The following is a 57,237-nucleotide window of genomic DNA, read 5'->3' on the forward strand; positions in this document are numbered from 1 at the left end:
TCAATTGCGGGGATTGGGTGGAGTCGTGCACGGCGCTGATCGAGCATTGGGACGGCTCGATCGAGTTGTATCGGTTGGCCGATGCGCAGGCGCGGGAGGCGGAGTTGAAGGCAATTAAAGTCGCAGAGCCGGCATAAAAGCAAAGTCAAAAGATCTTCAGGCCGGCTCTTGTTCCTCCATCGCCGCCTTGTAAATCGAATGCTTCGGCTGCGCAAACAACCGCTCCATCATCGGTTCGAAAAAGCTCAGCGGCAGCGTGTCGTATTCCGGATCAAATGCCGCCGCATCGTACCGGGCACAAAATTCGATGGTCGCCTGATACTGCGGATGAGCGCTGAATTGCTCGCGCAAATGCCGGTCCATGCCCAGGTGATGGAAGAAGTAATAGCCCTGGAAAATCCCGTGTTTCTCCACCATCCACAGGTTCTCGGCACTGACGAACGGCTTGAGAATCGCCGCGGCGATGTCCGGGTGGTTGTAGGACCCCAACGTGTCGCCGATGTCATGCAGCAAAGCGCAGACCACGTACTCTTCGTCGCGGCCATCGCGCCAGGCGCGGCTGGCGGTTTGCAGGGAGTGGGTCAGGCGATCCACCGGGAAACCGCCGAAATCACCCTCCAGTAACTTCAAATGCGCCACGATCCTTGTAGGCAATTGCCGGGCATAGGCGCTGAAGTCTGCGGCGATGATCGCCCAGTCTTCCTGCGTGCCGTCCTGCATGTGGGTAAAACGGGCGCGGGCATTCATCGGCTATCCTCTTGTTCTTATCGAAAGGGATGTTTGGAGTGTAGGGCTTGAATGCAGAGCGCTGCACTGGCTGCACAGGACGCTTTTGTGGCCAAAGGAGCCTAGAACGGCACGCGACCTACAATCATGTCGCGGTACATGACGAAATCGCCGAGCAGGCTGTAAAGAGGATGCGCAAAGGTTGCAGGACGATTCTTCTCGAAGAAGAAATGCCCGACCCAGGCGAAGCTGTAACCGGCTAGCGGCAGGGCCAGCAACAGCCACCATGCGCCTTTGGCGATGGTCAGCGCCAGCATGAAAATAACCAGCGTGGTGCCGACAAAGTGCAGTCGTCGACAAATGCTATTGCGGTGTTCGCTGAGGTAATACGGGTAAAACGCAGCGAAGCTATTGAAACGTTTGATGTTTTCCACGACTGCGATCTCTGTGGTTGTTGTGCAGGCGACAAGTTGTGCTGCGGGTAGCTTATTTAAGTCTAGAGTGATCATAGGCATCAGCCAGTGACAATAGACGCCACTTTAGTATCCTTCGGCATTGGGTCGTGGCATGCGGCCATTACGTAGTAAACGCCATGAGCGAACGAACGACTTCTGCAAGCTGGGCGATGGGGATTGTCAAAGCACTGGAAATGGACGGCCTGGATTGCCGGGTTTTGTTCAAGCAGCTAGGGCTCGACTATGCGGCACTGGATGATCCGGATGCGCGCTTCCCGCAAGATTCCATGACGCGGCTCTGGCAGCGCGCGGTCGAGTTGTCCGGCAACCCGGCGATCGGCCTGAACATGGGCAAGGTGGTGCGACCGGCGTCCCTGCACGTTGCCGGTTATGCCTTGATGTCCAGTCGAACCCTGGCCGAAGGCTTTCAACGTCTGGTGCGTTATCAGCGAATCATTGCCGAAAGTGCCGATCTGAGTTTTCGCATACTGGACGAGGGGTATGCGCTGATTCTGACGGTGCATGGCGACCACTTGCCACCGACCCGACAAAGCGCTGAAGCATCGATGGCCTGTGCCCTGGCGTTTTGCGGCTGGTTGACCGGGCGCGCGCTGCATCCGCGCAAAGTGCTGCTGCAGGGCGATCAACCCGCCGACCTCGAACCGTATAAGCAAGCCTTCCACGCGCCGATGATGTTCAATGCGCCCTATGACGCCTTGATTTTCGAGCGCGCTGAGCTGGAGGCGCCGTTGCCCACCGCCAACGAGGCCATGGCGCTGCTGCACGACCGCATTGCCGGTGAATACCTGGCGCGGTTTGCCGAGAGCCGCGTGACCCACAATGCGCGGCAGGTGTTGTGCCGCTTGCTGCCCCAGGGCGAACCCAAGCGCGATGCGGTAGCGCAGGCGCTGCACCTGTCGCAACGCACTTTGCAGCGACGCTTGCAGGAAGAGGGCACGAGTTTTCAGACGTTGCTGGATGACACGCGGCGTGAACTGGCCGAGCAATACCTGGCGCGACCGAGCATGACACTGCTGGAAATTGCCTACCTGCTGGGGTTTGCCGATCCGAGCAACTTCTTCCGCGCTTTCCGACGCTGGTTCAACACCACCCCCGGCGAATACCGGGCGCGGCTGACGGAAGCGCTCAAGCCGGTCAGTGACGCCAGAACGCAGGGATACACAGAACAAACACCGTAATGATCTCCAGCCGACCCAACAGCATGCCGAACGAGAGAATCCACTTCGCGGCATCCGGCAGGCTGGCGAAGTTACCCGCCGGGCCAATGGTTTCCCCCAACCCCGGGCCGACGCCGGACACCGTGCTGGCCGCGCCGGTCAGGGCGGTCATCCAGTCCACGCCAAGCAGCGACAGCAGTAGAGCGATCACGCAAATGGTGATGGCGAAAAAGAACGAAAAGGTCAGGATCGAACGTACGATTTCTTCGTCGAGACGGTGGCCGTTGTACTTCTGCTTGATCACTGCGCGCGGGTGAATCAACTGGTTAAGGTTGGCCTTGAGCAGAATGTAGGCCACCTGGAAGCGGAAAATCTTGATCCCGCCAGCGGTCGAACCCGAGCAGCCGCCAACAAACCCCAGGTAAAAGAACAGCATCAGCGAGAAGTTGCCCCAGAGGCTGTAGTCCCCCAGTGCAAAACCTGTCGTCGTCACCACCGAAGTGACGTTCAGCGCCACATGCCGCAAGGCGTCCAGCCAGTGCAACTGGGTGGTCCACCAGTACCAGGTGCCGAGCACCAGCCAGGTCACCAGCAACATGCCGAGCAAGCCTTGCACCTGTTCATCCTTGATCAGCGCCCGACGGTTACCGCGTAACGTGGCGACATACAAGGTGAACGGCAAGGCGCCGAGAATCATGATGACGATCGCGACCCAATGCACCGCAGGCTCCGGCCATTTGGCCAAAGACTGGTCGGAGGTGGAAAACCCGCCGGTGGAAATCGCCGACATCGCGTGGTTGATCGCATCGAACGGGCTCATCCCGGCCCACCAGAACGCCAGGCTGCCGAAAATGGTGATGCCGACGTAGGTCGCAACGATCAAGCGCGCCACCATGTGCGAACGGGGCATGACCTTTTCGGAACGGTCTGACGACTCGGTCTGAAACAGCCGCATGCCACCGATGCGCAGCAATGGCAGAATCGCGACCGCCATGCCGATAAAGCCGATCCCGCCGATCCAGTGCAGCAAGGAGCGCCATATCAGGATGCCGGGGGACATGGTGTCCAGGCCTGTGAGCACCGTCGAACCGGTGGCGGTGATGCCGGACATGCTTTCGAAGAATGAGTCGGTGTAGCTGATGTTCTGGGTCAGCAGGAACGGCAGGGCGGCGAAGATGCACACCACCAGCCAGCTGCTGACGGTCAGCAGGTACATGTCTCGCGGGCGTAGATGGATGTGTTCGGGGCGCCCCGGAATCACTAGGGCCAGGCCGGCGACAAAGGTAATCATGCTGGCCCAGAGGAACGATGGCAGGTCGCTGGTGTGCTCGAAAATCACCAGGGTGGCCATGGGCACGACCATGGAAATGGCCAGCGTGATCAGGAAGATGCCGATGATGAAACCAATGATCCGTAAGGTCGGCAACGCCATGAAGTCCGCTCGGGCTGAAGTAGGGAAGGGCGCCATTCTACCTGCGGGGCAGGGCATGTAAACCGACAGCCCTTTGGCAGATGCAGCTAGAATAGCCAGACATTTTTTCCAGGAGGTGGCCGATGCAGGCTCTCGACGCTTTGCTCAACCGTGTTTCCGTTCCACGACTGCTCGATCCGGCGCCCACTGCCGAGCAACGGGAAGTGCTGTTTGCCGCCGCGATGCGCGCGCCAGACCACGGCCATTTGCAGCCTTGGCGCTTCCTGACAGTCGAAGGCGCGGCGCGCGAGCAAATGGGCGAGTTGCTGGCCGAAGCGGCGAAGCTGCAAGACAGCGAGGTGTCAGAAGCCGCGCTGGACAAGGCCCGTAACGGCCCGCTGCGTGCACCGCTGGTGGTTGTGGTGATCGCGCGTTTGCAGGATCACGTCAAATACCCGAAATCCGAACAATTGTTGGCGGCAGGCTGCGCGGCTCACGGGATTTTGCTGGCCGCTTACGCGCAAGGCATTGGCGCCGTATGGCGCACCGGTGAGCTGGCCTATTCGCCGCATGTAGCCAAGGGGTTGGGTTTGGCCGAAGGGGAAGAGGTGATTGCGTTCCTTTATCTCGGTACGCCGCAGAAAGAACCGCGTGTAGCGGAGAAGGTTGATCTGGCCGAGTTTGTCAGCGCTTGGTCCGGTAAGGCCTGAAGATCAAAAGATCGCAGCCTCGTTGCACTCGACAGCTCCTACAGAAGTACACATAACCTTGTAGGAGCTGTGTAGGAGCTGTCGAGTGAAACGAGGCTGCGATCTTCTTGCATCACCCCCCGATTTACGGTTGAACCACCGCCCCCGGCACCAACGGCAATTCCAGGCTGGCAATAAACCCACCCCCAGGATGATTGGCCAGCACCAGGCTGCCGCCATGCCGTTCCGCCGCACGGCGTGCGATGGCCAGCCCCAAGCCATGCCCGGCCGTTGTCTGCCCCGGTGCCCGATAGAACGGTTCACCCAGCTGATTCAAATGCTCGGCCTCTACGCCAGGGCCATGATCGCGCACGCTGACCACAATCCTCTCGCCCTGACGCGACGCCTGCATTTCGATCGGTTGCCCGACAGGGTTAAAGCGCTGGGCGTTGCGTAGCAGGTTGTCCACGGCCCGCTCGATCATGGTCGGCCAGCCTCTGAGGTTCAGTTGCGGCTCGGCCTCAAGGCGCACGTTCTGCTCCGGCGAACCTAGCTGAGCGTCCTTTTGCAGGGTATTGAGCAGTGCATTGAGATCCACCTCTTCGGCACTGGCGTTGTCGGCATCGACCCGAGCCAACACCAGGATTTCGCTGATCAGTGCTTCCAGTCGATCACATTCACGGGTCAGGCGCGGCCAGAGTTTTTCCCGCTCCTGAGGGTTGGCCCGCTCGGCCAGTGCCAGCGCAATGCGCAGTCGGGCCAAGGGCGAGCGCAATTCATGGGACACATCGCGCAGCAATTGCCGCTGACTGCCGATCAGGCTTTGCAGGCGCGCGCCCATGCGATTGAAGTCGTTGGCCAGCACACCGAACTCATCGCGGCGGTTAGCCAGTTGCGCCAGGCTGTTTTGCTGATACGTCGTCTGCCCCAACTCATGCACTGCGCCACGTAAACGGCTCAGCGGTCGGGTGATGGAAAAGGTCACCAGCAGGCTGAACAGGGTCAGTACCACCAGGGCGATACCCAGCGCGCTCAACGGCCAGAGCAGGCTTTCGCGGTGCCAGGCGTCCAGTTCCGGGTGCGGAATACGATAGATCAGCAGGTAGGTGTCGCCGGTCTTGGCGCTGGTGTATTCATCGGTCAGGCGTCGCCACGGCAGTCGCCGATCATCGTTTTGCTGCCGTGCTTCGAAGGCCGCTGCACGCCGAGGGAAGGTGCCGCGTACCACCGGGTCTCCTGCCTCGTTGAGCACCTGAACGTCGATGTGATATTGGCGCTTGCGCTGTTCCAGGATGTCCTGGGCTGCTTCTTCGCCTTGGCTTTCGTAGGTTTGCGTCCATTGTTCGGCCAGGGTGTTGAGGCCCGGGTGGCGACTGAGAATCCACGCGTCCTGGTTGAGCATGTGTCCCAGCAAAATGGAAAGCCCTGCAACCAGAGCGATGGCCAGCCAGAAGCTGGCCAGGATACGCCAGAACAATGAGCGCACAGAAAATCCTCGAACAAGCTCAAATCAATGTGTGGCGAGGGGGCTTGTCGGAACGCCACATCGCCCCGTTCGACTGCGAAGCAGTCGTAAACCCGTTAGATACGGTTTAACTTTGAAATGCCGGGGCCGCTTCGCGACCCAACGGGAGCAAGCTCCCTCGCCACAAAGGCTCGCTCCACAATGAACTGAGTGGCATCAGACCCAACGGTGATTGGCCGTTGGGTCCGGGGTTAACGCATTATTGCGCTTTTTGCGCTTGCTGCGCTTTCCAGGCCTTGAACTCGGCCCATTCGGCGCGACGCTCAGCTTGTTTCTTCTGGATCTCGTCGAATTGCTTCTGTTGATCCGGTTTCAGCACGGCGCGAACATCGGCTTCGGCTTTCTTGTGCTTGGCCTCCATCTCGTCTTTCAGGGCTTTCTGGTCGGCTGGCGAGAGTTTTTCCAGGTACTTGTCGACCAGTTGCTGACGCTCGTGCATCTGCTCGCCCATGATTTTGCGGATCTGCTCGCGCTGTTCGCGGCTCAGGTCCAGTTGGCTGTAAGGGCCTTTACCGTGCATGCCGTGCATCTGACCGCCGTGGCGCGAGCCGTCCATGTAATCACCCATCGGGCCTGTGCCTTCAGGCGTGGCCATGGCAACGGTCGGCAGGGCGGCAGCAAACATCAGAGCGATAAGAGTCTTGCGCATGGTGTATCTCCTTGTCTCGTTCCCGGTACGTTCCGGATGTGTGCAGATTACGCAGATCAAGGTCAACGGCGGTCAGCGGAGCGTAAAGCTTGGGTAAAGACGGTTTTCTACCTTCCTGACAAAGTTCCAGATGCGGGCACCAAGCTGTGGCGAGGGAGCAAACTCCCWCGCCACAGCTTGCTTTTGTTCGGTTCTTTCTCGGTTCTTACAGGCTGTAGTAGTAACCGCGACTGCGCAGGGCCACGATGCGCGGGCGGCCGTCGGGGTGTGGGCCGATTTTTTTGCGCAGGTTGCTGACGTGCATGTCCAGGCTGCGGTCGTACAGGGTCAGTTTGCGACCGAGGGCGATTTGCGCCAGTTCCTGTTTATCCAGCGGTTCTCCCGGTTGCTTGAGCAGGGCTTCGAGCAGGCGGCTTTCGGAAACGGTGAGGGTGAATTCCTGTTCATCGATGCTGACCACCCCGCGCACCGGGCTGAAGCACAGGTCGCCCAGCTCGAGCTGGCTGGAGACCGCCGTCGGATGACTGCGGCGCAACACCGCGCGCAGGCGGGCGGTCAGTTCCCGTGGGTCGCACGGCTTGGCCAGGTAATCGTCGGCGCCCAGTTCCAGGCCGAGGATACGGTCCAGTGGTTCGCCACGGGCCGACAGCATCAGCACCGGCAAATCCGGATGGTCGCTGCGCAGTTGCTTGAGCAATTCCAGGCCGCTGCCGTCCGGCAGCATCACGTCCAGCACCACGGCCGCCGGAGACGTTTCGGCCAACGCGCGACGGGCGCTCTGGCCATCGTGGCAGGCGCGAACCTGAAAGCCTTCCTGGCTCAGCCAACTGCTCAGGAGCTCACACAGCTCCTGGTCATCATCAATTAGTAACAGCTCGCTCATGACTCACTCAATTTAGCCATTGCCTACGTTTTCTGGTGGCACCACTGGCGAAGATACCGCAGAGCAGGGCCAATAGCGCTACTGCCGCCCCAATAACGAACCACTGCTGCTGATCGGTCAGCAGGCGCGGTAGTGGGCTGCTGGCCAGGGTTTCCTTGAGTTGCAGCTTCAGGCGCTGATTCTCCTGGCGCAACCGGCTCAGCTGGGCGCTTTCGCGCTCGCCATCGGTGGTTTGCAATTGTTTGCTCAGTGTTTCCCGTTGCTGCTCGCTTTCTTTCAAGCGCTGCTGCAATTCGGTGATCTGGCTACCGGCGCTCAAGGACAGCGGCGTCGAATTACCGCCATTGGCGCTTTCTTCACCATGGGCGGGCGCCATGATCGACAACGTCACCAACATCAGACACAACGGACCTTTGCGCATCGCAACTCCTGATTCCAATACGAGTATTGGGCAGGTTGTCGGCCGGTAAACGAGAATAATGAGCGATTGAACGTGCGATGAATCGATAAGATTCACCGCACGCGAGAACTTTACGGCAGGACTTGCTTGAAGGGCTTGACCAGAACATTGGCGTAGACGCCTGCGGCAACGTACGGATCGGCGTCGGCCCAGGCCTTGGCGGCGCTCAGGGACTCGAATTCGGCGACGATCAGGCTGCCAGTAAAACCGGCCGCGCCCGGATCATTGCTGTCGACCGCCGGGTGTGGACCGGCCAATACGATACGACCTTCGCCCTTGAGCACTTGCAGACGCTCAAGGTGCGCAGGCCGTGCGGCCAGTCGGGCTTCCAGGGAGTTGGCGACGTCTGTGGCAATGATTGCGTAAAGCATGTCAGTCCTCGGTTTTTGGCGTTGTGGTGTCGGCGTCGTGCAGGTGGCGGGACAGGTAGATGCCCTGGCCGACCAGGAACAGCAAAGTCATGCCCAGGCTGCCGAAGACCTTGAAGTCTACCCAGTAGCTCTGGAACGTGAACGCGACGAACAGGTTGGCGGCACCGCAAAACAGGAAAAAACCGATCCAGGCGATGTTCAGACGGGTCCAGATTGGCTCCGGCAGGGTCAGCGCGTGGCCCATGATGCGTTTGATCAGCAGTTGGTCACCGACGAAATGGCTGCCGATGAACGCGAGGGCAAACAGCCAGTTGACCACTGGGGCTTTCCATTTCAGGAAGGTTTCGCTGTGGAACGCCAGGGTCAGGCTGCCGAAGACGAGGCAGGCAATAAGGGTCAGCCACTGGCTCTTCTCCAGCTTGCGCTGCTTGATGTACAGCGTGCCGTAGACCACCAGGGAGCTGATGATCAGCATCGCGGTGGCGCTGTAAATACCACCGACAGACAGTTGATGACCGCCAATGTCGACGACCCGCGGGTCGATTTTGAAGACCATGAAAAACAGCAGAAGCGGGATGAAGTCGATGAATTGTTTCACAGTGGCAGCCAGAAGCAGGATGTGGCGGCATAATAACAAACATATTGACGCGCGATAGCGTCAGCTGATTTGAGGTTACATAGTCCTGTGAATGTTGATTTGCACTGCCATAGCACGGCCTCCGATGGCGCCCTGGCGCCTGCGGCACTGGTTGCGCGTGCGTTCGAGAAAGGCGTGCGAGTCCTGGCCTTGACTGATCACGACACCCTTGAAGGCCTCGACGAGGCCCGTAGCGCCGCGACGGCGCTGGGGATGCAACTGGTCAACGGCGTCGAATTGTCCTGCACCTGGGGCGGGGCGACCATTCATGTGCTGGGCTATGGTTTCGACGTCAATGCCGCGCCATTGGTCGAGGCCATCGCCAAATTGCACGATGGCCGCTGGCTACGGTCCGAAGAAATAAGCCGCAAGTTGGCGTTGAAAGGCATGCCGGGGGCGCTTGACGGCGCCCGCGCCATTCAGCAGGAACTGGGCGACAGCGGCAACGCGCCGGCCCGTCCGCACTTCGCCGACTGGATGGTGCGCGAAGGTTTCGTCAAGGATCGCGCCGAAGCGTTCCGCAAATGGCTGGGCGCCGGCAAGCTGGGAGACGTCAAGCTGCACTGGCCGACCCTCGAAGACACCGTCGAGACCCTGCGCGCCGCGGGTGCCTGGGTCAGCCTGGCGCACCCTTGGCACTACGATTTCACTCGTAGCAAGCGTCGCCGCCTGATTTCTGACTATATTCAAGCCGGGGGCCACGCGATTGAAGTGGTCAATGGCCATCAGCCCGCCGAGCAAGTGGGCAGCCTGGCGATTCTTGCCCGTGAGTTTGGTCTGCTGGTCAGCGCCGGCAGTGATTTTCATGGCCCTGGAGGCTGGTCCGAGATCGGTGAATACCGCCCGCTCCCGGAGGATCTGCCACCACTGTGGTGTCGATTCAAACATGACCCAATTATTGCCGCCGTCTGAACAGGTAGAGAATGTGAGTCAATTTTTCCAGATTCATCCGGAAAACCCGCAAGCGCGCCTGATCAAACAGGCTGTCGAGATCATCCGCAACGGCGGGGTGGTGATTTATCCCACAGACTCTTCCTACGCCATTGGTTGCCAGATCGGTGACAAGACCGCCGTGGAACGTGTGCGTCGGTTGCGTCAGCTGGATGAGAAGCACAACTTCGCGCTGATCTGCAGCGACCTGTCGCAGCTGGGGCTGTTCGCCAAGATCGACACCGGTACTTTCCGTCTGCTCAAGGCCCACTTGCCGGGGCCTTACACCTTCATTCTCAACGCCACCCGCGAAGTTCCGCGGCTATTGTTGCACCCGAAAAAACGCACCATCGGCCTGCGCGTGCCGAGCCATCCGATTGCGTTGGCGCTGCTGGAAGAACTCGGCGAACCGCTGATGAGTGTGACCCTGATCATGCCCGGCGACACCGACCCGCTGACCGATCCCTACGAAATGCGCCAGTTGCTGGAGCATCAGGTGGACCTGATCATCGACGGCGGTTTCGGCGGGATCAAGGCATCCACCGTGATCAACCTCGCCGACGGCGAGCCGGAAGTCATCCGTGTCGGTTGCGGCGACCCTACGCCATTCATGGCCGAGGCGTAGATGTCTGCAGTAGAACCAGAACCCGTCGACAGCCAGGCCGGTGCCCAGCAAGAACTGCCTTTCGCCATGGTCTATGGCCAGGCGGTCATGGAAATGCCGCTGGACCTGTACATCCCGCCGGATGCGCTCGAGGTCTTTCTGGAAGCCTTCGAAGGCCCGCTCGACCTGCTCCTGTACCTGATCCGCAAGCAGAACATCAACATCCTCGACATCCCGGTGGCGGAAATCACCCGCCAGTACATGGGCTATGTCGAGTTGATGCAGTCGGTGCGCCTGGAACTGGCCGCCGAGTACCTGGTAATGGCCGCGATGCTTGCCGAGATCAAATCGCGGATGCTGCTGCCGCGGGCCGAAACCATCGAAGACGAGGAAGACGACCCTCGCGCCGAACTGATCCGCCGTTTGCAGGAATACGAACGCTTCAAGGCCGCCGCCGAAGGCATCGATGGTCTGAGCCGCGTCGGTCGCGACGTGGTGGTGCCCAAGCTCGATGCACCGGAAGCGAGGGCGCGCAAGTTGCTGCCGGATGTAAGCCTGGAAGAGTTGCTGATGTCCATGGCCGAGGTCTTGCGCCGTGGCGACATGTTCGAAAGTCACCAGGTCAGCCGCGAGGCACTGTCCACTCGCGAGCGCATGAGCGATGTGCTGGAACGGCTCAAGGGCGGCGGTTTCGTGCCCTTTGTCGAGTTGTTCACCGCTGAAGAAGGGCGCTTGGGGGTGGTGGTGACCTTTATGGCGATCCTCGAACTGGTCAAGGAATCCTTGGTCGAGCTGGTGCAGAATGAGCCGTTCGCGGCGATACATGTGCGAGCCCGAGCCGAATAACGAGTTGAATCATGAACCTGACTGAACCCCGCGAGCTGGCGCCACTGCTTGAAGCCTTTCTGTTGGCCTCGGGAAAACCGCAATCGCTTGATCGCCTGTTCGAACTCTTCGAAGAAGGCGAGCGGCCCGAACCAGCGGTTTTCAAGAAAGCACTGACGATTCTGGGCAAATCCTGCGATGGCCGAGCCTTCGAGTTGAAGGAAGTCGCCTCCGGGTATCGCCTGCAGATCCGCGAAAAGTTCGCGCCGTGGGTCGGGCGCTTGTGGGAAGAGCGGCCGCAGCGTTACTCGCGCGCCATGCTCGAAACCATGGCCCTGATCGCCTATCGCCAACCGATCACCCGGGGCGAGATCGAAGACGTGCGCGGCGTGGCGGTCAACAGCCACATCGTCAAAACCCTGCTGGAGCGTGAGTGGATCCGCATCGTCGGTTACCGCGACGTGCCCGGCAAACCGGCGATGTTTGCCACCACCAAGGCCTTTCTCGATCACTTCAACCTGAAGAACCTCGACGACCTGCCGCCGCTGGCCGAACTGCGTGAGCTGGAACCTGATCCTGTCCTCGATTTCGACGACGCGCCGGTGCCGGCCGGCTTGCAAGAGTTGGCAGATGCCAGCGCCGAGCCGGAAGAGCCCAAGGAAGAAACCAGCTTCCACACGCTGTTGCTGGAGCTGGACACCATGGAGGAGGGGCTCAAGACCGATTTCGACGATTTGTTGCGCGATGGCGAGTTGACCGAGACTGAAGAGGTATTGGAGCAGCCGGAACCGGAGGCGGAAGTCGAGGTAGAGCTTCAGGTTGAGGCCGAAGCGGCTGACGAAGAAGAGCAGGAACCAGAGCCTGAGGATGACATTCTTGGCGTTGCCGAGGCTCGCGAGAAACTGCTGGCTGCGGTTGCCGCGCTAGAACAACCCAAGCCCGAACCTGAACTGAGCGACGAAGAAGCCGAAGCCCGGGCCCTGGCCGAAGCGATCGAGGCCGAACGCCGCCAATTCGAGGATTGAAGTCCGCCAAAAGATCGCAGCCTGCGGCAGCTATAGGATCGATGTTCGCCGGAATATCCCGGATGAACACCGCCTTCCGTAGGAGCTGCCGCAGGCTGCGATCTTTTGATCTTGTTGCCCCAGGTGCCACCGGCCGGCGGAAAAGCAAATAACCTCCCGTCGATCAGCTAGTCTCTGATGCGCGAACGCTCCCATGAGCGTATGATTCGCGACCCTTTGACGATCCCTTCGTCAAATGACCAGATTTCACATCTTCAGGCCAAGGCCTGAACTTGATCACACCGGGAGGTGCCCAGATGAGTATCAACGACCAGAAAGACGACCAGGAAATCKGCCCAGCAGGCGAAAAACTGCAGAAAGTCCTCGCCCGTATCGGCGTCGGCTCGCGCCGTGACGTAGAAGCCTGGATCAGCCACGGCCGCATCAAGGTCAATGGCAAAGACGCCACTCTTGGCCTGCGCGTCGACCTGCATGACGCCATCACCATCGATGGCAAGGTGATCAAGCGCGAAGAAGCTGCCGAGTCGGTACGCCGCGTGATCATGTACAACAAACCCGACGGTGAAATCTGCACCCGTGACGACCCGGAAGGCCGTCCGACCGTGTTCGACAAGATGCCGCGCCCGAAAGAAGGTCGCTGGATCAACATCGGTCGCCTGGACATCAACACCACGGGTCTGCTGATGTTCACCACTGACGGTGAGCTGGCCAACCGGCTGATGCACCCGTCCTACGAAATGGACCGTGAATACGCCGTCCGTGTACGTGGTGAAGTCGACGATGAGATGATCGAGCGTCTGAAGGCAGGCGTGGTGCTCGAAGACGGCCCGGCCAAGTTCACTGACATCAAGCAGGCACCAGGTGGCGAAGGTTTCAACCACTGGTACCACTGCGTGGTGATGGAAGGTCGTAACCGCGAAGTTCGTCGTCTGTGGGAATCCCAAGGCCTGGTGGTCAGCCGCCTGAAGCGCGTGCGTTTCGGTCCGGTGTTCCTCAACTCCGACCTGCCGATGGGTCGCTGGCGCGAAATGAGCCAGCAGGAAGTCGACATTCTGAGTGCTGAAGTCGGCCTGACGCCGGTGGCGATGCCGCAAATGAACGCCAAGAGCAAAGACAAGCTCGAGCGTATGCAGCGCAAATCGTCCCGCCCGGTGGGCAAGACCGAACGCGTACGGACCCTGCGTCCAGCCGCTGGCGCTCCAGCTGCCGGCCCGCGTCCATCTCGCGAGCCGCAGATCGAAGGCGAGCGCCCGGCCCGCAAGCCAGCGCCACGCCAGGACGGTGAGCGCGGTCCACGCACGCCGCGTCCGGCCAACGGTCGTACTGAGCGTGGCGAAGGCCGTGGCGCTCCGTCCGGTGGTCGTAGCGATCGCGGTGCGCCTGCCGGCCGTGGTACGCCGGTGGCAGACCGCCCGGCCGACACCAAGCGCCCGGCCAAGCCGGCGCCGAAGAAACGCCCAGGCATCGTGCTGGTCGACAAGGACGCACCATCGGGCAAGCGCCGCGGCGCACCCGCCGGCTCCGGCCAGCGTCCGGGCTTCGGTCGTCGCAAGCCTGAGTAATCGGTAAGCGCAGCATAAAAAACGCCATTCCTCGGGATGGCGTTTTTTTTGTGTCCGGTTTTGATCGTTCCCACGCAGAGCGTGGGAACGATCAGCAAGGCGTCGGCCCGAACACCATCAATCCTGCTTAAAACACAAACCGCCGATCAAACACCGGCTCATCATCCAGCGCCAACACGCCGCCAGAGAAGATCAGGTCCAGATGATGGCTGCCCTTGGCGCCTCCGCCCAACCCCAAGTGCAGCCCGCAATGACGTTCCTCGAACCCGGCATTGCGCGCATACAACTCTTTCACACCTTCGTTGGTGCCGATCCCCAACTCCTCGATGCGTCGATTGGACGGATTGGCGTCCAGGTACTTGTTGAAGTCATGTTCCAGCCCCGGCACGTCGGTGGCGATTTTGCTGATGGTCGAGTTCTCGATCCACAACTCCAGCGGTGACGCGAGTACGCCGTACTTGCGGGCAAACGGAATCGTGCTGAGGAACGTCCCCATAAACTTGACCCGGCCATTAATCGCCTCGCTATGGGTGGCAATCTCGCCGGGCGCCAGATCGAAGTTGCCGACACCGTTGATGTCGGTCCACTTCTTGATACTGCTCAACGGTGTTTCGAACCACGAGCCATGATCATCTTTGAAACTTAAAGTGGTGGCCTGGGACATGCGCTGGATCAAATGGCTGTTCAGCCCGGCAATCCGCCGCGGCGTGACACTGAACGTGTCGTAGAAGTAATCGCCGTAATCCTTGAACAGCAGCGACTTCTTCCAGTTTTCCGCCATCACGCCTTGCAACGCGCGGACAAAGTCCGGCCCGTCGGGACGCGGGTTGGGCAGGGTGGAAGAGTCGTAGAAGAAGATGTACAGATCGCTGTCGACAATCGCCTTGGCCAGCAATTCGGTGGGTTCGAGGTCCAGACGCATCGCGCTGAAGCTGAACCTTGGGCTGTTGCCGGCCTGTTCGGCGATGGCGCCGGTCAGCGCCTCGTAATCAGCGGTATGGCCGAGCAAGACCTTCGCCGGGTTGATGCCGGCAACGGCTGGGTGATGTTCGAGGTAGTAAAGGAAATGCGAGATGGCACGCTGCTTATCCATGGAGTCCTCCCTGACAAACCTGGTAAGTGGCGGGCACGACCGGCCGGATCATGCCCGCCGGGATGTCTTACAGAGGCCACATCGCCGTGCCGAACGGAACAACCGCGTCGGCTTGCATCATTTCAACGGCGGCTTCATGGGTCGGTGCTTCAAACCAATCGTCGAGTTGCAGTTCAGTGTCCAAGTCTTTGTCCAGTGCTTGCATGGTGAATCTCCTAGATGACTTTTACGGTAAGAACAGCTTCGGTAAAAACAGTGGCGCGTTTTTCATTCATTGAAGAGCGCGTCAACTTGCCGGTCGATGCGGCTCGGCAAGTCGCTGAAAACCTAGTTCACAGGTTTTTGAATTGCAAAAAAATAATTAAATAATTTTCATTTGAACTAATTATTCCATTTTAAAAAAAGTAAATTTCCTAATAAAAAACAGAAAACTAAGTCGGAAAACTCCTTAGGAAGCTTCCTATCGTCAATTTACAGTCGACGGCTCTCTGGATCTGATTTGGAAAGCATGCGTTACGCGCTGTAAATAAATCCTTACGAAAAGCGTGCTCAAACCCCATGGAATGCCGCTGTGGAAAGGGCTGTAAGGAAAACCTGCCGTCCGCCGCCGCGATGGCGCTGTTCAAGGGCTCTGGCGCGCTTGTCTCAGCCTCGATTGAAAGGTGAGATGCGCCCCATGCCTGTCGTGCAGGTACATAACAAGAAGGAGGCGCAATGAACGCCGTGACTCATCTCCATCTCCCACTGTGGGGCGATTTTTCCGTTGCCCCCGCCGAGGACCTGCAAAGGTCTGACTCAATTTTTGCGGCCGCCCGAGACCTTCGAGGCGGACACAGGCAATCCCGGCAACCGACGCGCTGATCCAGTGGTGTCTGGCAGCAGGGGGTTACAGGTGTACAATGCGCCGCGTTTTAACTGTGACCCTCTGCGCAACAGCGCAAACCTCAAGGCTATCCGCCTTGTTCACTCCGCCGCGTCACGAGCGTGTCGGGTTCGATTTCGTCACAGATAAAAACAAACAGGTGACGCATGACTGTCGTAAAAACGCTGAACTCCTGGTGCCTGCGCTGGGGTTTGATCGGCGCTGCTTGAAATCGCAACCGAGCAGCAACGTCTACTGAACATCATCAAACCTTGCGTGAGACCCTTTTCATGAGTGGACAAAACTCGCATTCAGGTACGCTTAAACGCGGCCTGAAAAATCGCCATATTCAACTGATCGCCCTCGGTGGCGCGATCGGTACCGGGTTGTTCCTCGGCTCGGCCGGCGTGCTCAAATCCGCCGGCCCGTCGATGATTCTCGGCTACGCCATTTGCGGCTTCATCGCCTTCATGATCATGCGCCAATTGGGCGAAATGATCGTCGAAGAGCCGGTGGCCGGTTCCTTCAGCCACTTCGCGCACAAATACTGGGGCGGTTTTGCCGGTTTCCTGTCGGGCTGGAACTGCTGGATTCTGTACATCCTGGTGGGCATGTCGGAGCTGACCGCGGTCGGCAAATACATCCACTACTGGGCGCCGGATATCCCGACCTGGGTCTCCGCCGCTGCGTTCTTCGTGCTGATCAACGCGATCAACCTGGCCAACGTCAAAGTCTTCGGTGAGGCCGAGTTCTGGTTCGCGATCATCAAGGTCGTGGCGATCGTCGGTATGATTGCCCTGGGCAGCTATTTGCTGGTCAGCGGTAACGGCGGCCCGCAAGCCTCGGTAACCAACCTGTGGTCCCACGGTGGCTTCTTCCCGAACGGTGTCAGCGGTCTGGTGATGGCCATGGCGATCATCATGTTCTCCTTCGGTGGCCTGGAAATGCTCGGTTTCACCGCCGCTGAAGCCGACAAACCGAAAACCGTGATCCCGAAAGCCATCAACCAGGTGATCTACCGGATCCTGATTTTCTACATCGGTGCGCTGGTGGTCCTGTTGTCGCTGACCCCTTGGGACAGCCTGCTGACGACACTGAATGCGTCTGGCGATGCCTATAGCGGCAGCCCGTTCGTGCAGGTGTTCTCGATGCTCGGCAGCAACACCGCCGCGCATATCCTCAACTTCGTGGTCCTGACCGCGGCGCTGTCGGTGTACAACAGCGGTACTTACTGCAACAGCCGCATGCTGCTGGGTATGGCCGAGCAGGGCGATGCGCCGAAAGCCTTGTCGAAGATCGACAAGCGTGGCGTGCCGGTACGTTCGATCCTGGCGTCGGCCGCTGTGACGTTGATCGCGGTGTTGCTGAACTACCTGATCCCGCAAAACGCGCTGGAACTGTTGATGTCGTTGGTGGTTGCGACCCTGGTGATCAACTGGGCGATGATCAGCTTCTCGCACTTCAAGTTCCGCCAGCACATGAACAAGACCCGGCAGACGCCGTTGTTCAAGGCCCTGTGGTACCCGTACGGCAACTACATCTGCCTGGCGTTCGTGGTGTTCATCCTCGGCGTGATGCTGCTGATCCCGGGCATCCAGGTCTCGGTGTATGCGATTCCGGTGTGGGTTGCGTTCATGTGGATCTGCTACGGCATCAAGAACAAGCGCAGCGCCCAACAGGCGTTGCAGGTTGCTGTGAAATAACGCAACGCGCAGAAACAACAAACCCGGCCATGTGCCGGGTTTGTCGTTTCTGCATCATGCGTTACGTAGGAGCTGCCGAAGGCTGCGATCTTTTGACTTTGCTTTTCAAAGGCAAGATCAAAAGATCGCAGCCTTCGGCAGCTCCTACAGGAGTCAGCCCATCATTCGCGGTATCCTGACCACCCTGAACCCGGACGCTTTTCCATGCTGGTGATTTCCAACAACGTGCATCTGCCGGATGCCGAGATCGAGTTGACGGCCATTCGCGCCCAGGGCGCCGGTGGGCAGAACGTCAACAAGGTCTCCAGTGCGGTGCACCTGCGCTTCGACATTCCGGCCTCGTCCCTGCCCGAGTTTTACAAGGAACGGCTGCTGGCGTTGCGTGACAGTCGCATCACCAGCGAAGGGGTGTTGATCATCAAGGCCCAGCAATACCGCACGCAGGAGCAGAACCGCGCCGATGCGCTGGAGCGTCTGACCGAGTTGATCCTCAGCGCTACCAAAGTGGAAAAGAAACGCCGCCCGACCAAGCCGACTCTGGGTTCGAAAAAGCGTCGGCTCGAATCCAAGACCAAACGCGGCAGCATCAAGGCTGGGCGCGGAAAGGTCGACTTTTAATGCGCTTCTCTTTCTTCCCGGTGCCTTTCATTAAGGTGCTTTGGCGCCTGCCGGTACAAGTAAACGCTCAACATCAATCCGCTCAAAGCGGCGAGGGCGGCGAACAGGAAGATCGAGGCAAACCCGAATCCTGCAGCAATCGCACCCGCCAGCGGTCCGGTAATCCCCAGTGACAAATCGATGAACAGCGAATAGGCCCCAACTGCTGCGCCACGGCTGGAGGCCGGCACCAGATTGACCGCTTCCACGCCCAAGGCCGGGAACACCAGCGAAAAGCCGAAACCGCTCAGCGCCGCACCGGCCAGTGCCCAATGAGCATCTGGCGCCAGCCACAGCAGCAACAGCCCGAGGGTTTCCACCGAGAGGCAGGCAATCGCCACGCGAAAGCCGCCGAGGCGGTTGATCAGGTTGCCGAACAGTAGTCGCGCGCCAATGAAACTGGCACCGAACAAACTCAGGGACAGCACCGCGTTGGACCAATGCTGAGTGGCGTAATACAGGGTGATGAAGGTCGCGATGGTGCCAAAGCCGATGGAACCCAGTGCCAGGCCGCAGCCATGAGGGAACACCCGTCCCAGCACATGCATGAACGGCAAACGCTCACCGGCGACAATCGGCGCCGCGGTTTTCGGCCAGGCCAGCGCCACGCCCAGCACGGCCAGCAGCATGATGCTCACGCCCATGCTCCACAAACCCAATTGACTCACCAGCAGCACCCCCAGTGGTGCGCCGACCGCCAACGCGCCGTAACTGGCAATGCCGTTCCAGGAGATGACCTTGGCGGTGTTCGCCGCGCCGACCCGGCCGATGCCCCAGCCGATCGACCCGGAGCCGACCAGGCTTTCCGCGCTGCCGAGTATCAGGCGGCCAATCAACAGGCTGATCAAACTCAGTATCGGCAGGCTTTGCGTCCAGGCCGAAATCAGCATGAACACACCGCTCAAACCACAACCGGCGAGGCCATACATCACCGCCAGTTTGCTGCCCTTGTTATCGATGATGCGCCCGGCGTAAGGGCGGCTGAGGAGGGTGGCCAGGTATTGCACGCTGATCACCAGCCCGGCGATCACCGCGCCGAAGCCGAGGTCGCTGTGGACGTAGCCCGGCAATACGGCCAGGGGAATACCGATATTGAGGTAACCGATGAAAGTGAACAGGACGATGGAAACGACTTGCAGCGTGACCGCCAGGGGGCGCTGGGTTTCTGACATGGGTAAAAGGTCCACGGGGCAGCAGGATAGATAGGCTGCTTATGATAGCGGCGTGGACGGTCGCGGGGCGTGAAAAAGTAAAACTAATTGCCGAACGGGATGAGTCAGGATTTTGCGGGGGGCGACCAGTTGCGTCGTGACCAGGGCGGCCAGGGCATTTTCTTCGCTGCCGAAGCGGGCCAGCAGGGCGGCTTGTTTCTCGGGGGAAAGGCGATTCCAGATGTCGATCATCTTCTCGGCGGTGCCGATCAGGACGCTGGCCTGGGCTTCAGTGAAATCATCGCTCATGGTGCGGGCTCGCGGTTCAGGCAGTGTGGAAAGCGCATGTTAGCGCTTTCCACACGGTCTGGCATTGCAGGTGTATCAGTCTTCTCTGTCGGCCTGGCGGCGTTCAGGTGCTTCTTTCGGCTCGGGCTGTTGGGCGCCGGCTTGTTGCGTGGTTGTCTGCTCAGTTTCGTGCAGGCTTGGGAAGGGGAGATTAGGGATCTCGTGCATGTTTCGCGCTCCTCGCTAAGTCTGTTGATAGATCTGGTAGATCCGCGCTTTTAAAAAAGCCTGGGCAGGATACAGCAGGAAAAATGACAAATAGACTTTATATCCGCATGTTGCGACGGATGGAATTGTCTAGACAGGTCAATGGGATAGGCTCAATTGATCGTTCCCACGCTCTGCGTGGGAGCGTGGGAGCGTGGGAACGATCAGTGGGAGGGGGTTACTTGCAAACGTCAGCGATGGCCTCGGCCAGCAGGTCCAGGCGTGTCGCATCGATCCCCGCCACGTTCGCCCGGCCCGAGCTGACCATGTACACACTGTGATGTTCGCGCAGTTGCTTGACCTGCTCCGGCGACAAACCGGTGTAGGAAAACATCCCGCGTTGCACGCCAATGTGCGCAAACCGCTCGCGCAACCCGTGGGGTTCGAGCGCTTCGACCAGACCGTTGCGCAGCTGGGCGATGCGCAAACGCATGGCTTCCACTTCGTCGGCCCAGCGGCTTTTCAACTCTGGATCGCCAAGGATGGTCGCGACTACGGCAGCGCCGTGATCCGGCGGTGTCGACCACAGGTTGCGGGCGATGTTGGCCAGTTGGCTGCGGATGTCCACCAGCTTGTCGGCGGTTTGCGCGCAGACAATCAGCGCACCGATGCGGTCGCGGTACAGGCCGAAGTTCTTCGAGCAGGAACTGGTGATCAGCACTTCCGGCAACTCGGCGGCGAACAGCCGGGTCGACCAGGCATCTTGCTCCAGGCCATCGCCGAATCCCTGATAGGCGAAGTCGATCAGAGGCAGCAAGTCGCGACTGCGCACCACATCCAGCACCCGGCGCCAATCGTCATGGGACAGGTCGAAACCGGTCGGGTTGTGGCAGCAGGCGTGCAGCAGCACCACATCGCCCTTCGGTGCTTGATTGAGCACCGCCAGCATCGCTTCGACATCGAGGCGGTTATCGCTGCCCACGTACGGGTAGTGACTGACCTTGACCCCGGCCGTCGCGAAAATCGTTTCGTGGATCGGCCAGGTCGGGCTGCTCAGCCACACGCCACGGCCCGGCAGGCATTGGGCGATGAAGTCGGCGCTCAAGCGCAGCGCGCCGGTGCCGCCCGGCGTTTGGGTGGCGCCGGCCCGTTGCTCGGCGATCAGCGCCGAATCGGCGCCCAGCACCAACTCGTTGATGACCTTGCCGAACGCCGCATCGCCGTGGCCGCCGATGTAAGTCTTGGTGGCCTGGCGATCCACCAGGCGCTGCTCGGCAAGCTTCACCGCTTCAAGGATTGGCGTCAGGCCCTGGGCGTCTTTGTAGACACCCACGCCAAGGTCGAACTTGCGCGGGTTAGGGTCCTGCGCATAGGCCTCCATCAGGCCGAGAATCGGGTCGCCGGGTACTCGGCCGATGGCGTCGAAGTGCATTATTTGCGGCCCTCGGCGTCTTTGGCCACTTCGTCAGTGCGCGCGGCCATGATGAAGTCGTTGCGGTGCAGGCCCTTGATGGAGTGGCTCCACCAGGTCACGGTGACTTTGCCCCACTCGGTTAGCAGGCCCGGGTGGTGACCTTCGGCCTCGGAGATTTCACCGACGGCGTTGGTGAACGCCAGCGCGTGCTTGAAGTTCTTGAACAGGAAAACTTTTTCCAACTGCATCACACCGTCGCGCACTTCGATGTTCCAGTCAGGGATCTGTTTGATCAGGATCGGCAGTTCTTCGTCGCTGACCTGAGGGGCATCGGCGCGGCAGGCTTCGCAATGGGCTTGGTTCAATGTGGACATGATGAGTTCCTGAAATCTGATTATTGGAATTCGACCGTCAGTACCGCCACGCTAAACCAAAGCGTCGGATCCTGACAGGCTCACTTGATTCTAAAAGCTGCGGATCAAGCGGCTTTTGGCGGAAATTTCGGTGCGTGCAACCCAAGCTGCATGCCTTGTTTGACCATGCCCATGATGTCTTCGTGGGCCAGATCGAACAGGCGCTTGAGGTTCGGCAGGACAAAGTACAGCGGTTGCAGAATGTCGATGCGATACGGCGTACGCATGCATTCCAGCGGGTCGAAGGCCTGATGTTCAGGTGCGTCCGACAGGGCGTAAACAGTTTCTTTCGGCGAGGACAGAATGCCGCCGCCATAGATGCGCAGGCCTTGCGGCGTGTCGACCAGGCCGAACTCGATGGTCATCCAGTACAGGCGCGCCAGGTACACGCGTTCTTCCTTGGAAGCCTGTAGGCCGAGTTTGCCGTAGGTGTGGGTGAATTCGGCGAACCAGGGGTTGGTCAGCAACGGGCAGTGGCCGAAGATCTCGTGGAAAATGTCCGGCTCTTGCAGGTAATCCAGTTCTTCGCGGGTACGAATAAAGGTCGCTACCGGAAACTGCTTGTTCGCCAGCAATTCGAAAAAGGTCTGGAAGGGAATCAGCGCGGGCACTCGGGCAACTTGCCAGCCGGTGGTTTCACCGAGGACTTTGTTGATTTCACCGAGTTGCGGAATGCGGTCGTGGGGCAGACCGAGTTTTTCAATGCCGTCCAGGTATTCCTGGCATGCACGACCCTCGACCACTTTCAGTTGGCGAGTGATCAGCGTATTCCACACCGCGTGTTCTTCAGCGGGGTAGTCGATAAAACCTTGCGCATCGGGCTCGCGAGCCACGTATTGCGTCTGCTTCATACTGCTCTCCTGCTAGGGGATACGTTCTTGTTTTATGTCCTGCTCTGGAATTAGAGATACGCCAAGGTGTGCGACTTTGCAGCAGGTGATCCGCGGCTTATGTAGGAAAAGCCCAAGCTTTTTGTAAAGTATTCGTTACGGTTTTGCTGCTGTAGCGTAAGTATTGATATTTCCGTGTTTGAAATGGATCACGGGTGTCACATAATCTTGACGACTAACTTGGCGTTCGCGCAGAAATTTCCTTGCGTCGGGCCTCGATCACCCCTGTTACGAGCCTTTATATGCGTATCAAAGTCCACTGCCAGAACCGCATCGGTATCCTGCGCGACATTCTCAACCTGCTGGTCGAGTACGGGATCAACGTCGCTCGCGGCGAGGTGGGCGGTGAGCATGGCAATGCGATCTATCTGCATTGCCCGAACCTGATCAACATTCAGTTCCAGGCGTTGCGGCCGAAGTTCGAGGCGATTGGCGGGGTATTCGGCGTCAAGCGTGTAGGGCTGATGCCCAGCGAGCGTCGGCATATGGAGCTCAATGCCTTGCTCGGTGCCCTGGAGTTTCCGGTGCTGTCGATCGACATGGGCGGCTCCATCGTCGCGGCCAACCGTGCGGCGGCGCAGTTGCTCGGGGTGCGGGTGGATGAGGTGCCGGGGATTCCGTTGTCGCGGTATGCCGAAGACTTCGACTTGCCGGAACTGGTGCGCGCCAACAAGTCGCGGATCAACGGCTTGCGGGTCAAGGTCAAGGGCGACGTGTTTCTCGCCGACATCGCGCCGCTGCAATCGGAGCATGACGAAAGCGAGGCCATGGCCGGTGCGGTGTTGACGCTGCACCGGGCGGACCGGGTGGGCGAGCGCATCTATAACGTGCGTAAACAGGAGTTGCGCGGCTTCGACAGCATTTTCCAAAGCTCGAAAGTGATGGCGGCGGTGGTTCGCGAAGCGCGGCGCATGGCACCGCTGGATGCGCCGCTATTGATCGAAGGCGAAACCGGCACCGGCAAAGAGTTGCTGGCGCGGGCCTGTCACCTGGCGAGCCCGCGTGGGCAATCACCGCTGATGGCGCTCAACTGCGCCGGCCTGCCAGAGTCCATGGCCGAGACTGAATTGTTTGGCTACGGCCCCGGCGCCTTCGAAGGGGCGCGGGCCGAAGGCAAGCTTGGGCTTCTGGAACTGACGGCGGGCGGTACGTTGTTTCTCGATGGCGTCGGCGAAATGAGCCCGCGCTTGCAGGTGAAATTGCTGCGCTTTCTGCAGGACGGTTGCTTCCGTCGTGTCGGCAGCGATGAAGAGGTCTATCTGGATGTGCGGGTGATCTGCGCGACTCAGGTGGACTTGTCCGAGCTGTGTGCTCGCGGTGAATTTCGCCAGGATTTGTACCACCGCTTGAACGTGCTCTCGCTACACATCCCGCCACTACGCGAATGCCTCGACGGCCTGGCGCCGCTGGTGGAGCACTTCCTCGATCAGGCCAGTCGACAGATCGGTTGCCCGCTGCCGAAACTGGCGCCGGCGGCGATGGAACGGCTCAGTCACTATCACTGGCCGGGTAACGTGCGGCAGTTGGAAAACGTTTTGTTTCAGGCGGTTTCCCTGTGCGAGGGCGGCACGGTCAAAGCCGAGCACATTCGTCTGCCGGACTACGGCGTGCGTCAGCCGCTTGGCGATTTCTCCCTCGAGGGCGGGCTGGACGAGATTGTCGGGCGCTTCGAGAAAGCGGTGTTGGAGCGCTTGTATTCCGAGTATCCGAGCAGTCGGCAACTGGGCAAGCGGTTGGGGGTTTCCCATACCACCATTGCCAATAAGTTGCGGGAGTATGAGGTCGGCAAAGAGCCGGGTGTTTAAACCTGTGACTGATCGTTCCCACGCGGAGCGTGGGAACGATCAGAGATCTTTTGCTTTGTTGCCGCGAAGCGGCATAACACCGCCGGTTTTTCGTCTTCGATACATTCCCCCAATCCCCTCTAAACCCCTCAAGTCCTTTGTTTGCCGGGCCCGGCGCCGCCAGAAAAAAGTTGGTCTGCAAATTGCTTATGGCTCAGCAGTACAGCGGTGGGCGGCAAACGTCCGGCATGCAGAGGAAAGAGTGTGGACAAGTACCTTTATGTGGCAATGACCGGCGCCAGCCAGAATGCACTGGCGCAGAAGGCTCATGCCAACAACCTGGCGAACATCTCTACCAATGGTTTTCAGAAGGACCTGGAGCAGGCCCGTTCGATGCCGGTGTTTGGTGACAGCTTTCCGGCGCGTGCGTTTGCCATGAGCGAACGTCCGGCCACCGACTTCTCCCCGGGCGCGCTGGTGGAAACCGGTCGTGACCTCGATGTCGCGGTGCAAGGCAACGGCTGGATCGCCGTGCAGAACCCCGATGGCGGTGAGAGCTACGTGCGCACCGGCAGCCTCAACGTTGACGCCCTGGGCGTGTTGCGCGCCGGTAACGGCATGCCGGTGATGGGTAATGGCGGGCCGATTGCCGTGCCGCCCGAGCAGCAGATCGAAGTCGGCGAAGACGGCACCGTCAGCATCCGCGCGATGGGCGAAGGCCCGCGGGTGATGGCCGAAGTCGACCGCATCAAACTGGTCAACCCGGACTTCAAGAACATGACCAAAGGCCTGGACGGTTCGATCCACACCAAGGACGGCAAGCCGGCGCAAGCCGATGCCGGCGTCAAACTGGTGTCCGGGTTCCTCGAGTCGAGCAACGTCAATGCCGTGGAAGAAATGACTTCGGTACTGGCGCTGGCCAAGCAGTTCGAGCTGCACATCAAGATGATGAACACCGCCAAAGACGATGACCAGGCCATGGCTCGGGTCTTGCAGATCAGCTAATTATCAGAACGTCGCGCCGTAAAACAGGCGCACGAGGAGAATCGAATGCTTCCGGCTCTATGGGTTGCCAAAACAGGTCTGTCCGCCCAGGACACCAACCTCACCACCATTTCCAACAACCTGGCGAACGTATCGACCACGGGTTTCAAACGTGACCGCGCCGAGTTCCAGGACTTGCTGTATCAGATCAAACGCCAGCCAGGCGCCCAGTCGACCCAGGACAGCGAACTGCCGTCGGGTCTGCAAGTGGGTACCGGTGTGCGCATCGTCGGCACCCAGAAAAACTTCACCGCCGGCAGCCTGCAAACCACCGAGCAGCCATTGGACATGGCCATCGACGGTCGCGGTTTCTTCCAGATCCTGCAGCCCGATGGCACCACGTCCTACACCCGTGACGGTACCTTCCACCTGGATTCCAACGGCCAGATCGTCAACGCCAGCGGCTTCGCCCTGGAGCCGGCCATTGTCATTCCGAACAACGCCCAGACGTTCACCGTTGGCCGTGACGGCACCGTGTCCATCACTGTTGCCGGCAGCCCGGCCGCCCAAGTGATCGGCAACCTGCAAACCGCCGACTTCATCAACCCGGCCGGTCTGCAAGCGGTGGGTAACAACCTGTTCCTGGAAACCGCTGCCAGTGGCGCGCCGCAAGTCGGCACCCCGGGCCTGGCCGGTTTCGGCACCACGCTGCAGAACACCCTGGAAACATCCAACGTCAGCACCGTTGAAGAGATGGTCAACATGATCACCACTCAGCGCGCCTACGAGATGAACTCCAAGGTGATCTCCACCGCCGACCAGATGCTCTCGTTCGTAACGCAGAATCTGTAATCAAGTCTATGAGGCGGCCATGAGGTCGCCTGCAACACCGTGAGGTAGGGTCATGAATCGCTTTGTATCTGTTCTGGCACTGAGTGGGGTCGCCGCGCTGGCGGGGTGCGTCGGTCCGACGCCAAAGCCCAATGACCCTTACTACGCCCCGGTGTTGCCGCGCACGCCGCTGCCGGCTGCCGCCAATAACGGCTCGATCTACCAGGCCGGTTTCGAACAGAACCTGTACAGCGACCGCAAGGCGTTCCGGGTGGGTGACATCATCACCATCACCCTGAACGAGCGCACTCAGGCGAGCAAGAACGCCAACTCGCAGATCGACAAGACCAGCGACACCAGTGTCGGTCTGACCTCGCTGTTCGGCTCCAGCCTGACCACCAACAACCCGATCGGTGGCAACGACTTGAGCCTGAACGCCGGCTACAAAGCTGATCGTGCAAGCAAGGGCGACAGCAAGACCGGCCAGAGCAACAGCCTGACCGGTTCGATCACTGTGACCGTTGCCGACGTGTTGCCCAACGGCATCATCGCTGTGCGCGGCGAGAAGTGGCTGACCCTCAACACCGGTGACGAGCTGGTGCGGATTGCCGGCCTCGTTCGTGCCGATGACATCGCCACCGATAACACCGTGTCGTCGACCCGCGTCGCCGATGCGCGCATCACCTATTCGGGCACCGGTGCATTTGCCGATGCGAGTCAGCCAGGCTGGTTCGACCGTTTCTTCCTCAGCCCGCTGTTCCCTTTCTAGGTGGCTTTTCTGGTGAGCATGTTGAACTTCAAACACCTGATGGTGGGCGCCCTGTTGCTGTCCGTAGCCTTCGACGTTCAAGCCGAGCGGCTGAAGGACATCGCCAGTATTTCCGGCGTGCGTTCCAACCAATTGATCGGCTATGGCCTGGTGGTCGGGCTTAACGGTACCGGTGACCAGACGACCCAGACCCCGTTCACCCTGCAGACCTTCAACAACATGCTCTCGCAGTTCGGCATCAAGGTGCCGGCAGGTTCCGGCAACGTGCAATTGAAGAACGTTGCGGCCGTGTCGATCAGCGCCGATTTGCCAGCGTTCGCCAAGCCGGGTCAGCAGATAGATATCACCGTAGCGTCCATCGGTAACTCCAAGAGCCTGCGCGGCGGCACCTTGCTGTTGACGCCGCTCAAAGGTATCGACGGCAATGTCTACGCCGTGGCTCAGGGTAACCTGGTGGTCGGTGGTTTCGATGCCGAAGGTCGTGACGGTTCGAAGATCACCGTCAACGTTCCGTCAGCCGGTCGCATCCCCGGCGGTGCGTCGGTCGAGCGTGCAGTGCCGAGCGGTTTCAATCAGGGCAACAGCCTGACCCTGAACCTCAACCGTTCGGACTTCACCACGGCCAAGCGCATCGTCGACAAGATCAACGACATGCTTGGCCCTGGCGTCGCCCAGGCCATCGATGGCGGCTCGATCCGCGTGACCGCGCCACTCGATCCGAGCCAGCGTGTCGACTATTTGTCGATCCTCGAAAACCTCGAAGTCGACCCGGGCCAGGCGGTGGCGAAAGTCATCATCAACTCGCGCACCGGCACCATCGTGATCGGCCAGAACGTCAAGGTTTCCCCGGCCGCCGTGACCCACGGCAGCCTGACCGTGACCATCACCGAAGACCCGATCGTCAGCCAGCCCGGCCCTCTGTCCAACGGGCAGACGGCGGTCGTGCCGCGTTCACGGGTCAACGCTCAGCAAGAAGCCAAGCCGATGTTCAAGTTCGGTCCGGGCACCACCCTCGACGAGATCGTTCGTGCGGTGAACCAGGTCGGCGCGGCACCGGGTGACTTGATGGCGATCCTCGAAGCGTTGAAACAGGCCGGCGCGTTGCAAGCCGACCTGATCGTGATCTGAGGGCGGCGATCATGGATATGCGCAAAAGCGGTCTGGTCAGCAGCAGCGATTCGGGGTCCTACTCGGACCTGAATCGTTTGAATCAGCTCAAGGTCGGCGACAAGAACAGCGATGCGAACATGCGCAAAGTGGCGCAGGAATTCGAGTCGCTGTTCCTCGGCGAAATGCTCAAGTCCATGCGCTCGGCCACCGAAGCGCTGGGCAAGGATAATCCGCTCAACACGCCGGCAGCCAAGCAATACCAGGAAATGTACGACCAGCAGTTGGCCGTTTCCCTGTCCCGCGAAGGTGGCGGTATTGGTCTGGCTGATGTGCTGATGCGCCAGATGTCGAAGAACAAGCCGTTGGCGCCGGGTGAGGCCGCCGCAGCGTCTGCCGCCAAGCAAGCCGCCGCGAAGGCCGCCGTGGAAACACCGATTGCCGCCGGTACGGTCGCCACCAATGGGCCGCTGTCGCGCCTCAACGGCGAGCGCCCGTTGTGGGCTTCACGCGCGGTGAGGGCGCCGGCAGGGGCGGGCGAAGGCGCACACCGCAACGACATGGCGCTGATCAATCAGCGGCGTCTGGCGCTGCCACCGAAACTGGCCGACCGTTTGCTCGCAGGGCTGGTGCCGTCAGCATCGACCACGGCGACAACCGCCACCGCAACGCAGAACAAAATCCAGGTGCCGCCGAGCACCACGACCGGTTCCGGCCCGCTGTACAACGGCGATTGGCTGGCTTCGCAAACGGATACGACCTCCAGCGGGCGCCTGCAGATTTATGGTCGTGCCATGGCTCAAATCCCCCTGGCGCCGGCGAAGAAAGCCTTCAGTTCCGCCGACGAATTCGTCAACACCATGCTGCCAATGGCCAAAGAAGCCGCCGACCGTATCGGTGTCGATCCGCGTTACCTGGTGGCACAGGCCGCCCTGGAAACCGGTTGGGGCAAATCCGTCATGCGTGCCCAGGATGGTAGCAGTAGCCACAACCTGTTCGGGATCAAGGCCAGTGGTAACTGGAAGGGCGATTCGGCGCGGGCGATCACCAGCGAATTCAGAAATGGCCAGATGGTCAAGGAGACGGCCGAGTTCCGTTCCTACGCCTCGTACAAGGACAGTTTCCATGACCTTGTGACGCTGCTGCAAAGCAACAATCGCTATCAAGATGTGCTGAAGTCGGCCGATAACCCAGAACAGTTTGTACGCGAGTTGCAAAAAGCCGGGTATGCAACCGACCCGGATTACGCAAGCAAGATTTCGCAGATAGCCAAGCAGATGACGAGTTACCAAAACTACGCTGCAGCGGGCGCTTCCACTACGCCTTTATAGGCACAAGGCATAAGGTTTGAATCATGAGTTTGCTCAACATCGGGATGTCGGGTTTATCCGCTGGCCAAAGCGCGTTGATGGTGACCGGTAACAACATTGCCAACGCCGACACCGCAGGCTACTCGCGTCAGCAAACCGTGCAGGGCAGCAAGGCCTCGAATCAGTTCGGCAATGTCTACATCGGCACCGGTACGACCCTGGCCGATGTGCGTCGGGTGTACAACAGCTACCTCGATGCGCAACTGCAAACCACCACCTCGCTCAACAGCGACTCGGCTGCCTACGCCGGGCAGATCAGCCCGCTCGATGCCTTGCTGTCGGACAGCGGCACCGGCCTCAATGGCGCCCTGACCAAGTTCTTTGCCTCGGTACAGAACGTCAACGCCAAACCGGGCGACGATGCTTCCCGCCAACTGCTGCTCAGCGATGCGCAAGCCCTGAGCAACCGGTTCAACTCGATCTCCAGCCAGTTGACCACGCAGAACGCGAACATCAACGGCAATCTGGAGAACATGGCCGATCAGGTCAACAAACTGGCGACCACCGTGGCCCAGTTGAACCAGAAGATCTCCGAAGTTTCCAACGCCGGCGGCCAGCCCAACGACTTGCTCGACGCGCGCAACGAGACCGTGCGCCAGTTGTCCACCTTCACCGGGGCGCAAGTGCTCGAGCGTGACGGTAATCTCGATATTTACCTGGGCAGCGGTCAGCCGCTGGTCATGGGCAGCACCGCCAGCAAGCTGGAAGTGGTGCCGAGCAAAGACGACCCGTCGCGTTCGGCCATTCAGCTCAATCGCGGTTCGAGCACCATCGACATCACCTCGGTGATGACCGGTGGCGAAATGGGCGGCTTGCTGCGTTATCGCAGCACCGTGCTGGACCCGGCCATGAACGAGCTGGGGCGTGTGGCGCTGGTCGTCGCCGATCAGATGAACACCGTCCAGGCCCAGGGCATCGACAAGAACGGTGACTTCGGTTCGAACCTGTTCAACAGCATCAACACTGCCGCGCAAATGGCTCAGCGCAGCGTTGCCACGGTCGGCAACAGCGCCGGCTCAGGCAACTTCGATGTGAGCATCGAGGACAGCGGCAAGCTGACCATCAACGATTACAAGGTCACCTTCACCAGCGCCACCAACTACACCGTGCAGCGTCTGCCTGAAGGCACCGCCATGGGCGCGTTCAGCACGCTGACCACGCCACCGCCGGTGATCGATGGTTTCTCCATGACACTTTCCGGTGGCACCGCAGCCGCCGGCGACACGTTCAAGATCACCCCGACCCGCAACGCGGCGACCAACATCAAGACCGAGATGACCGACTCCAAACGTCTGGCCATCGCGGCACCATTGGGCGCGGCCATTGCCGCGGGCGGCAGCGGCACACTGACGATTCCGGCCAGCGGTCAGCCGACCCTGACCACCAAGTTCGACGTCTACGACACAGCGACCACTACCACGATCCAGAACGGCCTGAAGACTTCGACGCCGGTCAAAATCGTATTTGGTGCGACCGGTGGTACGACTCAGACCTACCAAATGCTCGATGCCCAAGGCAACTCGCTCAGCAGCGGCACCATCGTGCCGGGCCAGAACAATACGCTGAGCCTGACCATTCCACTGGTCGACGCCACCGGTGCCGCGATCAATGATCCGGGACCGCCGATCGTGCAGCGCACTGTGTCGTTTGACATGACCGTGGCCGGCTCGCCTGGCAACGGTACCGCGATCAACGTTTCGCTCAGCCAGCCGGGTTCGCTGGACAATCGTAACGGCACCACACTGGCCGCCTTGCAGACCAAACAGACCGTGGACACCGGTTCGGCCAGTAACGGTATTTCCCTGAACGACGCCTACGGCAAACTGGTCGAAGGCGTCGGCGCCAAGGCTGCGCAAGGCAAGCTCGACAGTGCTGCCACTGAAGCAATTCTGGCCAACGCCAAGGGCGCTCGCGACTCGTTGTCCGGTGTCGACCTCGATGAGGAAACCGGCAACCTGGTCAAGTATCAGCAGTACTACACCGCGTCTTCGCAGATCATCAAGGCTGCGCAGGAAATCTTCAGCACACTGATCAACAGTCTTTAAGGAGTCGTAGCCCATGCGCATTTCTACCGCCCAGTTTTACGAGTCCTCTGCTGCCAACTATCAGAAGAACTTTTCCAACGTGGTCAAGAGCAGCGAAGAGGCCAGCAGCCTGGTTCGCGTGAATACCGCGGCGGATGATCCGGTCGGCGCTTCGCGTCTGCTGCAATTGGGTCAGCAGGCTTCGATGCTTGATCAGTACGAGGCCAACACCACCACTATCAAGGCCACCCTGGGGGCCACCGAAGCGGTGATGACCAGTATCGGCAACGTATTGCAGCGCGCCAAGGAATTGGCTGTCAGCTCCGGTAACGCCGGTTTCACGGATGCCGACCGTCAGGCCAATGCCTCGGAGCTGGGGCAGATCGAAGAGCAATTGCTGAGCCTGATGAACAGCCAGGACGAGAACGGCAAGTACATCTTCGCCGGCTCCAAGGGTGATACCGTGCCGTTCACACGCAACAACGACGGCACCTACAGCTACAACGGTGACCAGGTGACGCTTGACCTGGCGGTCGGCGACACCATGTCGATGGCCACCAACAGCACCGGTTGGGATGCGTTCCAGCAGGCGATCAACACCAGCCGCAGCCAGGTCACCATGACCGCACCGGCGGTGGATGACGGTCGCGTGACCCTGTCCAATGGCCAGGTGTCGTCGGGCGTTACCTACAACAGCAAGTTCCGCAGTGGCGAGCCGTATACCGTGGACTTCGTCAGCGGTACGCAGTTGAAGATCACTGACTCGGTCGGTAACGACGTGACTGCCGAAGCGAGCCAGGGTGGTGCATTCGATCCTGCCAGCAAGACCGGCCAGGCCGTCAGTTTCCGCGGGGTCGAGCTGACCCTGAATATCAATCTGAGCACCGGTGATACGGCGGCAACCGTGCTGCCCGGCCACACCTTTACCCTGGCGGCCAAACCAGACACCTTCACCGCAACCGCTAGCCCGAGCAACCCTTCGACGGCGCAGGTCACCGCCAGCAGCATCACCAATCCGGTGAATTACCACGCCAGTTTTCCTGGCGGTTCGGCGATCCTGAAGTTCACCAGTGCCACCGCCTTCGAACTGTACGCAGCGCCTTTGACGGCCAGCAGCAGGCCGGTGTCCACCGGGACCATGGCCGGCAGCGTCGCCACCGCATCGGGTGTGAGCTTTACTCTGAGCGGTGCGCCGGCTGCCAACGATCAGTTCAGCATTGCGGTCAATACTCACGAAACCCAGAACATTCTGGACACCGTGAGCCAGTTGAAAACCGCGCTGAATACGCCGACCAATGGCAACCCGATCGCCACTCAGAAACTGCAAGCGGCACTGGCTTCGGGTAATGCCAACCTGGCCAGCGGCATCGATCAGTTGTCCAGTGCCTTGAGTTCGGTAGGCGGTCGTGGCCAGGCTCTGGAAACCCAGAGCGATACCAACCAGAGCCTGAAACTGGCCAATTCCCAGACCCAATCCTCGATCCGCGATTCCGATCCGGCGGAGGTGATGACCCGTCTGACCTTGCAACAGACCATGTTGCAGGCCTCGCAACTGGCCTTCAGCAAAATTGCTCAGTTGGGCCTGTTCAACAAGGTCTGAGCCGGCGTCCGCCGAGCTGCCAACCGTCTTTTTCCAAGCGGTTCCGGGGCCTCTGCCTGAAAGGGCAGAGGCCCGCCGCTCGAGAGTTTCCCGCCGTGAATCAACGCCCCCTCGTCAGCATTGTCATCCCCGCCTTTAACCCGCGCTTCTTCAGTCAGGCATTGGAAAGTGCGCTCGCCCAGACCTATGAGCACGTCGAAATCGTCATCTGTGACGATTCGCCGGATGATGAAATTCGCGGCATTGTCGATGCTTTCGTTGAACCGGTTCACCCGATTCGCTACCTGCGTAATCCGCAACGTCTGGGGTTGCAGAAAAATGTGCTGCGCTGCGTGGAAGAAGCCCGTGGCGAATTGATCAAAGTGCTGTGCGATGACGACCGTCTGTTCGCACCGAGCGTTGCATTGCAGGCGCAGGTGCTGATTGACCACGCGGACGTGAATGTGGTGTTTGCCTTGCGAATGCTCAGCGATGCCGGCAACTTCATCCTGCCGCCACGGGTCGACAACTGCCGGTTTTCGCCGAACGACGCCTTGCTCAAGGGCGATGACATGTTGGCGATTTTCGAAGGCACACCGAAGAATTTCCTCGGCAATTTCAGTTCGACCCTGATGCGTCGCGCCGATGTGCTGGAGCTGTTGCCGGCCCTGATTCAGGAAGGCGCCGGTTTCGTCGCCATGCTCGATTTCGCCTTGTTTGTGTGCCTGATGCGTCGCGGTAACCTGGTGTCCCTGGGCACCGTGCTGAGTACCGAACGCCTGTACCCGGAGCGTTTGAGCAAAACCCCGGAGATGATCAAGGCTGCGGCGGTGGAGTGGAGCTGGCTTTCGCAGATGCTCGCGGCGCGCAGCGGTGAGTCGGCGCCGGCATCGGGGTGGGTGCGCTATATCGAACTGGCCAAAATCTCTGACCAGCCCCACGCCTGGGAAGAGTTGTGCGTGGTGCGCATTCTGGGCAACCGCAACACGGTGGTGACTGGCCGAGTGGGCGGGGAGAGCGAAAGTTACGCCGATTTCTACCGAGAATGGCTGGCGATCCGCAGGTTCTCCGATGTCGAGCAGCGGCTCATGCCGCACCGCCTCGACAGCTGGGCGTTTCGTCCGCAGATCGTGCCGATCGTGATCGACGGCACTGCTGACGGTGGGGCGCTCAAGACTACGTTGCAGAGCATTAGCCAGCAACTGTACGCGCCTCAGGCCGTACTGGTGCTGTCCGATGCCGTGTGTGCGACCGACGATCGTGTAGTGCAATTGCCGTTCCAGGCAGATTGGGCGCAACAGCTCAACGCCGTGGTACCGCAACTGGAAGGTGCCCACTGGTTTTATCTGCTGCATGCTGGCGACACCTTGCGCGAGTCGGCTCTGCTGATTCTGGCCGAACGCATTGCGGGTTCGGCGGGCATTCTCTGTGCTTATAGCGACGAGGGTGCGCTGATCGATGGTGAGTCGGTCGACCCGGTGTTCAAACCCGATTTCAACCTCGATCTGATGCGCGCCTATCCCTATGTTGGCCGAACCCTGGCCTTCGAGCGGCAGCGCTTCATGGCGCTGGGCGGTTTTGATTCGGCTCACGGTGAGCTGGCGCCGCACGATTTGATATGGCGTTTGGTGGAAGAGGCCGGGCCGCAAACCATCGAGCACATCGCCGAAATCCAGGTTGAGTCGAGTCAGTCTTTCGCCGCCTGGCTGTCGTTGCCCGAAGTGATCGAGAACAACGCCGGGATGGTTAGCGCACACCTGGATCGTATTGGTGTGGCGCACGCGATCCGGCAGGAAGGGTTGCCGTTGATCAACCGCATCGACTACCTCCATGGGGCGCGTCCGCTGGTATCGATCATCATCCAGACCGGCGATTCGCTGTACGCCTTACAGCGTTGCGTCGAAGGCTTGATCGAGCGTACGGCTTATAGCCAATACGAAATCCTGATCGTTGACAGCGGCACGGACGACCCGGCGATGCTCGATTGGCTGGAGGCGATGGCGCAGCTGGGTGCCGCGATGCTGCGAGTACTGCGTTACGCCGGTGACGCCAACGATGCGGCGATTCGCAACTTCGCTGCGAGCCTGGCTCATGGCGAGTACTTGCTACTGCTCAGCGCGCAAACAGTGATCTGCGACAGCGACTGGCTGGATGAATTGCTCAATCACGCCCAGCGCCCGGAAGTGGGGGTGGTCGGTGCTCGCATCCTAAACCCCGAAGGCTTGATCGTCAGTGCCGGGTTGATTCTTGGCCTGGCCGGGCCGGTCGGTTCACCGTTTCATGGCGAGGCGGCCGGTTCTCGCGGTTACATGCAGCGTTTGCACGTGACCCAGAACTGGAGCGCGGTGAGCAGTCACTGCCTGATGGTACGCAAGCAAGTATTCGATGAGCTCGAGCAGTTCGATGAGGCGACCTTCACCCAGGGGCTCAGCGACGTCGACTTGTGTTTGCGGGCGAGCAAGGATGGTTATCTGGTGGTCTGGACGCCTTACGCCAGTGTGGTGTGGGTGCCGCAAGATGTATCGCCGACGCCGCCTTTGACATTGGCGCTGCATGAGCATGAACAGGAAGTCTTCTATCGCAAATGGCTGCCGAAGATCGCCAAGGATCCGGCCTACAGCCCGGCGCTGAGCCTTGGGGTTTCCAGCTTCAGCCTGGAGCCGTCGCTGCGCAATAACTGGAACCCGTTCTGCACCCGAGCCTTGCCGCTGATTCTCGGTTTGCCTGTCAACAGTTCGGCTGTCGGGCATTATCGCGTCACGGGACCTTTGGCAGAGCTTGAAGCATCTGGCCGGGTCATTGCTCGGTGGGCTTATGAGTCGCCGTCGACAGTTGAGATCGAGCGCCTGTCCCCGGACACCATCATCCTGCAATGCCGTTACAGCGAAGGTGCTGTCAGTGACATTCTGCGGATGAAGAAATATTCCAGTGCATTGCGGATTTTCGAGCTTGACGATTACGTGGTCAGCGCGCCGAAGAAAAACACCCATGCGCGGAACAAACCGGTCAATACCGAACAGATGCTGCGCGAAGGCATTGCCTTGTGCGACCGTGTCGTGGTCACCACTCAACCACTGGCCGATGCGTTGTCGAGCATGCACAGCGAGATCCGCGTGGTGCCGAACATGCTATCGCCGGACCCATGGGCGACACTGACCAGCCGCCGCCGTACCTCCGGCAAGCCGCGGGTCGGCTGGGGTGGTGGCACCAGCCATACCGGTGACCTGGAGATCATTGCCGACGTGGTTCGCGAATTGGCGAACGAAGTGGAGTGGGTGTTTTTTGGCATGTGCCCGGACGAATTGCGCCCCTACATCCACGAGTTTCACTCAGCCATCAGCTTGCAGGGCTACCCGTTCAAACTGGCTAGTCTGAATCTCGATCTGGCGCTGGCACCGCTGGAATTCCATATCTTCAACGACTGCAAAAGCAACCTGCGCTTGCTGGAATACGGCGCCTGCGGATATCCGGTGATCTGCACCGACACTGAGGCCTACCGCGGCCACTTGCCGTGCACCAAGGTTTATAGCAACAGCACAGACGAATGGCTTCAGGCGATCCGCATGCACCTGGCCGATCCGGAAGCGAGTTACCGCATGGGCGATGAGCTGCGTGAAGCGGTGCATCGGGATTTCATGTTGCGTGGCGACAACCTGAACCACTGGTTGTGGGGCTGGTTACCGGATTGATTGGCTTCGACCCATCCCTTGAAAACAGGCGACTTTACGTCGCCTGTTTTTGTTTTATTTCAAGGTGTTTTTTCTTCTCCAGTTCGAGTTGGACCTGCCGAAAGCATCGGGATAAACATTTATTGAAATGAGGATGTGACGTCGCTCGTCGGGCGCCGTTTTCTGTAGGTATCTGGTTCAACAACATGGCAAGGAAGAAGTCGAAATGGCAGTGATGAACGGGACAAACGGCGTGGATACGCGTTTGCCATGTTTGGATGATCCCGGAGTTCAATGCCCTCACTCTCAATCTTGAATCCGGATTGAACGCTAGCTACACCGCTGAAGGGGATGGCTCCGGTTGCTGTTGACCGGACTCAGCCCCTTTTTCATGTCTGATAACGCCGACGACGCGGGGCCCGCCGAGCTGGCGCGTTTCCTGCAAGCCCCCCCTCATATCGCCATAAAACGAGCGCTTGCGGCCGGTACGCCAGCGCCTGACACGGCAGAGCGTATTAGCCAGACAGCCCGCAGAAGCTTGAAATAGCTTGGCCGAGCTCTGTGAAGAACAAGAGGGGAGACGATGAAGGCAGTAATTCTGGCGGGTGGCCTGGGCACGCGCATCAGCGAAGAGTCGCACCTAAAGCCCAAGCCAATGATCGAGATCGGCGGCAAGCCAATTCTTTGGCACATCATGAAACAGTACTCCGCCCACGGGATTCATGACTTCGTGATCTGCCTTGGCTACAAGGGCTATGCGATCAAGGACTTTTTCGCCAACTACTTCCTGCACACCTCCGACGTCACCTTCGACATGCGCAACAACCGCATGGACGTGCACCAGAACTACAGCGAGCCGTGGAGCGTCACCCTCATCGACACCGGCGAGGAAACCATGACCGGTGGCCGCTTGCTGCGCGCCGGCCGTTACCTCAAGGATGAAGAGGCGTTCTGCTTCACCTATGGCGATGGCGTCTCCGATATCAATATCCGTCAACTGGTGGACTACCACAGCGTCCACGGTCGTCTGGCGACCGTCACCGCCGTACAACCGCCGGGCCGTTACGGCGCCCTGGAGCGTCACGGCGATCAGGTACTTGGTTTCACCGAGAAGCCCCGTGGCGACGGCGGCTGGATCAATGGCGGCTTCTTCGTGCTGTCGCCGAAAGTGCTGTCGTACATCGGCGGTGACGAGACCACTTGGGAAGCCGAGCCGTTGACCCGGCTGGCCCAGGACGAACAGTTGAAGGCTTTCGAACACGAAGGCTTCTGGCACCCGATGGACACCCTGCGCGACAAGAACCACCTCGAAGCGCTGTGGCAGAGCGGGGAGGCCCCATGGAAGCAATGGGCCTGAGTCCGGAGTTCTGGCGTGGCAAACGGGTGCTGCTGACCGGCCACACCGGTTTCAAGGGCAGCTGGTTGACGTTGTGGCTGCAAAGCCTCGGGGCCGAGGTCAGCGGGTTTTCGCTCGATCCGTCCACCGAGCCGAGCCTGTTCGAACTGGCGCGGGTACATGAGGGCATCAACGATCAGCGCGGTGATCTGCGTGATCTGGGCGCCTTGCTGGAACTGATCGCCGAAACCCAGCCGGAAATCGTCCTGCACCTGGCGGCCCAACCGCTGGTGCGCGAAGGCTATCGCGATCCGCTCGGCACCTATTCCAGCAACGTCATGGGCACGCTCAATCTGCTCGAAGCGATCCGCCAGGTCGGCGGCGTGCGTGCCTGTGTGTTAGTGACCACCGACAAGGTCTACGCCAACAAGGAATGGCTGTGGCCGTACCGCGAAGACGAAGCCTTGGGCGGTCACGATCCTTACAGCAGCAGCAAGGCTTGCTGCGAATTGTTGGCGCAGTCTTACGCCGCATCGTTTTTCCCGGCCGACAAGTACGCCGAGCATGGCTTGGCGTTGGCCACCGCGCGGGCCGGCAACGTGTTGGGCGGTGGCGACTTCGCGCCGGAACGCCTGATTCCCGATGTGCTCAAGGCCTGGTCGGCCGACCAGCCGGTAACCCTGCGCTACCCGCAAGCCGTGCGCCCCTGGCAGCACGCTCTTGAACCTTTGGCGGGTTACCTGCAACTCGCCGCAGGTCTCTATGAGCAAGGCCCTCAGTTTGCCGGCGCGTGGAACTTTGGCCCGAGCGAAGCGGACATGTGCAGCGTCGGCGAAGTGGTCGAGTTGCTTGCCAGCCGCTGGCCGCAAGCACGCGGATTGCGCATCGAACCGAGTGATTTGCATGAGGCCGGGCTGCTGCGCCTGGACAGCAGTCGCGCCCGTCAACGGTTGGCCTGGCAACCGCGCTGGTCGTTGCAGCAGTGCCTGACCCAGACCCTCGATTGGCACCTGGCGTGGCAGAACGGTGATGACATGCGTGAAGTCACCCTGAACCAGTTGAACCTGTACCGAGGCGCGTTGTGAGCGAGTTTCTGTTGAAAGCCTTGCCGCTGGCCGGTCTGTTCAGCGTGCAGCACAAACGCTTCGAAGATGATCGCGGGCATTTCGCCCGGCTGTTTTGTGAAGGCAGCCTGAGCGCTTTCGGCCAGCCGTTTCATATCCGCCAGATCAACCATTCCTGCACCCGTGAGCGGGGCAGTGTGCGCGGTCTGCATTATCAAAATTCCAATGCGCCGGAAGCCAAGTTGATTACCTGCCTGCGCGGCGAGGTCTGGGATGTGGCGGTGGACTTGCGCCCCGATTCCGAAACCTTTCTGCACTGGCACGCCGAGCACCTGAAGGCCGGTGACGGTCGCAGCTTGCTGATCCCGGCCGGGTTCGCCCACGGTTTCCAGACCCTGACCGATGACGCCGAATTGCTCTACCTGCACAGCGCTGATTACACGCCTGCGCACGAGGGCGGGTTGTCGGTGAACGATCCACGGCTGGCGATTGCCTGGCCGTTGCCTGTCAATAATCTGTCGGCCAGGGATTCCAGCCATCCCTTGATCGATGAACACTTCGCTGGAGTGCGTCTATGAACTGCCGTGGTTGCGGTACTCCTCTGGCCTTGCCGCTGATCGATCTCGGCACCTCGCCGCCATCCAACGCCTATGTGCACGCCGATCGTCTGGAACAAGCCGAGCAATGGGTACCATTGAAGGTCGCGGTGTGTCAGCAGTGCTGGCTGGTGCAGACCGAGGATTACACCAGTGCCGACAGCCTGTTCGACGCCGAGTATGCGTATTTCAGTTCGTTCTCCAGCACCTGGCTGGCCCATGCCGAGCGCTATGTAGCCGAGATGGTCGAACGCGTCGGCCTGACTGCCGACAGCCGCGTGGTGGAAATCGCCGCCAATGACGGTTACCTGTTGCAGTACGTCGCCGGGCGCGGCATCCCTTGCCTGGGCGTTGAGCCAACCCGCAGCACCGCGCAAGCGGCGCGGGAAAAAGGCCTGGAGATTCGCGAACTGTTTTTTGGTCGCGACACCGCTGCGCAGCTGAAAAACGAAGGTTGGGCTGCCGACCTGATGGCCGCCAACAACGTGCTGGCCCACGTCCCGGACATCAATGATTTTCTCGGTGGTTTTGCCGCCTTGCTCAAGCCGACGGGTGTGGCGACGTTCGAGTTTCCACAACTGCTGACGCTGATGGCCGGGCAGCAGTTCGACACGCTGTATCACGAGCACTATTCCTACCTGTCCCTGACCGCCGTGCAGACCTTGTGCGAGCGCAATGGCCTGGAAGTATTCGACGTCGGCCAGTTGTCGACCCATGGCGGTTCGTTGCGGGTGTTCGTCCAGCGGGCCGACGGTGTTCGCCGTGAGGTAGAGCCAGCCGTTCAACAGCAGTTGCAGGCCGAGCTTGCAGCGGGAGTGAAAACCCCCGAGTACTACGCGACCCTGGCGCCAGCGGCCGAGGGCATCAAGCACGAACTGCTGCGTTTCCTGTTGCAGGCCAAGGCCGACGGCAAGCGTGTGGTCGGTTATGGCGCGGCGGCCAAGGGCAACACCTTGCTCAACTACGCCGGAGTCAAACCGGACCTGTTGGCCTGGGTGGCCGATGCGAATCCGCACAAGCAGGGCAAGTACTTGCCGGGCAGTCGCATTCCGATCGTTTCGCCGGCGCAGATCGATCTGGAAAAGCCGGATTACATCCTGGTATTGCCGTGGAATTTGCTGCACGAAGTCAGTCAGCAACTGGCCCAGGTGCGTCAGTGGGATGGCCGTTTCGTGATCGCCGTGCCTGAGTTGACCGTACTGTGAAGGTGCTGGTCACCGGTGCCACCGGGTTCGTCGGCCGACATCTGGTCGCGGCTTTGCTCGCCCGTGGCTGCGAGGTGCGGGCCGTGGCGCGTAACGCCGAGGCCGCCGCGCAATTACCGTGGATCAACGCCGTGGAGTTCGTGGCCGCGGATGTTCATGCCGCCGACCTGGACTTCGCCGCGCTGACCGATGGCGTCGATGCCTTGGCGCATCTCGCCTGGCCGGGGTTGCCGAATTATCAGGCGCTGTTTCACTTCGAGCACAACTTGATGGCCGATTACCGGTTCATCAAGGGCGCGGTCGAGGCGGGCGTGTCGCAGGTGTTGGTCACCGGCACCTGTTTCGAATACGGTCAGCAGAGTGGGCCGCTCAGCGAGCAGACCGAGGCGCGCCCGAGTAACCCTTACGGGTTGGCCAAGAACACCTTGCGTCTGTTCCTCGAAAACCTGCAGCGCCAACAGCCCTTCACCCTGCAATGGGCACGGCTGTTTTACCTGCACGGTGTCGGGCAAAACCCCAACAGTTTACTGGCGGCACTGGACCGGGCAATCGACGCCGGGGACGACAGCTTCAACATGTCGGCCGGCGAGCAGTTGCGCGATTACCTGGCGATCGACGCGGCCGCCGATTACCTCGCCGCGATCCTGCAACAGCGCGACTTCGACGGCGTGATCAATTGTTCCAGCGGCCAACCGGTATCGGTCAGGGTGTTGGTCGAGCAGCGGTTGCGCGAACGCGGCGCCTCGATTCGTTTGAACCTGGGCCATTACCCATACCCGACCCATGAGCCGATGGCGTTCTGGGGCGTGGCGGACCGTTTGCAACAGCTACTGGGAGCAGAGCATGAGGCATGAGTTGTATCGGGTCGCCGACCTGCCGGTGTTGCAGAACCGTACCTTTGCCGACCCGGAGTCGGCCAGGGCTTCGGCCAGCGCCGACATGCTGTTGGTGCAGGACGAGACGAGCGGGCTGATCTTCAATCAGGCCTTCGACGCCGACAAGCTCAGCTACGACGCTGACTATCAGAACGAGCAGGCGCATTCAGGCCAGTTCCAGAAGCACTTGAGCGATGTCGAAGGGATCATTGCCCGTCACTTCAAGGGGCAGGAACTGATCGAAGTCGGCTGCGGCAAAGGCTACTTTCTTGAGCTGCTCAAAGGCCTGGGCTACGCCATCACCGGCATCGACCCGGCCTACGAAGGCGACAACGCCGACGTGATCAAGGCGCCGTTCACCCGCGGCCTGGGGCTGTCGGCGGACGCTATCGTGCTGCGGCATGTGCTGGAGCATATCCAGGACCCGGTGAGTTTTCTCGCCGAGATGGCCGAGGCCAATCAGGGCGGGCAGATCTACATCGAAGTGCCGTGCTTCGACTGGATTCTTGAGCACCGCGCCTGGTTCGACCTGTTCTACGAGCACGTCAATTATTTCCGCCTCGATGACCTGCGCCGGATGTTCGGCACCGTGCACGAGGCCGGTCACCTGTTCGGTGGCCAATACCTGTACATCGTCGCCGACCTGGCCACGCTGCGCCTGACGCCGGAACAACCGGTGCCGCGCCTGGCATTGCCGGACGGTTTCACCAGCAGCCTTGAGCGTGCGGTGCAGATCATTCAAGCGGCGCCCGAGCAAGGTTCGGCGATCTGGGGTGCCTCGTCCAAAGGCGTGATTTATTCGCTGTTCCTGCAACGCGCGGGTGTGGCGGTGGATCGCGTGGTGGATATCAACCCGGCCAAACAGGGCCGTTATCTGCCCCTGAGTGGCGTGCGGGTGTCTTCGCCGCAAGAGGCCATGGATGCCTTGCCCGAAGGCGCCAATCTGTTTGTGATGAACTCCAACTACCTCGAAGAAATCAAGCGGATGACCGGTGGACGCTACGTCTATCACGCCGTCGACAGCGCTTCGTTCCAGTGACTATTGAGATTCTAAAATGACCGACAACACCATCAATAAAGCCTTCGAAGCCGAATGCCGGGAACAAATCGCCCAGCAGGGTGACGACCAGAAACTCACCGGCCTGGCCCGGGATTTCTTCAACGAGTCGGCCAAGCACAAGTACAGCTACCACTTCTCGTGGATGGGCCGTCCGATCATCCAGCTGCCGCAAGACATGATGGCGATGCAGGAAATCATCTGGCAGGTCAAACCGGATCTGGTCATCGAGTGCGGCATTGCCCACGGCGGCTCGATCATCTACTACGCCTCCTTGCTGGAGCTGCAAGGCCACGGCGAAGTGCTGGGTATCGACCTCGACATCCGGGCACACAACCGCGAAGCCATCGAGAGCCACCCGATGAGCAAGCGCATTTCGATGATCGAAGGTTCGAGCATCGACCCGGCCATCGCCGCCCAAGTGCGTGCTGCTGCTGAAGGCAAGAAAGTCATTCTGGTGCTCGATTCCAATCACACCCACGATCATGTGCTGGAAGAGTTGCGCCTGTACGCACCACTGGTGTCGGTGGACAGCTACTGCGTGGTCATGGACACCGTGGTCGAAGACATGCCAGCCGATTTCTTCCCGGATCGTCCATGGGGCCCGGGCGATAACCCGAAAACTGCGGTGTGGAAGTACCTGGAAGAGAACAAGGACTTCGAGATCGACCAGCAGATGCAAAACAAACTGCTGATCACCGTGGCGCCGGACGGCTATCTGCGTCGCGTTCGTTAATCAAAAACAGCTTCAGGTACTTGGCGATCGGCCGGTTGTGGGGATAGGAAAATGCAGGTTCAAAGCAGCACTCAAACCAACGTGACACCGCTGAACGAGCTGTTCACGGTGGTGGTCATCACCCACAACCGCAGGGCGTTCCTGCGACGCACCTTGCAGTACTACAGCCGCTATCCCGCCAAGGTGCTTGTACTGGACTCTTCCGCGCAGTGCGATGAGGGCATTGCGACCGATTTCCCGTCGGCCGATTATCACCATTTGCCGCAGTACACCTATAAAGGCCTGCAGGACAAACTGACCTATGGTGTCAATCAGGTCACTACACCTTATATGGTATTCGCCGCCGACGATGACTTCCTGATTCATGACGCGCTGACCGCATCGGTCGAATTTCTGCATGCCAATCCTGACTATGGCCTGTGCCATGGCTACGGGATGATGTACCTGACCCGTGCTGCCGAGGTGACCTACTACCGCCGCGACAAGCGGGTGCAGGAAGACTACAACTCGCCGCAACCTGAAACACGGGTCATGGAATTCATGGGCCAGTTCTTGCCCCCGTTCTATGCCGTGACCCGTACTGACCTCCTGCAGCAGTGGTACAACCAGTTGCCGGCCGGTACCAGTTTCGAGTGGCAGGAGGTCGGCCATACGTTTTACCTGCTGGCCTGTGCCAAGGCGCGGATCCTGCCGATTCCTTTTGCTGTGCGCGAGGTGAATTACGGCAACTCGGATCACAACACCAACGTGTTGACCGTCCTGGCGTATCAGGATGCGAAATCCGTTGCCGAGCGCGAGCAGTTTGCCGAGTTTCTGGCTTCGATTCCGACGCAACTCAGCGATCAGGATTCGAATGCGGTCAAACAGATTGCGCTGAACAGTTTCACCGAGATGGCTCAGTGCTTGCTCGAAGGTCGCTCGCTCACAGGCACACCAATCTTTCGTTCCGCCTGGGTTGAGCCAGGAAAGGAGCCGGTCCGCTCATTTGCACCCGAGCAGTTTGTCGAGATGCCGTTTTACAACAAGCCGATGTTCGATCTGCTGACCGAGTTCGAGTTTTTGCTGCACGCCATGCCGGCTGGCCGGGTGCAGCTTCAGGAACTGGAAGGAGTGCTGCTCAAGCAGCGTGAACTGATGCGCGTCCACCCCAACGACAACGAGCGCACTCTTCGTGCGCGGCTCTGGGAGGCGCTCACGCTGAACATGTTCAACCGCGAGGTGGTCAAGCGCCTGGCTAAGTCGCTGCTGGACACAGAAGAGCATGAAGAAGGGCTCAAATTGCAGGCTTGGCTGGATCGCTTGAGTTCCGTGCCAGGGCAGGAAGACCGCAAGTTGTTCGAAAACATGCCGTCCGGGCGTCTGCTCGAATGGCTGGAAGCGCGGAGTCCGGATGTCGCGCAGCTGCCGGCTATTTCCCAACATCTGGCCAGCCACAACGGTGGTCCGCAATTCGGCATCCTGCTGCTGGATCTGGACGCCGACATGGTCAAGCTTCAGGCGACCTTCGACAGTCTGGTCAGCAGCCACTGCAAGGCGTTTAAGGTGGTGGTATTCACCACCGGCGATTTGCCGGCCACTACCAGCGTTCGCGACACAGTACACTTCGTTAAGGTCAGCGCGACCAACTATGTGGAACGCATCAACCAGACGGTTACCCAGTCCACCGCCGACTGGCTGTTGCTGGCCGAAGCCGGTGACGAGTTCACCGCCAGCGGTCTGCTGCGTGCCAGTCTCGAGCTGATCGGCGCCGAAGGCGTGCGCGCTGTGGCGATGGACGAAGTCCAGCGCCAGCCGAGCGGAGTACTGGCGGATGTGTTCCGTCCCGGGGTCAACCTCGATCTACTGCAAACCGTGCCTTCACTAATGGCGCGGCACTGGTTGATCCAGCGCGATGTGTTGGTTCAAGCCAAGGGTTTCTCCAGTGAGTACACCGAGGCGCTGGAATTCGATTTGCTGTTGCGTCTGATCGAAGACGGCGGGCTGAGAGGCCTGGCGCATCTGGCCGAGCCACTGCTGATCTGCAACGCAGCGCCTGCGCAGGAAAATACCCATGAGCGTCAAGTGCTGACCCGTCATCTGGCCAACCGTGGCTACCGCGCCCAGGTCGGCTCGGCGTTGCCACAGACCTGGAAGATCGACTATCAACATGGCGAACGGCCGATGGTGTCGATCATCCTCCACAGTCAGGACAACCTTGAGCAGCTGCAATCAGCGTTGGTCAGCCTGCTGCAGCGTACTCGCTATCAACGTCATGAAGTGTTGATTGTCGACAACCACAGCCAATCGCCAGAATTGGCCGAATGGCTGAGCAGCCTGGAAGGCAAGGGCGAGCGGATTCGTGTATTGCGCAGTGGGCAGCGGCTGAGTAATTCGGCGCTGTACAACCTCGCCAGCCGTGAGGGCAAAGGCGAGTACCTGGTGCTGTTTTCTGCCGAAGCCGAGGTGGTCAGCGCCAACTGGCTCGATAGCCTGCTCAATCAGGCCCAGCGTCCGGAAGTCGGGATTGTCGGGGCCAAATTGGTAGATGGCCGTGGTGTCACCACCCAGGGCGGGTTGATTTTGGGCCTCAACGGTCTGATCGGTTCGGTGTTTGTCGGTGAAAGCAAAGACACCAAGGGCTATCTGTTTGGTAATCAGGTCGAGCAAAACTACTCTGCGGTGTCCGGCGCCTGCCTGATGATTCGCAAGGAGCTGTTCGAAGGCGTTGGCTGTCTGGATGAAGAGCATTTCGACACAGCGTATGCCGATATCGACCTGTGCCTGAAAATCGCCGATGCCGGGTACCTGACGGTATGGTGCCCACAGGCGCAGATCCGTCACCCGGGTGTGCTGGCGGACGACCCACAATCAGCCGCTGCCCTGCGAGACAAATGGCAGGCACGCTTCGCCCAGGACGTCGCCTACAACCAGAACCTGGCCTTGACCGGCAAGGGCTTTACTCTCGGCGAACCGACCAGTGTGAACTGGGCGCAGTTGCTCGCATAAGCCTGGCTGACAGGTAAAAGGACTCAAGGCATGTTCAACGGTAAATCGATTTTCATCTCGGGCGGCACCGGCTCGTTCGGGCGCAATTTCATCCGCCGGTTGCTGGAGCAATACCAGCCCAAGCGGGTGGTGGTGTTTTCCCGCGATGAGCTCAAACAGTACGAGATGCAGCAGACGTTCAACGCGCCGTGCATGCGTTACTTCATTGGTGATGTGCGTGACGCCGACCGTTTGCGCCAGGCCATGCGCGGTATCGATTACGTGGTGCACGCCGCGGCGCTGAAGCAAGTGCCGGCGGCGGAATACAACCCCACCGAATGCATCCGCACCAACGTCAACGGCGCGGAAAACATCATTGCCGCGGCCATCGACAACGGCGTGAAAAAAGTCGTCGCGCTGTCCACCGACAAGGCCGCCAGCCCGATCAATCTGTACGGCGCGACCAAGTTGCTGTCGGACAAACTGTTCGTGGCCGCCAACAACATTGCCGGCGAACAGCAAACCCGGTTTGCCGTGGTGCGTTATGGCAACGTTGCCGGCTCACGGGGTTCGGTGGTGCCGTTCTTCAGCAAACTGATTGCCGAGGGCGCCAAAGAGCTGCCGATCACCGATGAGCGCATGACGCGGTTCTGGATCACCCTCGATCACGGCGTGAAGTTTGTGCTCGACAGCTTCGCCCGCATGCACGGCGGTGAAGTGTTTGTGCCGAAGATTCCGTCGATTCGCATCGTCGATCTGGCGCAGGGCATGGCTGACCATTTGCCGCACAAACACGTCGGCATTCGTCCGGGGGAAAAACTTCATGAGTTGATGGTGCCGCTGGATGACGCGCGCATGACCCTGGAGTTCGATGATCACTACACCATTCAGCCGTCGATCCGCTTCACCAGTGTCGACGTGGATTTTGCCGTGGACAAACTGGGGGAGCAGGGCCGGCCGGTGAGCGAAGACTTCGAGTACCGCTCCGACACCAACCCGCACTTCCTGTCGGTCGGCCAGATCGCTGACCTGCACGCGGAGTTGTCGGCATGATTCCCTACGGTCGGCAAAGCCTCGATCAGGCGGACATCGATGCGGTGGTCGCCGTGTTGCAGTCCGACTGGCTGACCCAAGGGCCGACCATCGAGCGTTTCGAACAGGCCATGGCCGAGCGTTGCCAGGCCGATTTCGCGGTGGCGGTGTGCAATGCCACGGCGGCGTTGCACATTGCCTGCCTCGCGGCGGGCCTGGGGCCGGGCGATCGGTTGTGGACCACGCCGAACACCTTTCTGGCCTCGGCCAACTGCGGTCGCTACTGCGGCGCCGACGTCGATTTTGTCGACATTGACCCGCTGACCTGGAACCTCGATGCCTACGCCTTGGCGTCGAAGTTGGAAATCGCCGAGCGCGACGGCAAGCTGCCGAAAGTGCTGGTGGCGGTAGCGTTCTCCGGGCAGAGCTGCGATATGCGCATGATCGCCGAACTGGCCGAGCGTTACGGTTTCACGGTGATCGAGGATGCCTCCCACGCGGTCGGCGCGTCCTATGCCGGGCGCCCAGTGGGTTGCGGTGAATTCGCGGCAATGACCGTGTTCAGTTTCCATCCAGTGAAGATCATCACCAGTGCCGAAGGCGGCATGGTGCTGACCAATCGCCCGGAACTGGCCGAGCGCTTGCAACGCCTGCGCAACCACGGCATGACCCGTGACCCCGAGCAGATGACCGAACCCAGCCACGGCCCCTGGTACTACCAGCAAGTGGAGCTGGGCTTCAATTACCGGATCACCGACCTGCAAGCGGCACTCGGTCTGTCACAGCTGAACAAGCTCGATGGCTTTATCGAGCGTCGACGCGAACTGGCGGCGCGTTACGACCGGTTGCTGGCGTACTTGCCGCTGACCTTGCCCAGTACGCAGCCTGAAGCCGAATCGGCGTGGCATCTGTACGTGGTGCGCTTGCAGACGGAGCGGATCAACCTCAGTCATCGACAGGTGTTCGAAGGCTTGCGAGCGGCCGGTGTCGGGGTGAATCTGCACTATATTCCCGTGCACTTGCAGCCATACTATCGCGACCTGGGTTTTGCCGAGGGTGATTTCCCCCAGGCCGAACGTTATTACGCCGAGGCCATCAGCCTGCCGCTGTTTCCTCTGCTGAGCGATGAACAACAGGACTATGTGGTCGAGCAATTGCGACGACTGATCCTTGAGGAGTAGTGACTCTTGAGCTGTGTTGCGATCATTCCGGCCCGCGGTGGCAGCAAGCGAATCCCGCGCAAGAACCTCAAGCCGTTCGACGGCGTGCCGATGATCGTCCGTTCGATTCGCACGGCGCTGGAATCAGAGCTGTTCGATCAGGTGATCGTCAGTACCGACGATGAGGAAATCGCCGACGTCGCACGAGCCAATGGCGCTCAGGTGCCGTTCATGCGGCCTGCGGCACTGGCTGACGATTTCACCGGGACTGCGGCGGTGATCGTGCATGCCTTGAATCAATTGCCGCCGTTCGACCATACCTGCTGCGTCTATGCGACGGCACCATTGCTGCAGGCGCGTTATCTGCGTCAGGGGCATGAGTTGCTGGTGCAGCACCCGGACAAATCTTTCGCGTTTTCAGTCACCGGTTTTGGTTTCCCGGTGCAGCGGGCCTTGACCCTCGACGCGCAGGGCGCCCTGACCTCGCTCTATCCGGAGTTTCGCGACACCCGTTCCCAGGACTTGCCCGAAGCCTTTCAAGACGCCGGCCAGTTCTACTGGGGACGCAGCGAGGCCTGGTTGCGTGGTGATGCGCTGTTCTCCCCGGCGAGCCTGCCGGTGATTCTGCCGCGCTACCTGGTACAGGATATCGACACCCTTGAAGACTGGAAACGCGCCGAATACCTTTACGCCGCATTGAAGGCTGGTGGTGAGTTGCAATGAGGGTACTGATCCGCGCTGACGCGTCGCCAACCATTGGCAGCGGCCATATTGCCCGCTGCCTGACCCTGGCCAGGGTGTTGCGCAAGCAGGGCACGCACGTTGCCTTCGCCTGTCGTCTGCTGCCGGGGCATCGACTGGACAGCCTGGCCAGCGAGGGCTTCGAGACCTTCGCGCTGCCGGCGCGCTACCCCGATGAAGATCCGCAGCAGGCCATCGAGTCGATGCTGCCGTGGCAGGCGGACATCGCCGCGCTGGCGCAAGCCCTGGAAAACCATCCGGCTTTCGACTGGATCATCGTCGACCACTATGGCCTCGATCATCACTGGCAGACCGCGGCCCGTCGCTGGGCACCGAGGATCGCGGCGGTGGATGACCTGGCAACTCGGCAGTACCGCGTCGATCTGCTGCTCAATCAAAATCTGTCGGGCACCCCAGAGGCTTATGCCTCGCTGCTGACGCCCGACTGCCAGACCTTGCTCGGTCCACGTTTTGCGATGTTGCGCGATGAGTTCTGCTGCCCGGCGGTCGAGATCAAGCCTCGGGCCAGGCGAGTATTGGTGAACTTCGGCGGCTTCGATGTGGCCATGCAGACCCACCACGCGATGTTGGCGCTGGCGGACCTTCATGAGCTGGAGGTCGATTTCGTGGCGGGTGCCGACAACCCGTCCTGGGAGCAGATGCAGGCGCTGGCGGCGTATCGTCCGAACTGGCGCCTGCACAGTTTTGTCAGCGACTTCTACCGGCTGATGACCGAGGCTGACCTGTTTGTCGGCGCTGGTGGCGGCACCAGTTGGGAGCGGGCGGCCATGGGGCTGCCGACGATCTGCATTGCGGTCTCGAATAATCAGCAGGCCAACGGCGAGGTGATGGCGACCTCGGGCGCTCATGTGTTCCTGGGCGACCGCGAGCATGTCAGCGTCGAGCAGTTGCGCCAAGCCATCGGTTTTGTCGTAGGCAATCAAGGTTTTCGTCAAAGTATGGCCGAACGCTCACGGCAGTTGGTCGATGGCCGTGGCGCGCAGCGGGTGGCGGCAGCACTGGCGGGAGCGGTACTGCAGGTGCGTCGAGCCGATCCGGACGATGCGCAATTGTTGTTCGAGGGACGTAATGCCGAGGCGGTACGGCGCTGGTCGCTGGACACCCACGCCATCGATTGGCAGCGGCATCAGGTCTGGTTGGCCGCGAGCCTGAACAACCCTCAGCGACTGCTGTTGATTGCCGAGGCGGATGACGGCCCGGTCGGTATGCTGCGCTATGACCTTGACGGTACTCGGGCCGAGGTCTCGATCTATCTGTTCGAAGGCCGATTCGGCCTGGGCTGGGGCAGGGCGCTGCTGGCGCGGGGCGAAGCGTTCGTCACGGCGCATTGGCCACAACTTGAGGCCATCACCGCTCAGGTGCTGCCGGCCAATCAGCCATCGCTGAAGGTTTTCCGCGAGGGTGGTTTTACTCAGAGTGCTTGCGCGTTCACGCGCGTGTTGAAGGATCCAGAACAATGACCAGTTTCAAGATCGGCAACCGCTCGATCGGTGCCGATGCGCCACCGTTCATCATTGCCGAGATGAGCGGCAACCATAACCAGTCGCTGGACATGGCGATAAAAATCGTCGAAGCCGCGGCCAAGGCCGGCGCCCATGCCTTGAAGCTGCAAACCTACACCGCCGAGACCATGACCCTGGACTTGTCCGAAGGCGAGTTCTTCATCAAGGACCCCAACAGCCTGTGGGCCGGTTCTTCGCTGTATGCGCTGTACGAAAAGGCCCACACGCCGTGGGAATGGCACGCGCCGATTTTCGCCCGGGCCAAAGAGCTGGGCATGCTGGCGTTTTCCACACCGTTCGATGACACCGCGGTGGACTTCCTCGAAAGCCTCGATGTGCCGGCCTACAAGATCGCCAGCTTCGAGAACACTGATCTGCCGTTGATTCGTCGGGTTGCGGCCACCGGCAAGCCGCTGATCATTTCCACCGGCATGGCCAGCATCGCTGAGCTCGATGAAACCGTGCGAGCCGCCCGAGAGGCCGGTTGCAAGGACCTGGTGTTGCTCAAGTGCACCAGCACTTACCCGGCGACGCCTGCCAACAGCAACGTGCGCACGATTCCTCATCTGCGTGAGTTGTTTGGCTGTGAAGTCGGTTTGTCCGACCATTCGATGGGCGTCGGGGTGTCTGTCGCCGCCGTAGCGCTGGGGGCGACAGTGGTGGAAAAACACTTCACCCTCGACCGTGCCGCCGGAGGCGTGGATGCCAGTTTCTCCCTGGAACCGGCCGAACTCGCCAGCCTGGTGGTCGAAACCGAGCGCGCCTGGCAGGCCATGGGCCAGGTGCATTACGGCGTGACTGACGCCGAGCGCAAGTCCCTGGTGTACCGCCGGTCGCTGTATGTCACCCAGGACATGATCGCCGGTGAGCCTTTTACCGCCGCCAATCTGCGGGCCATCCGTCCGGGTCTGGGGCTGGCCCCGAAACACGCTGAAACCCTTCTGGGCCGCCGTGCCCGCCAGGCCATCAAGCGCGGAACGCCGCTGGATTGGTCGCTGGTCGAATAACCGCTTGTGGGGCTGATTCGGCAAAATAGCGTGACCTGCGAGTCATTACGCGCATCTTCACTGTATTGTATAAATAGGGAAGAGGGCGCCTGGCCTGCTTTTGGCTCTGTGATGGCCTTTTACTCTTCCCTCTGTCACCTCGTTGAGGGCGACGTTATTCGTTGTTTGTCGGCGCCCCTCGATTCCTTGCGAGCGGTGGTATTGGGCTGTTTATTATTGGGAAGCCGTAATGATTGGCATAAAGAGCATTGCGAGCTACGTTCCTGTAGCCGGCGTGGACAATTACGCACAAGGTGCAAAATTCGAGAAGGATGAAGAGTTCATCCTGGGCAAGATCGGTTCGGCTTTCCTGCCGCGCAAAGACGCCGGGCAAGAAACCTCGGACCTGTGTGTCGAAGCAGTCAACGCGCTGTTTGCCAACAACCCTGAATTGAAGCGTGAAGCCATCGACGTGCTGATCGTCGTGACCCAGAACGGCGACGAAGAAGGTCTGCCGCACACCGCCGCCATCGTTCAGGACAAGCTGGGCCTGCCGACCACCGTGGCTGCGTTCGATATCTCCCTGGGCTGCTCCGGTTACGTCTACGGCATCTACGCCATCAAGGGCTTCATGGAAGCCGCAGGCCTGAAGAATGGCTTGCTGGTGACCGCCGATCCGTATTCGAAGATCGTCGACCCGGAAGATCGCAACACCACCATGTTGTTCGGCGATGCCGCCACCGCCACCTGGATGGGCGAAGACGCTCCATGGCAGTTGGGCAAGGCCAAGTTCGGCACCGACGGTTCCGGTGCGCCGCACCTGAAGGTCACCGATGGCGTGTTCTTCATGAATGGCCGTCAAGTCTTCAACTTCGCGCTGCTCAAAGTCCCTGCGCATTTGCACGAGCTGCTGGGCGACTCGGGCCTGACGGCCGACGATATCGATGCCTTCTGCATCCACCAGGGCAGTGCGGCGATTGTCGATGCCGTGGCGCGACGCTTCGAGGGCGAACCCGAGAAGTTCCTCAAGGACATGGTCGAGACCGGTAACACCGTGTCGTCGAGCATTCCATTACTGCTGGAAAAACACGTGCTCGATTCCAAGTGGAAGCGTGTGGCGCTCAGCGGTTTTGGTGTTGGTTTGTCTTGGGGATCGGCGATCATCTATCGTCCTTGATCCTCGGCTCTCTTAGTCAAAGAAAGCCAGACACAAAAATAGCGCTCAAGGTGTAACCTTGAGCGCTATTTTTTTGCCCGAATGAAAAGCGAGGCTCCATGAGCGAGTTCTTTGAGCGCAACGCTGAGGTCATACAGCGCCGCTGGCCATTACTGTCTGCGCGTTTGCTTGTTGAAGACTCAAGCCTGTTACAGACCGATCTGGTCGAGGGCCTGGGTTCGACGTTGAGCATCAACGGCATCCAGCTGACCAGTCGCCATGACCGCACCCGCGAGGCCAGGCTTCAGGCCGACAGTCTGCCCATCGACAGCCCTGTGGCGCATGTCTACGGCACCGGGCTTGGCGATCTGCAGATGGAGTTGCTGCAGCGCGCCGGGCTTGAGCGCTTGTATGTGCATATCCTCAACGGCGCGGTGTTTGCGCTGGTGCTGCAATTACTTGATCAACAGCCGTGGCTTGGCGATCCGCGAGTTGAGTTGCTGTATGCCGGCGATCTGGCGGAAATCCGGCTGCCGTTCTTTGCATTGCCGTCGGAGTTGGTGCTGGCCGATGACTTCAATGCCAAGATCCGCGATCGCCTGATCAGCGAAACCCACCTGGCGTTTAATAACCGTGAGTTTGACCCTCAGGCTCCAAACATCGTCGAGCGCTTGCAGGCGAGCCTGCCGCTGGTGCAGACCGATGGTGATGTGGCCGAGTTGTTCGGTTCCCGTGCCGGGCAGGAAGTGTTCGTCATTGCCACGGGCCCGAGTCTTGAGCTGCACTTCGATCGCTTGCGGGCGATTCGCGAGCGGGCGGTGCGACCGTTGTTCATTTGTGTCGATACTGCCTACCGGCCACTACTCAATCATGGCATTCGTCCCGACGTAGTGGTCAGCATTGACCAGCGTATCTCGGCCCGACATCTGCCTCCCGAAGACACGTCCGCGATCACACTGGCGTACATGCCTATGGTCGATCCTCTGGTGCTTCAGGCTTGGCAGGGGCGGCGTTATACCGGTTATTCCGCCAGCCCGATCTACCAACAGCTGCGTCAGCAATGGCCCAAGGGTGAGCTTTATGTGGGCGGTAGCGTGATTCATCCAGCGGTGGACCTTGCGGTGAAGATGGGCGCAACGCAGATCACTCTGTTCGGCGCCGACTTTGCCTTTCCCGGCGATAAGACCCATGCCGGCTGGAACGATGGCGACCTTGGCCCGCAACTGAGTGCGGCGAAACACTGGGTGCTCGACGGGCATGGCCAGCGGATCAAGACGCAGCTCAACTTCCGCAGTTATTTGTGTGAGCTGGAGCGTTTTATCGCGGGTCATCCACGGGTGCGTTTCTATAACAGCAGCCGGGCAGGGGCGATGATCGCCGGTGCGGTGTTTCACCCGGAGTTGACGGTATGAGCGAGCTGCAGTCTTTTATTGTCGGTTCGCAGCAGTGTGCGGCGTTGTTTCGGTTGGGGCGTGATGTGGAAGCGGGGCTGGCAATGATCGAACTGATCTCGACGGTGCAGTTGTCCTTCGATCAGGCGTCAAAGGATGCTCAGCAGCAATGGGTGTTTTTGCTCGGCCTGATGCTCGATTGCCAGGAAGCACAAAACTGGCTCGCCCTGGCGGATTACCTCGAGTACGAATTGGTCCGGCTGATGACCGACACTCTGTCCTTTTAAGCAGTTTCTCTTCTGCCGGCGCCGGGGTGGTTTCGCCAACCTGTCGCCGGCAATTCCCTGACGTCATTTTTTCGTTGCTTGAGTGTGGCCAAGTCCTTTGTTTATGGGGGGTGGCAACGTGATGGCAAATATTTTCGAAAATCCCCTAAAGCAAGTTGCAATCCCGACGATAACTATTACGAAGGTTCTCTAGGCCATACCCGGCGGTTGCCAGGGCCGGAAGCCGCAGTACCCAACCAACGAGGAATTCGTCATGGCTTTAACAGTAAACACTAACGTTACATCGTTGAACGTACAGAAAAACCTGAACAAGGCTTCTGATGCTCTGTCGACTTCGATGACTCGCCTGTCTTCCGGCCTGAAAATCAACAGCGCTAAAGACGACGCCGCCGGCCTGCAAATCGCTACCCGTATGACTTCGCAGATCCGCGGTCAGACCATGGCGATCAAAAACGCCAACGACGGTATCTCGATTGCTCAGACCGCTGAAGGCGCGATGCAAGAATCGACCAACATTCTGCAGCGTATGCGTGAACTGGCTGTTCAATCGCGAAACGACTCCAACGGTACCGACGACCGTGCTGCTCTGAACAAAGAGTTCGCGACCATGTCGGACGAACTGACCCGTATTGCCAAGTCGACCAACCTGAACGGCAAAAACCTGATCGATGGCACCGCTGGCACCATGACCTTCCAGGTCGGTTCCAACACTGGCGCTACCAACCAGATCACCATCACTCTGGATAGCGGCTTCGATGCTGCCACCCTGAGCGTTGACTCTGCTGCCATCGCCATCACTGGTAACGACAGCGCCACTGCAGAAGCGAGCTCCAAAGCTGCAATCGACGCAATCGACGCGGCACTGAAAACTATCAACACCAGCCGTGCGGACCTCGGTGCTGCCCAGAACCGTCTGACCAGCACCATCTCCAACCTGCAGAACATCAACGAAAACGCCAGTGCTGCACTGGGTCGCGTGCAAGATACCGACTTCGCTGCTGAAACTGCACAGCTGACCAAGCAACAAACCCTGCAACAAGCTTCCACCGCAGTTCTGGCTCAGGCCAACCAACTGCCATCCGCTGTACTGAAACTGCTTCAGTAATAGCTGATGAGTTTTGGCGGGGGAGTGCGCTTGTCGCGCTCTCTCGCTTTTTACTTTAAGAGGTGATGGACATGGATATGAGCGTCAAGCTGAACTTGTCTTATCCTGCGGCCCAGCAGGCGACGACTGTTGCCGACAAGCCTGCGGAAAAGCCTCGAGCGGAAACTGCGCCAGTGGTTGCCGTCAAGGAAGAAGGTAAAAAAGACCAGACCGAGCAGGAAAAACTGAAGATGGCCGTTCAGGAAATCGAAAAGTTCGTTCAATCGGTCAAGCGTAACCTGGAGTTCTCGATTGACGAGCCTTCAGGAAAAGTTGTGGTCAAAGTGATTGCCAGTGACTCCGGTGAGGTGATTCGTCAAATCCCCAACGAAGAAGTCCTTAAATTGGCGAACAGTTTGAATGATGCAAGCAGCCTGTTGTTCAGCGCAAAAGTCTGACAACTGGCACGAATTTTGTTGCTATGTTCTTTTGGGCGTTGTAGTGGTCAAAAGGCCGGCGACACACTGAAGGGAGTTCCACATGGCAAGTCCAATTCTACCGGGCACGGGTTTAGGCTCCGGCCTTGATACCGGTGCTATCGTCAAAGCCTTGGTAAACGCTGACAAAGCCGCCAAGCAAGGTCAGATCGACCGTGGGACTGCGACCAACACCGCGAGTATTTCCGGCATTGGTACCTTGAAGTCGCTGATGGCTGCCTTCAATCAGGCCATGAAGGATCTGGGCAGCACGACTACCCCGCAATTTCCGGGTTTTGCAGCCACTTCCTCCGATGTGAAGATCGTCGGCGCCACTGCCAGCAACTCGGCGGTAAACGGCAACTACGTCGTGAAAGTGGATAATCTGGCCACGGCTTCGAAAGTCACCAGCGCAGCGTTCGCCGGCGGTACGACCAGCCCGATCACTGCAGGTACGTTGAGCATCACGCAGGGCACCAGCACCTACAACGTCGACATCAAGGCCGGGGCGACGCTGCAATCGGTTCGCGATTCGATCAACGCCGATACCTCGCTCAAGAGCGCAGGTATCAGTGCCAACATCGTCACCGACTCCTTCGGTTCGCGCCTGGTACTTGGCTCGACCACGACCGGTGCGGGCTCTGACATTTCCGTCAGCGGCATTTCGGAGCTGACTATCGACGGCAGCAATGTCGTTGGCGCCAGCGGCGGCCCGGCAATGACCGCTACCTCGGCCGGTTCGATCGGTGCTGTGGCCATTGATGCTAACTTCTCCATCGATGGTATGGCGCTGACCAGCAAGAGCAATACAGTAGACAAGGCTGTTTCCGGGCTAACCTTAAGC

Annotated in this window: 55 protein-coding genes (2 of these 55 only partly in view); 38 read left to right on the top strand and 17 right to left on the bottom strand. The window is 59.9% G+C overall.

All coding sequences use genetic code 11. The features are described from left to right. Positions 1–137, top strand: partial view of a UDP-2,3-diacylglucosamine diphosphatase gene (locus AC1D2Q_RS16695; protein ID WP_018929924.1) — the end only. Its footprint begins 679 nt before the window's first position; the window shows 137 of its 816 coding nt (coding positions 680–816); the start codon falls outside the window, past its left edge; it ends in the stop codon at positions 135–137. A 19-nt stretch (positions 138–156) separates the two neighbouring features. On the opposite strand, the gene AC1D2Q_RS16700 is transcribed toward AC1D2Q_RS16695, so the two are convergent. Together AC1D2Q_RS16700 and AC1D2Q_RS16705 are read right to left on the bottom strand one after the other, a co-directional pair. Next, on the bottom strand, positions 157–747 hold the full coding sequence (locus AC1D2Q_RS16700) for an HD domain-containing protein (RefSeq protein WP_477813897.1): 591 nt from the start codon (positions 745–747) through the stop codon (positions 157–159). A gap of 101 nt (positions 748–848) precedes the next feature. After that, the gene (locus AC1D2Q_RS16705) at positions 849–1,160 is read right to left on the bottom strand and encodes an Mpo1-like protein (RefSeq protein WP_477813898.1); all 312 of its coding nucleotides are present in this window, start codon (positions 1,158–1,160) and stop codon (positions 849–851) included. Between the two features lie 158 nt (positions 1,161–1,318). Here AC1D2Q_RS16705 and AC1D2Q_RS16710 point away from each other — a divergent pair, with 158 nt between their 5' ends. Further along, the gene (locus AC1D2Q_RS16710) at positions 1,319–2,380 is read left to right on the top strand and encodes an AraC family transcriptional regulator (protein WP_477813899.1); all 1,062 of its coding nucleotides are present in this window, start codon (positions 1,319–1,321) and stop codon (positions 2,378–2,380) included. Here the strand turns inward: AC1D2Q_RS16710 and AC1D2Q_RS16715 are convergent. After that, positions 2,337–3,791: a TrkH family potassium uptake protein gene (locus tag AC1D2Q_RS16715; protein ID WP_477813900.1), complete on the bottom strand. Its 1,455-nt coding sequence runs from the start codon at positions 3,789–3,791 to the stop codon at positions 2,337–2,339. The two genes, AC1D2Q_RS16710 and AC1D2Q_RS16715, sit on opposite strands and share 44 nt — an antisense overlap. Before the next feature lie 122 nt (positions 3,792–3,913). On the opposite strand from AC1D2Q_RS16715, the gene AC1D2Q_RS16720 reads away from it, so the two are divergent. After that, complete coding sequence (locus AC1D2Q_RS16720) at positions 3,914–4,480, top strand: NAD(P)H nitroreductase (RefSeq protein ID WP_086946375.1); 567 nt, start codon at positions 3,914–3,916, stop codon at positions 4,478–4,480. 124 nt (positions 4,481–4,604) lie between these two features. Here AC1D2Q_RS16720 and AC1D2Q_RS16725 read toward each other — a convergent pair whose 3' ends face one another. From AC1D2Q_RS16725 to AC1D2Q_RS16750, 6 genes are all read right to left on the bottom strand, one after another. Continuing rightward, the gene (locus AC1D2Q_RS16725) at positions 4,605–5,945 is read right to left on the bottom strand and encodes a sensor histidine kinase (RefSeq protein WP_477813901.1); all 1,341 of its coding nucleotides are present in this window, start codon (positions 5,943–5,945) and stop codon (positions 4,605–4,607) included. 238 nt (positions 5,946–6,183) lie between these two features. Next, entirely contained in the window at positions 6,184–6,633 is a 450-nt protein-coding gene (locus AC1D2Q_RS16730; protein ID WP_477813902.1) for a Spy/CpxP family protein refolding chaperone, read from the bottom strand. 205 nt (positions 6,634–6,838) lie between these two features. Further along, complete coding sequence (locus tag AC1D2Q_RS16735; protein ID WP_008010984.1) at positions 6,839–7,516, bottom strand: response regulator transcription factor; 678 nt, start codon at positions 7,514–7,516, stop codon at positions 6,839–6,841. A 7-nt stretch (positions 7,517–7,523) separates the two neighbouring features. Continuing rightward, positions 7,524–7,937, bottom strand: coding sequence for a hypothetical protein (locus tag AC1D2Q_RS16740; RefSeq protein WP_064619574.1), 414 nt, complete (start codon positions 7,935–7,937; stop codon positions 7,524–7,526). Positions 7,938–8,047: 110 nt separating this feature from the next. Further along, the gene (locus AC1D2Q_RS16745; protein WP_019579534.1) at positions 8,048–8,347 is read right to left on the bottom strand and encodes a YciI family protein; all 300 of its coding nucleotides are present in this window, start codon (positions 8,345–8,347) and stop codon (positions 8,048–8,050) included. A gap of 1 nt (position 8,348) precedes the next feature. Further along, the gene (locus AC1D2Q_RS16750; protein ID WP_477813903.1) at positions 8,349–8,945 is read right to left on the bottom strand and encodes a septation protein A; all 597 of its coding nucleotides are present in this window, start codon (positions 8,943–8,945) and stop codon (positions 8,349–8,351) included. An 87-nt stretch (positions 8,946–9,032) separates the two neighbouring features. Here AC1D2Q_RS16750 and AC1D2Q_RS16755 point away from each other — a divergent pair, with 87 nt between their 5' ends. The 5 genes from AC1D2Q_RS16755 to rluB all read left to right on the top strand — a co-directional run bounded on the left by AC1D2Q_RS16755 (position 9,033) and on the right by rluB (position 13,930). Further along, positions 9,033–9,896: a PHP domain-containing protein gene (locus AC1D2Q_RS16755; protein WP_018929935.1), complete on the top strand. Its 864-nt coding sequence runs from the start codon at positions 9,033–9,035 to the stop codon at positions 9,894–9,896. Between the two features lie 13 nt (positions 9,897–9,909). Beyond that, complete coding sequence (locus tag AC1D2Q_RS16760) at positions 9,910–10,539, top strand: L-threonylcarbamoyladenylate synthase (RefSeq protein ID WP_007938530.1); 630 nt, start codon at positions 9,910–9,912, stop codon at positions 10,537–10,539. A gap of 66 nt (positions 10,540–10,605) precedes the next feature. Beyond that, entirely contained in the window at positions 10,606–11,364 is a 759-nt protein-coding gene (locus AC1D2Q_RS16765) for a segregation and condensation protein A (RefSeq protein ID WP_253548957.1), read from the top strand. An 11-nt stretch (positions 11,365–11,375) separates the two neighbouring features. Beyond that, the gene (gene scpB, locus AC1D2Q_RS16770) at positions 11,376–12,368 is read left to right on the top strand and encodes an SMC-Scp complex subunit ScpB (RefSeq protein WP_477813904.1); all 993 of its coding nucleotides are present in this window, start codon (positions 11,376–11,378) and stop codon (positions 12,366–12,368) included. Positions 12,369–12,664: 296 nt separating this feature from the next. Beyond that, entirely contained in the window at positions 12,665–13,930 is a 1,266-nt protein-coding gene (gene rluB, locus AC1D2Q_RS16775) for a 23S rRNA pseudouridine(2605) synthase RluB (protein WP_477813905.1), read from the top strand. A 127-nt stretch (positions 13,931–14,057) separates the two neighbouring features. Here rluB and AC1D2Q_RS16780 read toward each other — a convergent pair whose 3' ends face one another. Next, positions 14,058–15,023 (bottom strand): M29 family metallopeptidase, encoded by a 966-nt coding sequence (locus tag AC1D2Q_RS16780; RefSeq protein WP_477813906.1) that lies wholly within the window; start codon positions 15,021–15,023, stop codon positions 14,058–14,060. A 67-nt stretch (positions 15,024–15,090) separates the two neighbouring features. Continuing rightward, on the bottom strand, positions 15,091–15,228 hold the full coding sequence (locus tag AC1D2Q_RS16785) for a hypothetical protein (protein WP_007938535.1): 138 nt from the start codon (positions 15,226–15,228) through the stop codon (positions 15,091–15,093). Between the two features lie 947 nt (positions 15,229–16,175). Between AC1D2Q_RS16785 and AC1D2Q_RS16790 the strand changes: the two genes are divergently transcribed. Then, positions 16,176–17,588, top strand: a complete 1,413-nt coding sequence (locus tag AC1D2Q_RS16790) for an amino acid permease (protein WP_477813907.1) — start codon at positions 16,176–16,178, stop codon at positions 17,586–17,588. 204 nt (positions 17,589–17,792) lie between these two features. Further along, complete coding sequence (gene arfB / locus AC1D2Q_RS16795) at positions 17,793–18,206, top strand: alternative ribosome rescue aminoacyl-tRNA hydrolase ArfB (protein WP_007938537.1); 414 nt, start codon at positions 17,793–17,795, stop codon at positions 18,204–18,206. Here arfB and AC1D2Q_RS16800 read toward each other — a convergent pair. The 6 genes from AC1D2Q_RS16800 to phhA form a co-directional block, all read right to left on the bottom strand. After that, a complete protein-coding gene (locus AC1D2Q_RS16800) occupies positions 18,203–19,417 on the bottom strand; it encodes an MFS transporter (RefSeq protein ID WP_477813908.1) in 1,215 nt (404 codons plus the stop codon). The two genes, arfB and AC1D2Q_RS16800, sit on opposite strands and share 4 nt — an antisense overlap. A 39-nt stretch (positions 19,418–19,456) precedes the next feature. Further along, complete coding sequence (locus tag AC1D2Q_RS16805) at positions 19,457–19,705, bottom strand: hypothetical protein (RefSeq protein ID WP_477813966.1); 249 nt, start codon at positions 19,703–19,705, stop codon at positions 19,457–19,459. Between the two features lie 75 nt (positions 19,706–19,780). After that, complete coding sequence (locus tag AC1D2Q_RS16810; RefSeq protein ID WP_007938543.1) at positions 19,781–19,912, bottom strand: hypothetical protein; 132 nt, start codon at positions 19,910–19,912, stop codon at positions 19,781–19,783. Positions 19,913–20,129: 217 nt separating this feature from the next. Continuing rightward, on the bottom strand, positions 20,130–21,323 hold the full coding sequence (locus tag AC1D2Q_RS16815; RefSeq protein ID WP_477813909.1) for an amino acid aminotransferase: 1,194 nt from the start codon (positions 21,321–21,323) through the stop codon (positions 20,130–20,132). Then, on the bottom strand, positions 21,323–21,679 hold the full coding sequence (locus AC1D2Q_RS16820; RefSeq protein ID WP_018929944.1) for a 4a-hydroxytetrahydrobiopterin dehydratase: 357 nt from the start codon (positions 21,677–21,679) through the stop codon (positions 21,323–21,325). The genes AC1D2Q_RS16815 and AC1D2Q_RS16820 overlap by 1 nt, the downstream gene beginning before the upstream one ends. Before the next feature lie 104 nt (positions 21,680–21,783). Next, positions 21,784–22,569, bottom strand: a complete 786-nt coding sequence (gene phhA / locus AC1D2Q_RS16825) for a phenylalanine 4-monooxygenase (RefSeq protein WP_018929945.1) — start codon at positions 22,567–22,569, stop codon at positions 21,784–21,786. Between the two features lie 281 nt (positions 22,570–22,850). Here phhA and AC1D2Q_RS16830 point away from each other — a divergent pair, with 281 nt between their 5' ends. The 28 genes from AC1D2Q_RS16830 to fliD form a co-directional block, all read left to right on the top strand. Continuing rightward, a complete protein-coding gene (locus AC1D2Q_RS16830; protein ID WP_019579542.1) occupies positions 22,851–24,413 on the top strand; it encodes a sigma-54-dependent phenylalanine hydroxylase transcriptional regulator PhhR in 1,563 nt (520 codons plus the stop codon). 243 nt (positions 24,414–24,656) lie between these two features. Then, complete coding sequence (locus AC1D2Q_RS16835; RefSeq protein WP_026286705.1) at positions 24,657–25,397, top strand: flagellar basal body rod protein FlgF; 741 nt, start codon at positions 24,657–24,659, stop codon at positions 25,395–25,397. Between the two features lie 45 nt (positions 25,398–25,442). After that, a complete protein-coding gene (gene flgG, locus AC1D2Q_RS16840; protein ID WP_007938559.1) occupies positions 25,443–26,228 on the top strand; it encodes a flagellar basal-body rod protein FlgG in 786 nt (261 codons plus the stop codon). A gap of 52 nt (positions 26,229–26,280) precedes the next feature. After that, on the top strand, positions 26,281–26,976 hold the full coding sequence (flgH, locus tag AC1D2Q_RS16845; RefSeq protein WP_007938561.1) for a flagellar basal body L-ring protein FlgH: 696 nt from the start codon (positions 26,281–26,283) through the stop codon (positions 26,974–26,976). 18 nt (positions 26,977–26,994) lie between these two features. After that, positions 26,995–28,104, top strand: coding sequence for a flagellar basal body P-ring protein FlgI (locus tag AC1D2Q_RS16850; RefSeq protein ID WP_477813963.1), 1,110 nt, complete (start codon positions 26,995–26,997; stop codon positions 28,102–28,104). A gap of 11 nt (positions 28,105–28,115) precedes the next feature. Continuing rightward, entirely contained in the window at positions 28,116–29,414 is a 1,299-nt protein-coding gene (gene flgJ / locus AC1D2Q_RS16855) for a flagellar assembly peptidoglycan hydrolase FlgJ (RefSeq protein WP_477813910.1), read from the top strand. A gap of 23 nt (positions 29,415–29,437) precedes the next feature. Next, a complete protein-coding gene (gene flgK, locus AC1D2Q_RS16860) occupies positions 29,438–31,498 on the top strand; it encodes a flagellar hook-associated protein FlgK (RefSeq protein WP_428632657.1) in 2,061 nt (686 codons plus the stop codon). Positions 31,499–31,511: 13 nt separating this feature from the next. Beyond that, on the top strand, positions 31,512–33,077 hold the full coding sequence (locus AC1D2Q_RS16865) for a flagellar hook-associated protein 3 (RefSeq protein ID WP_428632659.1): 1,566 nt from the start codon (positions 31,512–31,514) through the stop codon (positions 33,075–33,077). 95 nt (positions 33,078–33,172) lie between these two features. Beyond that, positions 33,173–36,745 carry a glycosyltransferase gene (locus tag AC1D2Q_RS16870; RefSeq protein WP_428632661.1) on the top strand — a complete coding sequence of 1,191 codons (3,573 nt, stop codon included), beginning with the start codon at positions 33,173–33,175 and terminating at the stop codon, positions 36,743–36,745. A gap of 562 nt (positions 36,746–37,307) precedes the next feature. Then, positions 37,308–38,081, top strand: a complete 774-nt coding sequence (gene rfbF, locus AC1D2Q_RS16875; protein ID WP_305411589.1) for a glucose-1-phosphate cytidylyltransferase — start codon at positions 37,308–37,310, stop codon at positions 38,079–38,081. Then, positions 38,063–39,145, top strand: a complete 1,083-nt coding sequence (rfbG, locus tag AC1D2Q_RS16880; protein WP_305411590.1) for a CDP-glucose 4,6-dehydratase — start codon at positions 38,063–38,065, stop codon at positions 39,143–39,145. Before rfbF ends, rfbG begins: the two co-directional genes overlap by 19 nt. Further along, positions 39,142–39,702: a dTDP-4-dehydrorhamnose 3,5-epimerase family protein gene (locus AC1D2Q_RS16885; RefSeq protein WP_477813911.1), complete on the top strand. Its 561-nt coding sequence runs from the start codon at positions 39,142–39,144 to the stop codon at positions 39,700–39,702. Before rfbG ends, AC1D2Q_RS16885 begins: the two co-directional genes overlap by 4 nt. Then, entirely contained in the window at positions 39,699–40,925 is a 1,227-nt protein-coding gene (locus AC1D2Q_RS16890) for a methyltransferase domain-containing protein (RefSeq protein WP_477813912.1), read from the top strand. The genes AC1D2Q_RS16885 and AC1D2Q_RS16890 overlap by 4 nt, the downstream gene beginning before the upstream one ends. Further along, positions 40,922–41,779 carry an NAD-dependent epimerase/dehydratase family protein gene (locus AC1D2Q_RS16895; protein WP_477813913.1) on the top strand — a complete coding sequence of 286 codons (858 nt, stop codon included), beginning with the start codon at positions 40,922–40,924 and terminating at the stop codon, positions 41,777–41,779. Before AC1D2Q_RS16890 ends, AC1D2Q_RS16895 begins: the two co-directional genes overlap by 4 nt. Then, positions 41,769–42,839 carry a class I SAM-dependent methyltransferase gene (locus tag AC1D2Q_RS16900; RefSeq protein WP_477813914.1) on the top strand — a complete coding sequence of 357 codons (1,071 nt, stop codon included), beginning with the start codon at positions 41,769–41,771 and terminating at the stop codon, positions 42,837–42,839. Before AC1D2Q_RS16895 ends, AC1D2Q_RS16900 begins: the two co-directional genes overlap by 11 nt. A gap of 16 nt (positions 42,840–42,855) precedes the next feature. Beyond that, a complete protein-coding gene (locus AC1D2Q_RS16905) occupies positions 42,856–43,593 on the top strand; it encodes a cephalosporin hydroxylase family protein (RefSeq protein ID WP_064619523.1) in 738 nt (245 codons plus the stop codon). A gap of 51 nt (positions 43,594–43,644) precedes the next feature. After that, positions 43,645–46,578, top strand: a complete 2,934-nt coding sequence (locus tag AC1D2Q_RS16910) for a TIGR00180 family glycosyltransferase (RefSeq protein ID WP_477813915.1) — start codon at positions 43,645–43,647, stop codon at positions 46,576–46,578. 30 nt (positions 46,579–46,608) lie between these two features. After that, positions 46,609–47,610: a UDP-N-acetylglucosamine 4,6-dehydratase (inverting) gene (gene pseB / locus AC1D2Q_RS16915; RefSeq protein WP_253420071.1), complete on the top strand. Its 1,002-nt coding sequence runs from the start codon at positions 46,609–46,611 to the stop codon at positions 47,608–47,610. Then, positions 47,607–48,770, top strand: a complete 1,164-nt coding sequence (gene pseC / locus AC1D2Q_RS16920; protein WP_477813916.1) for a UDP-4-amino-4,6-dideoxy-N-acetyl-beta-L-altrosamine transaminase — start codon at positions 47,607–47,609, stop codon at positions 48,768–48,770. Before pseB ends, pseC begins: the two co-directional genes overlap by 4 nt. Positions 48,771–48,776: 6 nt before the next feature. Then, a complete protein-coding gene (gene pseF / locus AC1D2Q_RS16925; protein WP_428635595.1) occupies positions 48,777–49,472 on the top strand; it encodes a pseudaminic acid cytidylyltransferase in 696 nt (231 codons plus the stop codon). Then, positions 49,469–50,971, top strand: a complete 1,503-nt coding sequence (pseG, locus tag AC1D2Q_RS16930; RefSeq protein WP_477813917.1) for a UDP-2,4-diacetamido-2,4,6-trideoxy-beta-L-altropyranose hydrolase — start codon at positions 49,469–49,471, stop codon at positions 50,969–50,971. Before pseF ends, pseG begins: the two co-directional genes overlap by 4 nt. Further along, a complete protein-coding gene (gene pseI, locus AC1D2Q_RS16935; RefSeq protein ID WP_064619507.1) occupies positions 50,968–52,020 on the top strand; it encodes a pseudaminic acid synthase in 1,053 nt (350 codons plus the stop codon). Before pseG ends, pseI begins: the two co-directional genes overlap by 4 nt. A gap of 229 nt (positions 52,021–52,249) precedes the next feature. Next, positions 52,250–53,176, top strand: a complete 927-nt coding sequence (locus tag AC1D2Q_RS16940; RefSeq protein WP_018925031.1) for a ketoacyl-ACP synthase III — start codon at positions 52,250–52,252, stop codon at positions 53,174–53,176. Between the two features lie 98 nt (positions 53,177–53,274). Then, a complete protein-coding gene (locus AC1D2Q_RS16945; protein WP_428635599.1) occupies positions 53,275–54,567 on the top strand; it encodes a motility associated factor glycosyltransferase family protein in 1,293 nt (430 codons plus the stop codon). Next, positions 54,564–54,833 (top strand): hypothetical protein, encoded by a 270-nt coding sequence (locus AC1D2Q_RS16950; protein WP_428635600.1) that lies wholly within the window; start codon positions 54,564–54,566, stop codon positions 54,831–54,833. The genes AC1D2Q_RS16945 and AC1D2Q_RS16950 overlap by 4 nt, the downstream gene beginning before the upstream one ends. A 253-nt stretch (positions 54,834–55,086) precedes the next feature. After that, positions 55,087–55,938, top strand: a complete 852-nt coding sequence (locus tag AC1D2Q_RS16955; RefSeq protein WP_428632231.1) for a flagellin domain-containing protein — start codon at positions 55,087–55,089, stop codon at positions 55,936–55,938. A gap of 71 nt (positions 55,939–56,009) precedes the next feature. Beyond that, positions 56,010–56,375 carry a flagellar protein FlaG gene (locus tag AC1D2Q_RS16960; RefSeq protein WP_026286326.1) on the top strand — a complete coding sequence of 122 codons (366 nt, stop codon included), beginning with the start codon at positions 56,010–56,012 and terminating at the stop codon, positions 56,373–56,375. Positions 56,376–56,457: 82 nt separating this feature from the next. Next, a protein-coding gene (gene fliD, locus AC1D2Q_RS16965) for a flagellar filament capping protein FliD (RefSeq protein ID WP_428632225.1) crosses the window boundary here: on the top strand, positions 56,458–57,237 show its 5' portion. The gene runs 657 nt beyond the window's last position; 780 of the gene's 1,437 nt are visible here — the first part of the coding sequence; it begins with the start codon at positions 56,458–56,460; its stop codon lies off the right edge, out of view.

This window comes from Pseudomonas sp. P1_A1 (assembly GCF_056406935.1).

Excerpts from the sequence above, each read along its gene's own strand:
- AC1D2Q_RS16700 (WP_477813897.1), bottom strand. The coding sequence starts at position 747 with ATGAATGCCCGCGCCCGTTTTACCCACATGCAGGACGGCACGCAGGAA.
- AC1D2Q_RS16710 (WP_477813899.1), top strand. The coding sequence starts at position 1,319 with ATGAGCGAACGAACGACTTCTGCAAGCTGGGCGATGGGGATTGTCAAA.
- AC1D2Q_RS16715 (WP_477813900.1), bottom strand. The coding sequence starts at position 3,791 with ATGGCGTTGCCGACCTTACGGATCATTGGTTTCATCATCGGCATCTTC.
- AC1D2Q_RS16720 (WP_086946375.1), top strand. The coding sequence starts at position 3,914 with ATGCAGGCTCTCGACGCTTTGCTCAACCGTGTTTCCGTTCCACGACTG.
- AC1D2Q_RS16730 (WP_477813902.1), bottom strand. The coding sequence starts at position 6,633 with ATGCGCAAGACTCTTATCGCTCTGATGTTTGCTGCCGCCCTGCCGACC.
- AC1D2Q_RS16735 (WP_008010984.1), bottom strand. The coding sequence starts at position 7,516 with ATGAGCGAGCTGTTACTAATTGATGATGACCAGGAGCTGTGTGAGCTC.
- AC1D2Q_RS16740 (WP_064619574.1), bottom strand. The coding sequence starts at position 7,937 with ATGCGCAAAGGTCCGTTGTGTCTGATGTTGGTGACGTTGTCGATCATG.
- AC1D2Q_RS16745 (WP_019579534.1), bottom strand. The coding sequence starts at position 8,347 with ATGCTTTACGCAATCATTGCCACAGACGTCGCCAACTCCCTGGAAGCC.
- AC1D2Q_RS16765 (WP_253548957.1), top strand. The coding sequence starts at position 10,606 with ATGGTCTATGGCCAGGCGGTCATGGAAATGCCGCTGGACCTGTACATC.
- scpB (WP_477813904.1), top strand. The coding sequence starts at position 11,376 with ATGAACCTGACTGAACCCCGCGAGCTGGCGCCACTGCTTGAAGCCTTT.
- AC1D2Q_RS16780 (WP_477813906.1), bottom strand. The coding sequence starts at position 15,023 with ATGGATAAGCAGCGTGCCATCTCGCATTTCCTTTACTACCTCGAACAT.
- AC1D2Q_RS16785 (WP_007938535.1), bottom strand. The coding sequence starts at position 15,228 with ATGCAAGCACTGGACAAAGACTTGGACACTGAACTGCAACTCGACGAT.
- AC1D2Q_RS16790 (WP_477813907.1), top strand. The coding sequence starts at position 16,176 with ATGAGTGGACAAAACTCGCATTCAGGTACGCTTAAACGCGGCCTGAAA.
- arfB (WP_007938537.1), top strand. The coding sequence starts at position 17,793 with ATGCTGGTGATTTCCAACAACGTGCATCTGCCGGATGCCGAGATCGAG.
- AC1D2Q_RS16800 (WP_477813908.1), bottom strand. The coding sequence starts at position 19,417 with ATGTCAGAAACCCAGCGCCCCCTGGCGGTCACGCTGCAAGTCGTTTCC.
- AC1D2Q_RS16805 (WP_477813966.1), bottom strand. The coding sequence starts at position 19,705 with ATGAGCGATGATTTCACTGAAGCCCAGGCCAGCGTCCTGATCGGCACC.
- AC1D2Q_RS16810 (WP_007938543.1), bottom strand. The coding sequence starts at position 19,912 with ATGCACGAGATCCCTAATCTCCCCTTCCCAAGCCTGCACGAAACTGAG.
- AC1D2Q_RS16815 (WP_477813909.1), bottom strand. The coding sequence starts at position 21,323 with ATGCACTTCGACGCCATCGGCCGAGTACCCGGCGACCCGATTCTCGGC.
- AC1D2Q_RS16820 (WP_018929944.1), bottom strand. The coding sequence starts at position 21,679 with ATGTCCACATTGAACCAAGCCCATTGCGAAGCCTGCCGCGCCGATGCC.
- phhA (WP_018929945.1), bottom strand. The coding sequence starts at position 22,569 with ATGAAGCAGACGCAATACGTGGCTCGCGAGCCCGATGCGCAAGGTTTT.
- AC1D2Q_RS16830 (WP_019579542.1), top strand. The coding sequence starts at position 22,851 with ATGCGTATCAAAGTCCACTGCCAGAACCGCATCGGTATCCTGCGCGAC.
- flgG (WP_007938559.1), top strand. The coding sequence starts at position 25,443 with ATGCTTCCGGCTCTATGGGTTGCCAAAACAGGTCTGTCCGCCCAGGAC.
- flgH (WP_007938561.1), top strand. The coding sequence starts at position 26,281 with ATGAATCGCTTTGTATCTGTTCTGGCACTGAGTGGGGTCGCCGCGCTG.
- AC1D2Q_RS16850 (WP_477813963.1), top strand. The coding sequence starts at position 26,995 with ATGTTGAACTTCAAACACCTGATGGTGGGCGCCCTGTTGCTGTCCGTA.
- flgJ (WP_477813910.1), top strand. The coding sequence starts at position 28,116 with ATGGATATGCGCAAAAGCGGTCTGGTCAGCAGCAGCGATTCGGGGTCC.
- flgK (WP_428632657.1), top strand. The coding sequence starts at position 29,438 with ATGAGTTTGCTCAACATCGGGATGTCGGGTTTATCCGCTGGCCAAAGC.
- AC1D2Q_RS16865 (WP_428632659.1), top strand. The coding sequence starts at position 31,512 with ATGCGCATTTCTACCGCCCAGTTTTACGAGTCCTCTGCTGCCAACTAT.
- rfbF (WP_305411589.1), top strand. The coding sequence starts at position 37,308 with ATGAAGGCAGTAATTCTGGCGGGTGGCCTGGGCACGCGCATCAGCGAA.
- rfbG (WP_305411590.1), top strand. The coding sequence starts at position 38,063 with ATGGAAGCAATGGGCCTGAGTCCGGAGTTCTGGCGTGGCAAACGGGTG.
- AC1D2Q_RS16890 (WP_477813912.1), top strand. The coding sequence starts at position 39,699 with ATGAACTGCCGTGGTTGCGGTACTCCTCTGGCCTTGCCGCTGATCGAT.
- AC1D2Q_RS16900 (WP_477813914.1), top strand. The coding sequence starts at position 41,769 with ATGAGGCATGAGTTGTATCGGGTCGCCGACCTGCCGGTGTTGCAGAAC.
- AC1D2Q_RS16905 (WP_064619523.1), top strand. The coding sequence starts at position 42,856 with ATGACCGACAACACCATCAATAAAGCCTTCGAAGCCGAATGCCGGGAA.
- AC1D2Q_RS16910 (WP_477813915.1), top strand. The coding sequence starts at position 43,645 with ATGCAGGTTCAAAGCAGCACTCAAACCAACGTGACACCGCTGAACGAG.
- pseB (WP_253420071.1), top strand. The coding sequence starts at position 46,609 with ATGTTCAACGGTAAATCGATTTTCATCTCGGGCGGCACCGGCTCGTTC.
- pseC (WP_477813916.1), top strand. The coding sequence starts at position 47,607 with ATGATTCCCTACGGTCGGCAAAGCCTCGATCAGGCGGACATCGATGCG.
- pseG (WP_477813917.1), top strand. The coding sequence starts at position 49,469 with ATGAGGGTACTGATCCGCGCTGACGCGTCGCCAACCATTGGCAGCGGC.
- pseI (WP_064619507.1), top strand. The coding sequence starts at position 50,968 with ATGACCAGTTTCAAGATCGGCAACCGCTCGATCGGTGCCGATGCGCCA.
- AC1D2Q_RS16940 (WP_018925031.1), top strand. The coding sequence starts at position 52,250 with ATGATTGGCATAAAGAGCATTGCGAGCTACGTTCCTGTAGCCGGCGTG.
- AC1D2Q_RS16945 (WP_428635599.1), top strand. The coding sequence starts at position 53,275 with ATGAGCGAGTTCTTTGAGCGCAACGCTGAGGTCATACAGCGCCGCTGG.
- AC1D2Q_RS16950 (WP_428635600.1), top strand. The coding sequence starts at position 54,564 with ATGAGCGAGCTGCAGTCTTTTATTGTCGGTTCGCAGCAGTGTGCGGCG.
- AC1D2Q_RS16955 (WP_428632231.1), top strand. The coding sequence starts at position 55,087 with ATGGCTTTAACAGTAAACACTAACGTTACATCGTTGAACGTACAGAAA.
- AC1D2Q_RS16960 (WP_026286326.1), top strand. The coding sequence starts at position 56,010 with ATGGATATGAGCGTCAAGCTGAACTTGTCTTATCCTGCGGCCCAGCAG.